The organism is Paracoccus sp. IB05, assembly GCF_016405985.1.
Classification (GTDB): domain Bacteria; phylum Pseudomonadota; class Alphaproteobacteria; order Rhodobacterales; family Rhodobacteraceae; genus Pseudogemmobacter.
The window spans coordinates 1-53,802 of the sequence record NZ_JAEFCF010000037.1; the positions used below are offsets into that span (position 1 = coordinate 1).

A 53,802-nucleotide genomic window follows, 5' to 3' on the forward strand; every position below is an offset into this window, starting at 1 on the left:
GGCAAACCATTGAAAACAAATGGACCGAAGTCTCAATAACTCCGGCAGACCGACATTCACGCCCGTTGCCGTCCATCACGGTTCCTTTGCCCGCAGGATTTCGACGGGCTTTCGGCCTTCCTGTTGGCATGCCGGCCTGCAGATAGAGGCAGGGCCGCCGACGTTACCAGACCGGAGGTGTCCCGATGGCTGATGATGTGATCAATCAGGAGAATGTGGAACAGGCAGCCCCCACCCCTGCCCCTTCCGATCATCAGCCCCCTGCTTTGCGCGATCTGGCAGAGCGGGCGCGGACCTATGCCGACGCGGCGAGTTCGGCCAATACCCGCAAGGCCTATGCCGCCGACTGGAAGCATTTTGCCGGCTGGTGCCGGCGCGAGGGGTTGAAGGCCACGCACCCTGATCCACAGATCACTGGTCTCTACATCACCGCCTGCGCCAGCGGTACGAAATCGGTCGGCGGTCGGAAGAACGCGGTCTCGACCATCGAACGGCGACTGTCGGCACTGGTCTGGGCCTATACGCAGCGCGGGCTGAAGCTGGACCGGCGCGACCGCCATATAGCCACGGTTCTGGCTGGGATCCGCAACAGCCATGCCGCGCCGCCGCGCCAGAAAGAGGCGATCCTGCCCGAGGATCTGCTCGCGATGCTGGAAACCTGCGACCGGGGCACGCTGCGCGGGCTGCGGGATCGGGCCATGCTGCTGATCGGCTTTGCCGGGGGCTTGCGGCGGTCCGAAATCACCGGGCTTGATGTCAGTCGTGACCAAACGGCGGATGGGCGCGGCTGGGTCGAGGTTCTGTCCGGCGGGCTGCTGGTTACGCTGCGCGGCAAGACCGGCTGGCGTGAGGTCGAGATCGGCCGCGGCTCCTCACCCGCCACCTGCCCGGTCGAGGCGCTGGAGTTGTGGCTGAAACTCGCGCGGATCAGCCAAGGGCCGCTGTTCCGCCGTATCACTGGAAAGGGAAGGGAGCCCGGGCCGCTACGGCTGAACGACCGCGAGGTCGCGCGGCTGGTCAAGCGGGCCGCACAGGCGGCCGGGCTTCGCGGAGACCTGCCCGCGAAAGACCGCCCTGCCTTCTTCTCGGGCCATTCGCTGCGCGCAGGTCTTGCCTCTTCGGCCGAGGTGGACGAGCGCCACGTCCAGAAGCAGCTCGGCCATGCCAGCGCCGAGATGACCCGCAGGTATCAGCGCCGCCGCGACCTGTTCCGGATAAACTTAACGAAAGCGGCGGGTCTGTAACTGCTTCAAGATCGACTTTCAGCGAATCGACCCCTTGCAAGGAGGAACTTCGCCCCCCTCTCAACTGTTGCTGCTCGTGTGTGGATACACCCGCTCTCATCAGGTATCTCTACAAATTGACCCAGATTCGATATGATTATCAACATATTGAAGCTGCCCCAACATACAGACCTCGCTTGCGAGCTTTCATCGTCGGTGAAAAAAGGTTTGCTTGATCGCTAGTTGCATGGCATTTCTGATTCCGACGCTGGACAGGGCTCTTTTGCCCTTCACACCGTCAACAACTCACTAAGAGCCGTGAACGGCCGAACGAGCGGAGCAGAGATGAACGATCAAAGCAACACTTCGCCTGATGGCTTGAGTGTCAATGTGGACATGATCAGCCACTATTCTGACGTTCTGGCCGCGTCCCTCGACCAAGAGATGCGGCGCGCCTACATGCCGAGCGAGAGGAAGAGCCTTCGAAAGTTCACTGCCGGCGAAGTCTCTGAGTTCACTGGGATCACCGCTTCAAATCTGCGAACTCGACACAAGGATGGTTCCTTCCCCGAGGTCGAGACCGATGCGCGCGGGCATCGCCTCTATTCCGCGGAAGAGCTCGCCACCATCCGCGATATCATGTTCCGCACCGGAAAGAACGCTGAAACCTATAAGCCCGGCCGTCGCGGAGATGACGAGTTACAGGTCATTTCGGTCGTGAACTTTAAGGGCGGAAGCTCGAAGACCACGACCTGCATACACCTCGCACAGCGTTATGCGTTGCGTGGCTACCGAGTGCTTGCCATCGACATGGACGCCCAGGGCAGCCTCACTACGTTCTTCGGATACAGACCAGAACTGGACTTCGAAAAAGAGGGCGAGTTAACCATCTATGACGCCCTCGCGTATGAGGATCCTAGCGCTGGAATTCGGCGCGCAGATCTGAAGCAAGTCATCCGCAAGACCTATTTTCCGAATCTGGACATCGCACCTGCCAGCCTCATTCTTGCAGAATACGAAACCGAGACGGCAAATGCTCTTAGCCAAAATGCGATGGGCCGGGCTGCGCACTCTCTGTTCGCCGTAAGGCTCACCGAAGCGCTCATGAGTGTGCAGGACGACTACGATCTGGTCTTGATCGACTGCCCTCCCCAGCTTGGCTTTACTACATTGACAGCGCTTGCCGCATCGAATGGCCTCCTCGTAACTGTGGTTCCCGGCATGCTGGACATTGCGAGTATGAGTCAATTTCTCAAGTTGGCAGCTGAAACCATGCGCGCCATCAACGAGAGTACTGGACGTTCGCAGGAATGGGATTTCCTCAAATTCCTCATCACCCGCTACGAACCCTCTGACGGCCCGCAGACGCAAATGGCAAGCTACTTGCGTCACCTTCTCGGCGGCTTGGTCATGGTCAACCCTATGCTCAAGTCGACAGCAATCAGTGATGCTGGAATGACCCATCAAACGGTTTATGAGGTTGATCCCAAGCAACTTGTTCGAACTACACTGGAGCGAGCGCTTAACAGCGTAAACGCTGTCGCGGACGAACTGGAAGCAGTTATCCAGAAGGGTTGGGGGCGCTAATGGCACGTAAGCTTTTCGAAAACATCAAAGCTGGTGTCCCTTCGTCCACTGCTACGGACATTCAAGGGCATCCGGTTGAAGAAACCGGGCAACCCAGAATTCGTTCCGCACGCGCGCTGCGTGGGGGTTTGCTGGAGATGAGTGCAAACTCTATCCGGGATTTGGATCCTTCCGTCATCATCGAGGACGGTCCACGTGATCGCCTTGCACTTGAAGAAGATGCCATCCAGGCGCTCGCCGAGAGCATTCGACAGCATGGCCAGCAAGTTCCGATCCTTGTCCGACCATCGGCCGAACCTGATAGGTATCGAGTAGTTTACGGTCGGCGGCGCATTGCAGCGGCCCGCATGTTGGGAATCCCCGTAAAGGCTTTAGTTCGCAGCCTCGACGATGAAGCGTCAGTCGTCGCGCAAGGCCAAGAGAATAGCCTTCGAGTCAATCCTTCCTTCATTGAAAAAGCGGTGTTCGCGGGGGCTCTTCGCGATGCGGGTTACGAGAGCGGCACTATACAGGACGCGCTTGGGATCAGTCGCCAAGCACTCTCCATGTTGACTATTGTTCAACAGGCTATCCCGCTGTCTGTTATCGAAGCAATTGGCCCGGCCCACGACATCGGACGGCGTCGCTGGATGGAACTCGCCGACCTTGCTCGCGAGACCGGCATAGATCTGATCGAGAGCGCCGCGAAAGTCAGGGCACGCCTCGACAAAGAACCGTCAAGTGATCGGCGCTTCGAAATTATCCTCGCTTCGGCCAAGATCAAACCAACCGGGCAGATCACCGAAAAATCCACTCCTGTCAGCGTGAGTACCGAGGACGGTACGAAACTGGGACAGGTCAGACGCTCAGGTCACGAGGTGCTTTTGGCACTGTCCGGAAAGGACGCTCCCGAATTCTGTGCTTGGGTTGAGCAGAATGCTCCAGCCCTTATCCAGCAACTCCATTCCCAATGGCGCGCAACAAGCAAGCCAGAGGAATGATCCAAACCTTCAACAGCTTAGCAGAGGAGCAGAACGTCACCGTCAAACAATAAGAGCCCCCCAGAGTATCCCCCGGAGAGCTCTAAACTGCGTGTGGTAGCTCAGTTTTAGCAGCCCTTCCCCTTGATGGTCAAGAACTGCCGATTCGGCAGAGCGACTTTTTATGCCTTTCGACTGGGTGTCCCGTTGGAAGGCTTTGGGTACTCATGGCCAGCGGTGGCACTGAGCAACAACTATGAAACATTCTTCCCGTGACACATGCTCGGTTCAGAAGCTTTCTGACACCGACCGGCAGATAGCACCCTGGTGGTCAGTTTTCCGTAGCCTCCGAGATGCTCGGACTAGTTATGGGCTCAAGGCTGGGCACCTAACAACCCTTGCAGCTCTTCTCTCTTTTCTCCGGGAAGGCGACGGACAGATGATTGTCTTCGCCTCAAACGAGAGCATTCTAGAGCGGCTAAACGGTCTATGCGAGCGCACATTCCAAAGGCATGTCTCTCAACTCATTGAGGCAGGATTGCTTCGACGCAATGATAGTTCGAATAGGAAGCGGTTCAAGCTTCGCGGACCGACGAACAAGGCATTGGCCTTCGGCTTCGATCTGTCCCCACTCATTGAGAAAGCGCCTGAGATTTCGGCCTTTGCACTGGAAGAGAGCAAGCGAGCATCGCATGCAGCGATGTTGCGACAACAAATTCTGTCTCTTCTTGCTGCCTCTGATCATCTCAGCATTGATCCCGCGAAAGATGCTCAGCTTAGGCAAGTGCTTCGACGGAAACTCCCCATAGACATGTTGGAGCACATGCTTTCAACGCTGGAAGTTGCCGCTGATGCTCGTAGCAGATGTAATGGCACGATCACGGCAAACTCGGAAGAAGCAGACAAAATGTCGGCCAACGACCAGCAAAATGTCGGGCACATTCATAAGTCAAAAGAAGAAGATATTGAAATAGATAGGACAGAACTCAAGATCAGAGCCAAAAATCTAAGCTCAGCAGAAAATCTGCTAAGAAAGCTCAGGACCGCCTGCCCTACGGCCGGGACTTGGCTGCAGTCAGGTCTATCCACATGGAATGACGTACTAGCACAAGTACATCAGATCGCCTCATGGATCGGCATATCGAGTATTGTGTACAATCGAGCAGAAACTAGGCAAGGTCGTGAAAACACCGCTGCCACCCTACTAGCAATCCTCGAGCGAGCGGAAAAAATTCGCCAGCCAGCGGCATACTTTCACGCAATTACGCTTGGGAAGAGATCTGAGTCGTTCAATGTTGATCGAATGCTAAACCAACTGATGGTCGCAACTTGATGTCATCCGCGGATGACATGGCTGCAGTTCTTCTGTGCGGATGTCATCCGCGGATGACATCACATCCGGCTTTAATGAAAATCCCTGCTGGGGAACAACTTTCGCGCCTGCTCGCGGGGATGCCGCGCGACCGCCCTGCCCCCGGTTCGGATCGGCCGCACCGTCTCCCCTGCCCGCTCGGTCTCGGCCCCGATCTTCAACTGCTGCCCGATCGTCGCAAGGCGCGGCGAAAGATCTTCGATCTGCTCTGCAACGAGGTGAACAACGGCACCATCCCGCTCGATCCTGCCAGTCACCCGCAGCAAACGCCCCGCAATCACCGCCTTTCGGAAAGCCTCATAGACCTTCTTCCAGACCACGACATTGGCAACGCCGGTCTCATCCTCCAATGTGACGAAGACCACGCCGGATGCTGTTCCCGGTCTCTGGCGGGTGATGACGAGGCCGGTGACGGTCACCCTGCCCTTCGCCTCTGACAGCTGTTGATGCGGAAGGCTTTCCGGCAGATTTGGCCGCAACAGCTCCAGCGGATGAGCCCGCAGCGAAAGCCGAAGCGTCAGATAGTCCTCGATCACCTCTTGTCCAAGCGTCATCTGCGGAAGATGCACAGAAGGTTCCGCGCCCCCTTCCCCATCCATGCCGAACAGCGGCAGCGGCTTTGGCGCTCTCAGGGCTTTCGCTTGCCAGAGCATGTCCCTCCGGTTCTGTCCCAGACAGGCAAAGGCGTCCGCTTCCGCCAGGCGCTCCAGCGCATCGGGATGAACTCCTGCCCGCCGCCACAGGCTCTCGACATCGGGATAGCCGTTGCCGCGGGCAGCGACGATCCAGCCTGCATCCTCTTCCCGCATGCCCTTGATCTGGCGGAACCCTAGCCGCAAGGCGAGCGCATCGTCCGGGCGCCGCTCGAGGGTGCAATCCCATTCCGAATGGTTCACAGAGACCGGCCGCACCTCGACGCCGTGATCGCGGGCATCCCGGATCAGCTGCGCCGGTGCGTAGAAACCCATCGGTTGCGCGTTCAATAATGCGCAGGTGAAGATCGCCTGATGATGATGCTTCAGCCAGGCAGAAATATAGACCAGCCGTGCGAAGCTCGCGGCGTGGCTTTCCGGGAACCCATAGCTGCCAAAGCCCTCGATCTGGGCAAAGCAGCGCGCGGCAAACTCGGCGTCATAGCCGCGTGCCAGCATGCCGCTGATGAACCTGTCCCGGAATGAGCCAATGGTTCCCATGCGTTTGAAGGTCGCGAGGCTGCGGCGCAGCCGGTCCGCTTCCGCCGGCGAGAAGCCCGCCGCGACCACCGCGATCTGCATCGCCTGCTCCTGAAACAGCGGAACGCCGTAGGTCCGTCCAAGCACTTCCATCATCGCGGGGCCCAGATCCTCTACCTTCTCCTTCCCCTGTCGGCGATTGATGAACGGATGCACCATGCCACCCTGGATCGGGCCTGGCCTGACGATGGCGACCTCGCAGACCAGGTCGTAGAATTTGCGCGGCTGCATCCGAGGCAGGAAGTTGAGCTGCGCCCGGCTTTCCACCTGGAAGACCCCGATGGCGTCAGCGCGGCAGAGCATCTCATAGACCTGACCATCCTCGGCTGGGACATTCGCCAGCGTCAGCTTCCTGCCCCGCTGATCCTCGATCAGCCCGAAGGCCTTCTGGATTGCTGTCAACATCCCGAGCGCAAGGATATCGACCTTCAGAAGGCCGAGCGCGTCGATATCGTCCTTGTCCCATTCAATGACGGTGCGATCCTCCATGGCCGCATTCTCGATCGGGCACAGCTCGTCCAGACGGCCATGGGTGATGACGAAGCCGCCGACATGCTGCGACAGGTGCCGGGGAAAGCCGATGATGTCGCCAATCAGCTGCATCGCCAGGGCGACGCGGGAGTTGTCCGCGTTCAACCCGGCATCCCGCAGCCGGTCCTCTCCCGGCGCCGAAGAGGATGATCCCCAGATCTGACCCGAGAGCCGGGCGATCACATCCTGGCTCAGCCCAATGACCTTGCCGACCTCACGGATCGCAGCCCGCGACCGGAAATGGATCACGACAGCGGTCAGGCCAGCGCGCTCGCGGGTATAGCGTTCGTAGATCCACTGGATCACCTCTTCCCGCCGCTCGTGCTCGAAGTCGACGTCGATGTCGGGTGGCTCGCCGCGGTCCTTCGAGATGAAGCGCTCGAAGATCAGGGTGATGCTCTCCGGCGGAACCTCGGTGATGCCGAGAAGATAGCAGACCACCGAATTGGCGGCTGAGCCGCGCCCCTGGCAAAGGATCCCACGCGATCTGGCGAAGACCACGATGTCATGGACTGTCAGGAAGTAGGGCGCATATTCCACCTCGGCGATCAGCCGCAGTTCCTTCCCGACCCGCGTCACGATCTTTGGCGGCGCACCGTCGGGATACCGGCGCTGCAGCCCCTCTCGGACCAGACGCTCCAGCCTTGCCTGTGCCGGTTCGCCATCCTGTGCTTCATCCGGATATTGGTAGCGCAGCTGGTCGAGCCGGAAGGCGCAGCGGTCGGCGATCTCGACCGAGCGGCGGATTGCCGCCGGGTATCGATGGAACATCCGGGCCATCTCGGCACCGGCCTTCAGGCGGCGTTCGCCATTGGCCAGCCGTCGCTCGCCGATGGTATCGATGGTGCAACCCTCGCGCAGGCAGGTCAGCACATCCGCCAGCGGGCGGCGTGCCGAGCGGTGCATCATGACTTCTCCCACAGCGACCTTGGGCAGGCCGGTGGCCTGAGAGAGGATGGCGATCCGGTCTATCCGCTCCTGATCCTGTCCGTCATAGAAGGGCGCCGCACCGAGATAGCATTGCCCGGCGAACCTGCGGGAAACCCGTCGAAGGCTGATCTCGATCCGATGCAGCTCGGGGGAAACGGCATCCAGCACATCGGGTGGCAGTGCGATCAGGATCATGCCCAAGCCCCAGTCCTGCAGATCCGCCTCCTGCAGATGGCACTCGCCCTTGGGGGCACGGCGCTTGCCGAGGGACAGGAGCCGGGTCAGCCGCGACCAGGCCGCGATATCGGTGGGCAGGGCCAGCCATTCGACCGGGCTGTCGGTGAATACGAGACGGGCGCCAGGGATCAGGCGGGGCAGGCGGCTCTCCGGCTGGATCCCCGCAGCTGTCTGGTTCTGGCCGGTTAACAGCTGCTGCCGGCTGGAGGGATCGGTAACCCGCTGTGACCGGATCGCCGGACCTTCGTCACCGGCATGTTCGGCTTCCCGCAGCCGCGTCAGTTCCTTCAGGGCCGAGAAGGCCCGAACTACACCCGCCACCGAATTCCGGTCGGTGATCGCGATGGCCGTCAGCCCGAGTTCGGCCGCCCGCGTCACCAGTTCTTCGGGATGCGACGCGCCCGTGAGGAAGGTGAAGTTGGTGGTGACGCAGAGTTCGGCATAGGCGGTCACAGGAATGTCCCCTGCACGGCCCAGGCCGGGGCCATGGGGGTATGAAAGAGCCAGAGCCGCGGCCCTTCCTTCGTCTCGATCCGCCAATAGTCCCGAACGCCGCTGCGCCAGGCGGGATCATCGAACCACCATTCCGGGGTGATCCGTTCTGGCCCGGCAGCGCGCAGGGTGGTGAAGCTCATCCGTCGCCAGCGAAACCGCGCCGGGGGATGCCCCGAGGCTGCTGTGACCGGCTCTGGCGGAAAGATCATGGCCGGTCGGCGGGGACGCTTGCGGAAGGGCAGAGGGGTCGCCTCGCTATAGGCGGCGGGCACCGTCAGGAAGCTCCGTTCCGGGATGCGGCTCTCGGCGGGCAGAAACCGCAGGACGTGGTCGAAGCCCAGGCGATTGCCGAGGCGGGAGATCAGGTCGTTGAGCTCGTCCTCCTGCCTGACCTTTGCCTCTCCGATCTGTTGTGGAGCCAAAGGCTCCGTCACCACGGCTTCGATCCGAAGCGCGTCGATCCCATAGCCGGAATCGACCTCTTCGACACCCTTGCGGAACAGTGCAGAGATACGGACGGGATCCCTCATCGCCCGGGCGAGCCCGACTTCGACCGTGACAGTTGCCTTGTCGACCCGACGCAGTTCCAGCCGCACGCGCCGCGCACCCATATGGGCTGAGGCCAGCTTGCCGCAGAGGCGCTCGAGCAGACGGTCGAGCCCCGCCATCACATCACCCGTCAGCCCGATCGGTTCGGGCAATGTCATGCGTACCCCGAACTGCGGCGCCTCGGGCAGGGCACTGACAGGCTCAGGCATGGTGCCGAGCATCTGGTCCAGCGTCGTGACCAGCCCCGGCCCGAACCGGCGCGCGAGCGGAGCCCGCGGCAGGGGGATCAGATCGGCAATGCGAGAAAGTCCCATGCGCGACAGCCCCTCGGAAATCTCCGGCGAGATGCGCAGCGCCGAGACCGGCAGACGGCCGAGCCGCTCCGCCAGCAATCCATCCGGCACGATCCCGCCGCCATGGCGGGCCAGCGCGTGCGCACCGCCGCGGCTGCCGGCAATCGCGCTTTGCGCGTTCAGACCCGCCCGGATCAGCCGGGCCTGGAGATCGCCGCGCAGATCCTCCTCGCCGCCGAAGAGATGCGCGACCCCGGTGATGTCCGCGATCAACCCGTCGTCACCATCTGTTGCGACCTGAGGCGCATAGCGCACCGCCCAACGGCGCAGAGCCACCAGCGCTGCCGTCTCACGCACCGGATCCGCGAGGCGCGTCGCCAGATCGGGCACAAGGGCGCGGGCATCTGCCAGGGGCATGCCGCGATGCAGACCCTGAGCTCGCGCAGCAGCATTGAGACAGTGCAACTGATCGACATTGCCCGCGCGATGCGTCAGGGCAAAGGGCCCCTCGACGGGGCGTGTCCGCAGGCTGACGTCACTGGCCAGCCTCGGAAACCATATGGCAAGCAGTCGTCGCGCCATCCCACTGCACGGTCCAGAGTCCAAGAGTTCCTGATTTGTTCTTATTAAGACTCCACTGATGACGAGTCGAGTCCGCGGGTCCGCCTGCCGGATCACATTTCCAGCGGGTCTCGGCCGCGTTGCAGCCCTGACCCTCCCGGATCAGCAACAGGCCGGTGGTTTGCCCGGCTTCGGCGGCCAGTTGCAGCCGCCGTCCTGCGGTCAGACTGAGCGGCTTCGTGGGCTCGCCGATGACGAGGCCGGAGGGCCGTGCGCGCAAGGCCTCCTCGACCGCCCAGAGAAGGTCGGTTTCCGAGCGCGTCTCGATCAGATGCAGGCGTTCCCCGATGCCAGCAGGTAACCCCCGTGCCATGGGGCGCAGGGGCTCGTGCTGTGGCAGGATCCAGAAGAGCGGGCCGGGGTGCCGGGAGGCCTGGAAGAGAGCGAAACTGCTTCTGCCCGAGCCTCCCGCTTCATGGACGCGGGCAGGGACCAGGCTGAAGGAATCGGTCGTGGCCGTCGAGCATGGCCGGTCACGCAGGATCTTCACGTGCGCCCTCCAGAACGATGTCCAGGGCACCGTCGGGCAAGGGGCGCTGCAGCCGCAGAGCCTGCTCCGTCGGAGCCGTCAACCAGGTCCGCCACTCCTCCGGCCGCGTCAGGATCACCGGCATTGCTTTCTCATGAACCGGTCGCACCTCGCGATTGGGAGTACAGGTGAGGAAGCCGAACAATTCGGTCGTCAATTCGCCTTCTTTCAGCTTGCGCACCGAGGTCCATTCGGTGCGGATGCCGGCAAAGAAGGCCAGCGGTCGATCTGGCCCGAGGGCAAACCAGACCGGATGGTTGCGCGGCGCGCCGGCTCTTCCGTCGAGCTCGGAAAAGCTGGTGAAGGGGACGAGGCAGCGGTGTTCGACGCCGAGCCAGCGCCGCCAATGCGGCGAGGCGACATTGCGGATATTGGTCACCCCGGGGTCCGAGCGCTTGCCTTCGAGATACGCAGGCGGGGTTGGCATGCCCCATCTTGCTTTGGTCAGCTGCCATCCTCGCCCCGGGGCAGGGCGAAAGATCGGTGCCGGATAGTCGGGCCAGATGCCCGGCATCGTTGGGAGGTTCCCGGTGTCGTCGATCAGCTCTTCATCGACTTCCATGACTTCCTGGAACACCTGACGCATCGCGTCCTGGCTCTTGGTCTGGGAATATAAATTGCACATCTGGCTCTCCCGAGTCGGGGAAATCGGAACAAGAGGGAACATTGACAGAACAAACGCGGTTTGAGAAGATTCCTCCTGTGAGTTCGGAGGCCTTGGAATGTTCGATGTCCCTGTACAATGCGAGGCCTTCCCACGAGAGATCCAGCTGAAGAGGATCGACCTTTCCTGCAACATGAGACGGTTCTACCGGATGACCGTCGAGCGTGATCTGTTCGGCGGCTCCAGTCTGATCCGGGAATGGGGCAGGATCGGCTGCCGGGGCCAGTTGCTGATCGAACGGCACGGCGATGAGGGACAAGCGATCAATGCCCTGCTCAAACTCGCACGAACGAAACGCAACCGGGGCTATGGGGGCGAGTAGCGTCGCCCCGGTCTGCCGAAGGCGGCCATATATGGACCTCGAGTGATTTGTGGGCAAGACACTCCCTCAAATTCCGGTTAGGATTCAGCGAAGCAGTGAGACCTCTGATTGATTGAACCATGGCGCGAAGTGACCTCCTGATAGCCCTTGTGCGCGCCGGCGCTGCCGGTGATCGGGAAATGCTGCGCTCTACGACCGAGGCGCTCGTGGCAGAAGAGCGAGCGCAGAACCATCATATCGTCGCTGACCGTCTTGAAAAGGCGATGGCGAGTGTTCCCGTCGCTCCGCCGCCACTGACATCCGCCGCGATCCTGTCAGGAGCAGGCAAGGAAGCCATTCTGGAGGTCGATCCGCGTGCCCGGATGGAGCAGTTGCTGCTGCCGCTGCCCGTCCAGGAAAACGGCAGGCAATTGGTCCAGGAACACGTCCGGGCAGATGTGCTGCGAGCCCATGGCTATGAGCCGCGACATCGTGTGCTGCTCTCGGGACCTCCCGGCAACGGAAAGACCTCTTTTGCCGAATCCATCGCCGAGGCTCTTGGCCTGCCTTTTTTTGTAGTCCGGTATGACGCTCTGATCGGCAGCTATCTAGGCGAAACCAATACGCGACTTCGTAAACTCTTTGACTATGTTCGCACTCGTCCGAGCGTCCTCTTCTTCGATGAGTTCGATGCGATCGGTAAAGAGCGTGGTGACACACACGAAACGGGCGAGATCAAGCGGGTTGTGTCTTTCCTGTTGATGCAGCTCGACCAGCTACCGAGCTATGTCATCGTCGTGGCGGCGACAAACCACGGAGAGCTGTTGGATAAAGCTGTCTGGCGGCGCTTCCAGTTGCGCCTCGACTTTCCAGCCCCCGATACCGCCAGAGTTGAAGAATTTCTTGACCGGGTGATCTCTCATTGGCCAGATAGGCCACGCCTTGCGATCCGCACCATTGCGGGAAAACTCGGGGCAGTGAGCTATGCTGAGGCGCTGGATTTTTGCCAGAGCGTGCGCCGCAGGCAGATATTGGGACTGGGAGAGGTTTCCGTCGACGCGGCACTGAAGATCGAACTCGATCTCTGGGCCTCCCGAGTGAGGCCGGAGGCATTACTGAATGGTCAGCGACCCGGGAAAACCACTGCTGCGGCTCCAACCCGGAAAGCCAAGTCCGCGCCTGAAGAAGGATAGCCCCGGCTTTCCTCCGCCACCGCCCAAGTACCAGCGGGGCTCTCAGGGTCAGAAACTTGGTCCCACGTTTCAGCGCCTTGCAGATGTGCTCGCGCGAGACCCCGCCGGTCTTGAACTCAGGCAGGATCCGTCGGCGCTTGCACCCGAACGATTGCTTGTCTTTGAGGTTCGGGGAAGTATCCAGAATTTTGCAAATGCGATCAAGAAGGTGCCAGGCCTTGAACTGATTGACGAAGAGGAACTACTACCCTCCGAAGATGACAAGCAGCCAGTGGCCTATCTTCTCGTGCCAGATGCTACTGCCTTGTCCCAGATCCTCCGGCTTTGGACGAATTGGCTACGCTCCGGCACTCTTGGGACCGGCTTTGCTCCATGGCGGGATGTCTTCGATTGTTTGCGGGATCTTCGCCCGTGGGGTCCCTCGGACAGGGTGCAGGGGTCGGACCGTGATATTCTCGCCGAGCAGGTCGCAGGTCGCGGCGGCGACGACATGATTGCTTTGGAAATCGAGCTGGTGTTCCGCGCCGCGGAGAGGGCAGGGGCCTCAAATGAAGCAGAGCTGACCGAGGCAATTCGGGCGCATGACGGGCGTATCGTCAGCCGCGCAAGGCTGACGGACATAGCGTATCATGCGGTTCTGGCCCGCCTGCCGGTTCGTGCGATCCTGGCAATCATTGAGCGCGCCCAGTCCAGTATCGCTGGTCTGGATTCGGTGATGCATATCCGTCCGCAAAGTGTGGCGACCGCCGTCGAAGTCGAAGACATGCTGCCGCTCCAGGCAGCGGCGGCAGATGGTGACCTCTCTAGGGATGCCATCCTTGCGCTTCTGGATGGTGTTCCTGTGGCGGCACATCCTCTGCTGCGTCGCCATCTGATCGTCGAGGACCATTTCGGACTGGAGCCGGCCGCCTTGGTAAGCCAGCGTGTCCATGGCACCGCGATGGCTTCTCTTATCATACATGGGGACCGGAACCGGACCGAGGCGCCGTTGCCTCGACAGATTCATTGCATTCCTGTCCTTGGAAGCTCGGACGAGTTTCCGCAGGACAGGTTGATTGTGGATGTCATCTATCAGGCGATCGTGCAGATGCGTGATGGCTCTGATCCAACTGCGCGCCATGTCATCATCGTCAATTTGTCCCTCGGTAACCGGCACCGTCAGTTTCAGGGGCAAATGTCTCCATGGGCCCGACTCCTTGACCGCCTGGCTCACAGATACGGGATCCTCTTCCTGGTCAGCGCCGGGAATATCGTCGGAGATTTCGAGGTGCCGGCCTTCTCAACCAGCCTGGCTTTCGAGGGGGCGACACCAGACGCCAGATCTGCGGCGCTGATCCAGGCCATCGCCGGCATTCAGGCAGACAGAAGGCTTCTTGCGCCAGGCGAAACCGTGAACGGATTGACGGTGGGAGCCAAGAATTCAGACTGGGTCTCGTCAAACGACCGCGCAGCTGCGCGCGCCAATGTCGACCCTTTCCCGATCCTGGATACGTCAAATCCATCCAGCGCTCTTGGCCCGGGTTTTGCCGGGGCGGTAAAGCCCGACTTGCTTATGCCGGGCGCACGCGAGCACCTTCGCGTCGTCGTAAGCGGCGCTGGTGGTTCCATACGGGTCTCCCCTGGCCGCCCTGGCCGGGGTGCGGGCTTGAGAGTTGCTGCTCCACCATCCGGTCAAGGACTCGAAGGGTCCGAGAGCTATACCAATGGGACCAGTGCTGCGACATCCATTGCATCACGCACGGCGCACAGGATTCACGACGCGCTCGAGGCCGCCTACGGAGACCGTTTCCTTCAACTGCCCCCAAGAAACCGCGCTGCGCTTCTCAAGGCTCTCCTTGTGCATCCCGCGCGCTGGCCGGATGCAACGGCAGCCTTCGTACGCCGGCTTCTCGGCCCACAGGGAAGCGGCCAGGCCTCCAAGCAAAAGGACAATATTCGGCGCTTTGTCGGATACGGTCCGGTTGACGCAGATGAAGCAGTGGCCTGTGCGGGAGATAGGGCAACCTTCTGGGCGACAGGAGAAGTCGGGCCCGAGCAAAGGGTGCCGATCTCGATACCTATACCGGCAGCATACGGCGGCAAACCGAGGCCGCACTCATTCTCAGCCACGCTGGCGTGGTTTACGCCCGTCGCTGCGGCGCGCCGGTCTTACCGGTCTGTCAGGATGAAGATACTGGACCCGGATGGGATTGCGCAGCTCAGCGTAAAAGCGCACCCGGATCAGCCAGATTTCAACCAGACCAACCGCGGCACTGTGTACACTCGCTCCTGGCGCGGCGAAAAAGCGGCGATTGTAACGGCAGATATGACCATCCCGCTTTGGATACAGCGCGAACCGGATCAGGGAGAGCGGTTGGATGAACCTGTTACCTTCGGTCTGGCCGTAACCATCGCAATGCCCGGGGTCACAGAGATCTACGAGCAGGTGAGGGACCGCTTGCGCGACGAACAGCGTGCTCAGGCAAGATAGAAGCTACACGCGCTTCTGATGCAGCGCTAAGGCCGGGCAACGGCTTCCAGAAGGTGGAGGAATGTCAGCCGCGTTTTCAAAGCCAGTGCGAAATAGGCCTCTCTCAGCCGACTTCTTTCTCCGCACATGTGTTGATCAGAAACGAAGCTGCGGTTTAAAGGATCGCAGCGGGTATCGGGCGAAGCCAAAGTGAGCTTGAGCAGCTTCGAAGGCTCCTGGCTGAAAAGCTTCGAAATTTGAACAAATTTTGAAACACTCAGGCTGTTAACCCCGGCTTCATATTTCTGCATTTGTTGGTAGCTGACACCGACTTCGTCTCCCAGATCTGCAAGCGATATCCCTTGTGCACGACGAAGATCGCGGATTTGCTCGCCCAATATGATGTCGATGTCTCTGTGCATGCCCTCGCTCATCTGGTTGATCGGGTAGATGCTGCGAAAACGGTTTGCCATTTCGCTCCCCTGATCTGTGATCGGGGAGTTGAGAAGTCTTCAAGACAGAAAGACCGCTTACACCTTTGGGCCGCGAGGCCTTGGACATGCGCGTAAGCCTCCCCGACCGAAGAGGTCGAGGAGTGCGGGTAACGGCTGCACTACAGAGAGCCGCTGTCTTGAAGGGGTTCTCACGCCCCGAGCCGCACGTGAGGTGCGACCCGAGCGATACAATACCAATCACCGCGCAGTGTTCAAGGGAGCCGGTTGGTCAGAGAACTGCCGCCAACGCGCAATCACATAGGGTGAGCCGACCTTGATCGGTCGTTCTCCTTATTGAAATGTACCGTTTTGCCACCATCGTTTTCCGACCTGGTTGGCCTTCGAGTTGGCGGATAGGGTTGCCCCGCCGCCGCTGCTCGCAACGATATCCTCCGCCCGATCCTACGCTTGGGTCGAGCCGCCTGTAGACGCTGGACAGGATGTCATGCCGAAAGTCGGGTCGAAGCGAAGATGAGGTCCTTGAAAGCGTTCGGTGAACGGATCGCATCACGAGATCCGGACCGTCTGGCGGCCGCTATTCGCGGCGCAACCTCTCCGGGGCAGTTCAGGACATCGAGCACAGTGCAGGGGTGCCGAGCAGCGCCACACCCATCAAGACCGGGTTCAATGCGGAGCTGACCAATCCGGTGCTTGGTTCATCGCTCCAGGCCAGAAACTTGGCGGCCCGACTGGCACCGAGGGGGTTATGCACCGAGATCGAGGTGACGACCAGAATGCTACGTGTCGGCTTAACATAGAGCATTTCCGTTACCATCACGTCGCCGTTTGCCCGAGGGTTGAGCAGATACAGCGAGACGGAGTTCGCCGTCCCGATGACGCCGGGATGGCTCGCCAGGAACAGCGTGTGTGAGGGCTATGTCGATGCCCATGTCCGCCGACTGGAGGCGCTGCGCCGGGCCGGGATCGTCGAACGGATCGACGCAGACCAATGGCGCATCCCCGATGATCTGGTCAACCGCGCCGCCGCCTACGATGCCGGCCGCGACCGGCAGGCCAGCGTTCGCGTCCTGTCCCCGGTTGATCTAGGCAAGCAGATCGGATCGGACGGCGCGACCTGGCTGGACCGGCGGCTGATCCATGGCGAGACGGCCGACCTTGCCCCGACCGGCTTCGGCCAGCAGGTGCGCGAAGCGATGGACCAGCGCCGCGAGCATCATATCGAACAGGGCGACGCCACCCGAGCGCGGAACGGCCGCATCTTCTATCGGCGCAGCCTTCTCGCCACTCTGCGCGAGCGCGAGGTTGCCCGCGTCGGCGCAGAGATGGCCGAGAGCAAGGGGCTGCCGTTCCGCGCCGCCACGGACGGCGAGAACGTCAGCGGCAAGTTCACAGGCACCGTGCAGCTATCAAGTGGCAAGTTTGCCGTGGTCGAGAAATCCCATGAATTTACTTTAGTCCCGTGGCGGCCGGTCATCGACCGCCAGCTCGGCCGCGAGGTCATGGGCGTCGTGCAGGGCGGTTCAGTGTCGTGGCAGTTGGGCCGGCAGAGGGGGATTTCGCTGTAACGAAAGACCACTTCGGGGAGACAGAGAAGTGACAGCTCATCCTTCTCATTATAGCTGTCAAAATATAGTTTCAGGAAACTGGCGCATGACAACGTCAGGTCATAAGGTTCGTAGATTATCGATAACAAAGTCGGCACGCTGCTCGACCCCCACCAGCGGGAGCTTGACTATCTGATAGCCAAGCCTGCTGTAAGTCTCTGCCATAACCTTGGCGGTCGCCTCGGCCTCTTGCCTGCCCTGTTTGCGCTCAGTGTCCTGCGTGAAGATGGCGTCCCAATACGGGGCGAGGAAAACCCGCTTATTGTAAGGGTAGGTTTTGGCCGCCGCTTCGAAATGAGCAGGCACAGGTAGCCCGCAGAGTGTGAGATAACCAACAACATCCGGTATTCCACGATCCATAAGGACAGGCTCATCACTTTGAAGAGCGTCCTGATAGGAACGCAACTCCCAGCCCAACATGAGTTCGGCGAAGAGTGCGCGATCCGCCCAAGGCAAAGCTTTACCGCCGATCTTGATCTGGTCTCGAATGATCGCCCTGCCGGCCTCGGGCATGGTGCGTAAGCCACGCTGTGCCATGGCATCGATCAGACTGCTTTTGCCGGAACCGGGACCACCAGTCACGACGATCATGTGTTCAGCATTTGTCATCTATGCCACGAAGATCGGATAGAGTGAGACAACCAGCAGCGTTGCCATGGTGAGATTGAAGGCGCGCAGCTTCATAGGCTCCGTAAGAAGCCGGCGGAGGCCGACACCGAACGCCGCCCAGATGCCGACGCAGGGCGCGTTGATCACTGCCATCAGCAGCGCAGCTGCGGCCACGGACGACAGCGAGGGGGAACCCGGAAGATAAGTGGCGACGGCACCGAGCGCCATGACCCATGCCTTGGGGTTGAACCATTGGAACGCAGCAGCGCCAATGAAGCCCAAGGGTCTGGCAGCCGATCTTTCTGCATCCTCCGGTGCTGCGGCCCCGGCGATCTTCCATGCCAGATACAGAAGATAGGCGCCGCCTACCCACCGCAGGACGATGTTGAGCATGGGATACGCCTCGAAAATCACTCCAAGGCCCATCCCGATGATGACGACCATCGCGGCGAAACCAATGCTGATGCCCGCAATATGTGGCAATGTCCGCCGAATGCCGAAATTAACACCGGATGCGAGCACCATCATGTTGTTCGGTCCGGGCGTGACCGATGTTACGGCTGTGTAGAGACACAGCGCCAGAAATGCTTGCAAGCCGAACAAGTTGGGCGCGGTTAATTGTGAAACATCTGTCATGACTTGACGCGATCCGCGACGTCAAAAGGAAGTTTTTGGCGCGACTGGCACCAATGCTTCGACCGGCCGCCATCCTCCATTTTCATGATCCGCCTCATTGTTGAGGCTTCAGAAATCGGCCGACCATGGTCGTGATCAATTTGCGGCTCTCCTCGAAGTCAAGGTCCGCTGTCATCAACGGCAGCATCGGCGCGGCATCAAGGACCGCCACCAAAACCGCGCTCGTGTGCTTTGGATCAAGACCGGAATCGACTTCGCCACGTGCCTGGCCGGCTGTCAGCGCTTCTGTCAGCAATGTTCGAACACCATCGGTGTTCTCTTTGAGGATGGCTCTGATTCTTTCGTTGCGTCCCGCTTCTGCCAACAACTCGAACAGAATGCGGCAATGACCGAGATCATCCCACCCCTTCATGCTCCACAATTCCGATAGCAGAACAGTTGCCGTCTGTTCGCCTTCAGGGTGGCCGCTGAAATGGCTGTGGAGGCTGGCAAGGTAATCATCCGCCATCTGCTCAATGATCGCGTCCTTGCTAGGGAAGTAGTGATAGAGGTGGCCGGGGCTCATTGCCGCCTCTTTGCAGATCATCGAAATCGACGCGCCTTGCAGACCATGGCGCAGGAAGCACCGATGTGCCGCTGCGAGAATCTCCTGCCGTCTGCCTTCATGCTGCTCGGGAACGCGCTTGCGGACCATGGGACCTCCATAAAGATAGAATGATCGCTCTAATATATCTTGACCGCACGCCGATCATAACTAGAGTGAGCATTCAATCTATGTCGGAACGGCTGGTGAGTCCAGTCCTATGCTGCCTCAGCCGGTCCGATTTCCAAGGTGCGAGGCCACATGAACAGACCCCTTCCGATCATAGCGACCAGCCTGGCTTGGCTACTGGCGGCTTTCTTTCTCTTCGGCGCTTACGGCAACATCTTCATCTCAGAGGAAAATGCGGCGGCCTATGTGGCTTGGGGTTACCCCGACTGGTTCCATTACATCACCGCCATTCTCGAGCTGGCCGCTGGGCTGTTGCTGATTCGCGCTGGCTCGCGGCCCTATGGAGCCGGGCTTGGGGCGATAGTGATGGCTGCCGCGTCTCTCACAACACTGGTGAACGCCGATTACGGCCATGCAGTCGCTCCCAGCATTGTCCTGCTCGTCTCGCTGGTCGTGCTGGGCCTGTCCTTGGCCGTCCGGCGCGCAGCCGACTGAACCTTCCCCTTTCGGAGAATCCCCGATGAATAGCTCACCTACTCCGGCCGGTTCGGCCGATCCCGCAAATGCGCCTGCGGCGCATCTGGACGGATGGTCCGATCTTCTGTCCGGCCGCCACCTCGCCATTGTTCTGGTCATGGCAAGCGGCGTGCTGCTCTATGCCATGAACCTCTATTTCACCGCCGCACTGATGCCCTCCATCGTCGCGGATATTGGCGGGCAGCAATATTATGCGTGGGTGACGACTGCGTTCGTTATCTCGGCAATCGTAGCCTCGCTGTTTGTCAGCCGTATCCTCGACTGGAAGGGGCCGGCGCTTGCCTATGTTACGGCGTTCGTCGTCTTCGCGCTCGGCGCAGCGGCCAATGCCGCCAGCCCAACGATGGAACTGCTGATCGTCGGTCGCGTCGTGCAAGGACTGGGCGGCGGTTTGCTGGCAGGGCTTGGCTACGCGGTGATCCGTGCCGCACTCCCCGAACGCCATTGGGCGCGAGCAACCGGCGTCGTGTCAGCCATGTGGGGCTTGGGAACGCTGTTCGGGCCGGCCCTTGGCGGTGTGTTCGCGGAACTCGGACTCTGGCGCTGGTCCTACGGTGCGCTTGCGGTGGTTTCGCTGCTGTTTGGAATCATCGCTCAGCGCGCGTTCGGCCGCATGGCCGGCTCGGGGCATCGTTCGCCTGTTCCCGTTGCCTCTCTCATTCCGCTTGTCCTTGCCACCATCGCTATCAGCCTCAGCGCCATCGTGCCGATAGGCTGGCCGACGCTGGCAATGGTCGGGATCGGTCTAGTGCTGCTCTGGCTGTTCGTCGTCGTGGAGCGGCGGGCAAAAGAGACCATCCTTCCGCACATCACCTATCGGCGCGGCAACTCCCTGAAATGGGTCTATCTCACGGTTGCTGCCTTGAGCGCGGGCGTGATGGTGGAGAACTTCATTCCGCTGTTCGGCCAACAATTGGCTGGCCTCTCCCCGCTGATCGCAGGATTTCTCGGCGCGGTTCTCTCGTTGGCGTGGGTCATCGCTCAGCTTTTCGTGGTGTCGGTCAAGAGTGAGAGCGGCCGCCGCCGGGCTATCCGCGTCGGCCCATTGCTGCTGACGGCCGGGCTGATCGGATATGGGCTTCTACAGGTCGCCGGTGCCGATATTGCGATGGTGCTGATTTGGGCGGCCGTCCTCGCATTCGCTGGCATCGGCATCGGACTGGCATGGCCGCTGCTCGGTGTGGCCGCGATGAGCAGTACCCACGACTCCGCCGAAGGGGGTAAGGCTGCCGCTGCGATCACCATCACACAACTTATTGCTTTCTCGATCACCTCTGCGCTCGCCGGCACGCTGATGGCGGCAGGCGGGGAATCTGCGGTGGATTCCGCTCGCTATGTTACGCTCGGCATCGCGCTTCTTACCCTGTTAGGCATCTTCGCCGCTGGCGTGGCAACGAAAAAGTAGCCTGCCACCATGCGACGGCGGCGTCTGAAAAATGCGCATCCGGATAGATCGTCTCAAATTCTCGGCGGTCGCATTCCCCTCGCGTCACTGATTCAGACGCTTGCCGTCGCCGAACATCTGAACTTCCGCCACGCCGCCAATGCGCTCGGCGTAGCGCAATCCAGCGTCAGCGCCCGCGTGAAGGCGCTGGAGGAAGACCTTGGCATCCTTCTGTTCGAGCGTCACGCACGCGGCGTCAGGCTGACCGAGGCAGGACGCCTTTTCGTCGAGCGGATAGCTGCCGGCGTCGATCATCTTGACCATGCGGTGAAGACAGCAGGCATGGCAGCGACAGGGAAATGTGGTCGCATCCGTATCGGCATCCATGCCCTGATCCCCGGCAGCTTCCTCGCCGAGCTGATCGCGCAGTATCGCAAAACCCATCCCGGCATCGAGGTCGAGATGAACGAAGGCACGGCCCGCGATGCGGTCATCCAGCTTCGCGCCGACCGGCTGGATGTGGTGTTCGTCGCGGGCAAGCTTGAATTGCCCGACTGCCATACCCGCCCGATCTGGACCGAACCGCTGGTGGCGGTGCTGCCGGAACAGCATCGTCTTGCCGGGCAATCGGCAATTACATGGGCCGATCTGGTGGGCGAGACCTTTCTCGTCCGCCATGGCGGCACTGGCCCGCAGGTTCATGACCACATTATGCTGCGCTTCGCCGGACGCTGGCCTGCGCCGCCAATCCTGCGTTTCGACGTAGGGCGCGGCATGCTGCTGTCCATGGTTGGGCAGGGCTTCGGCATCACCATCGTCGGGGCAGCCACGGCACTGCTGCCGACGACCGGCATCGCCTTCCGATCGTTATCCGACGAGCTGGAGCCGGTTGCCTTTACCGCCGTCTGGTCGCCGTTCAACCGCAGCACCGCGCTTCACAATCTGCTGTCGCTCGCCAGCGAAATGGGACGATCGGTTCGGGCGGACCGATTTTAGCCGCGATTCGATCCGGTCAGCCAGCATAGACCGAGCGACGTGCAGGGTGCTCGGCATCGTGGCCCCTGGGTAGAGGGCTATGAGAGTGGTATTGCGCCCGGCCAGTAGAAGGCATCATCGGTCGGACGCGGGCCGAAGATGGCCTGACCGACGCGCACCACATCCGCACCTTCCTCGATGGCCAGTTCGTAATCACCCGACATGCCCATGGACAGCCTGGTCAGCCCCGGATGGACAGCCAGCGCGCGGTCACGCAACTCGCGCAGCAGGCGGAAGCACGGCCGCACCCGCTCGGCGTCGGAGCTGAAGACCGCCAGCGTCATAAGCCCTTGTGGCTTGAGGCGCGGATAGTCGACCAGTCGCTCGACGAAGGGCAGAAAATCATCGGGATGCAGGCCGAATTTGCTCTCCTCGCCCGAGGTGTTGACCTGCACGAAGACATCGAGGTTGCGCTCCAGCGCGTCAAGGCGGCGGTTCAGTTCCTCGGCCAGCCGGATACTGTCCAGCGCATGGAACTCGGACGCGAAACGAACAAGGTATTTCACCTTGTTGGTCTGAAGGTGGCCGATGATGTTCCAGCGGATCGCCAGATCGGCCAGCGCAGCCTGCTTGTCACGCGCCTCCTGCAACTTGTTCTCGCCGAAATCGGTGATCCCGGCGGTGAAGGCGAAACGCAGGATATGGGCCGGAACCGTCTTGGTGACGGGCAGCAGGCGCACCGCATCGGCGCTGCGACCGCTGCGCAGGCTGGCGGCTGCGATGCGCTCCTGAACATTTTTCAAATTGGCGGCGAAGCGACTGGCGGGATCGTCGCCGAAGCGGGCGATGTCCTTTGGCGAAAGATCCGGCATCGGGGTGGCGGTCATTTAAGTGCTGGCCTCACTCATGCTGTTCAATATGGCAGCGGAAAACGCGCGACCAGTTGGCGCACACGGCCGGCGATCTGCCCGCGCTCGGAATCGAGCGTTCCTGCGCGTACGCCGTGAAGCGTATCGAGGATCAGGGATGCGATTTGGCGATACTCATCGGGACCAAAACCGCGCGAGGTGCCGGCAGCGCTTCCCACACGGATGCCGGAGGTCACCATCGGCTTTTCCGGATCGAAGGGAATGGCATTCTTGTTGAGCGTGATGCCGACCGACTCCAGCGCCTTCTCGGCGATATTGCCGGTCACACCCAGAGGACGCAGATCGACGACAGCGAGATGGCAATCGGTGCCGCCTGTGGTGATTGCCAGACCACCCTGGATCAGGACTTCCGCAAGTGTGCGGCAGTTCTCGACCACGCGTTGCGTATAAATCTTGAAGGATGGTTGCAGGGCTTCGCCGAAAGCCACCGCCTTGGCCGCGATCACATGCATGAGCGGGCCGCCCTGAAGGCCGGGAAACACCGCAGAGTCGATCTTTTTCGCGATCCCGGCATCATTGGTCAGAACGAAGCCGCCACGCGGGCCCCTCAGCGTCTTGTGCGTGGTGGACGTGACAATATCGGCATGGGGCATTGGCGAAGGATAGGCGCCACCAGCGACCAGCCCCGCGAAATGGGCCATGTCGACCATCAGGATGGCGCCGACATCGTCAGCGATCTCACGGAACCGTGCGAAGTCGAGTTCGCGCGGATAGGCTGACCCGCCGACGATCAGCAGCTTGGGGCGGTGTTCGCGTGCCGCTTCTGCGACCCGGTCCATGTTGATGAGGTGGCTGTCGGGCTCTACGCCATAGCTCGCCACGTTGAACCATCGCCCCGATATGTTGACCGGCGCTCCATGGGTGAGATGCCCGCCGGCCTTCAGGTCGAGACCGAGGATCGTGTCGCCGGGATTGAGGAGCGCGAGGAATACCGCCTGATTGGCCTGGCTGCCCGAATGCGGCTGCACATTGGCATGGGCGCTGCCGAAAAGCTGCTTCAGCCGCTCGATGGCGAGGTCTTCCACCACATCGACATTGGCACAGCCGCCATAATAGCGCCGGTGCGGATAGCCTTCGGCATATTTGTTCGTGAGGATCGAACCTTGCGCTTCCAAGACGCCGGGGCTGACGAAGTTCTCCGAGGCTATCAGTTCGATGCAATTACGCTGGCGGTTCTGTTCATCAGCAATAGCGGCGAATACCGGACTATCTCCACCCGACAGACTGATGCTTCCAACACTTCCTTCGGCAAGGGGCTGGCTCGGGGCGTAGGCTGTCGATGTTGCCATCGCTGATCTCCTTCAAGGTTCAGGCAGGGAGCGGCTCACCACATGGGCATCATGCGGAAGCCGGTTTGCCGGTCCCTATCACGAAAGTGGTCTGATATTCCCATCCACTTATGGGATCATATCCAGACCATTTAGGTAGGCATCCTCACCGACTGGAGTGCGTTCGCCAGTTTTCTGACTGCAACCTCAAGCTCCGCCGGCGTGTATGCGGCAAAGCCCATCAGGAAACCGGCCTTGCCGCCGCCCGTGGCATGTAGCGGCGACAGTCCCAACAACTCCACGCCGACACGGCGCGCGGCATCCACGGCCACGCGCTCGGGAATGTCGCAGGTCAGAACGCAGGGCATCTGCAAACCACCGATAGGAACACGAGGTTCGACAAAATCGGAAAGGTGTTTGCGGACCAAGCTAGAAAGCGCATCAAGCCGTTGCGCATAGATGCCGCGCATAGCCCGCACATGCGCGCCGAAATGCCCGCCTTCCATGAAACGTGCGAGAGTAAGTTGCGCTATGGACGCGGTGTGACCATCAAGCAGCGTGCGTGCGACCGTCATCGGCTTGACCAGTTGCGGCGGCAGCACGAGATAGCCGATCCGCAAGCCCGGAAAGAGCGACTTGGTGAAGGTGCCGATGTAGATGGTCCGATCATGCGGATCGAGGCCCTGAACGCAGGCGGTGGGCTTACCCGCATAATGGAACTCGCTGTCGTAATCGTCCTCGATGATCCATGCCTGATGCCGGGCCGCCCATTCGATCAGCGCAAGCCGACGATCCAGCGCTAGCGTCACACCGGTCGGGAACTGGTGTGAAGGTGTAAGGAAAACGGACTTCGCCCGACGCGGGTCGTCGATGATCGGCTCAACGACGATGCCCTGTCGGTCCACACGAACGGGTACGCATTCCAGCCCCGCCGCGTCGAACGCCTTACGTGCGCCGTAATAGGCCGGGTCTTCGATGAAGATGCGATCACCGGGATCAAGCAGCATGTTCGCGCAGAGCGTCAATGCCTGTTGCGAACTGGTCAGCACCAGCACGCGGTCGGCCGTGGCGCGCGCCCCGCGTTCGAGATTCACATAGTCGGCGATAGCCCGGCGCAGCGGCTCAGCCCCCTGCGGATCGCCATGCAGCAGCGCCAACGTGCCGGTTTCCTTCAACACCTGTCGTTCCAGCCGTTCCCAAAGCGGGAGGGGAAAGCTGCGCGTATCCGGCACTCCGGGTGCGAAGGGGCGCGGCATGAGTATCTCACGCACACCACCACTGCGGAACGTAGCGTCGCCGCGCTTACTAAGGTTTGGCGCTTGGTTGCGCATGAGAGCGTCGCGCTTGGAGCGCCGATGTCCGGGTGCGAACTCCGTCATTTCCGCCACGAAGCTGCCGCTGCCGACGCGCCGTTCAATGAAGCCCTCGGCATGAAGCTGCGCATAGGCGGATTCTATCGTGTCGCGCGAAACGCCCAGCGACGCCGCAAGCGCGCGAGAGGCTGGGAGCGCCTTTCCGGGGCCAATCGCGCCGTCAAGGATCAGTTGCCGGATCGCCCGCTGTATCCGCGCATGGAGCGGCATCGCCGAATGGGCAGGATGGGCGAGCCATGCCTTCACGGATTCGAGCTGTGAGTGCTTGAACAAATGGTCTGATCCTCTGGAAATAATTGGCGGGGAACATCAGGCCATTGACCGGCTAAATGTCAAGGCATGTTCGCGGCCTCGTGCCCTGTCGCCCTGCCTTGGAGAATTTTCGGAACCATGTCGTCCAGTCCGTCACCATCGCCTATCCGGTTGAATGATCTTACCCACCCCATCGTCGCCGGGCTGATCTCCGTCATCGTCAACTATGGCGGGACGTTCATTCTTGTGTTCCAAGCCGCGCGGGTTGCGGGCCTTAGCCCGGAATTGACGGCATCATGGGTATGGTCGGTATCGATTGGCGTCGGGCTGACCGGGCTGTTCCTGAGCTGGCGCTACCGCGAGCCGATCATTACGGCCTGGTCAACACCGGCTGCCGCCTTTCTTGTCACGGCGCTTGCCAGCACGTCCTATGCGGAAGCGGTCGGAGCCTACATCATCTCCGCTGCTGCCTTCGTTCTGCTCGGCATGTCGGGATATTTCGAGAAGGTCATCCGATTGATCCCGCCCGGCATCGCCTCGGGCCTGCTCGCGGGCATATTGCTGCAATTCGGAATTGGGGCCTTTGGTGGTGCGAGCGTCGATCCGCTGCTGGTTGGCCTGCTGATCCTTGCCTATGTGCTGCTCAAACGCATTTCCGCGCGTTATGCCGTGGTCGGCATCCTCGTAATCGGGCTTGTGTTTCTGCTCTTGCAGAATCGCGTCGATCTGTCGGGCCTGCAATTGAAGTTCGCCATGCCGATATTCACCATGCCGGAGTTCACGCTGAACGCGGCATTGAGCGTGGCGCTGCCCTTGTTCCTCATCACACTGACCGGCCAGTATATGCCGGGTATGCTGGTGCTTCGGAATGACGGGTTTAAGACGAGCGCCAACCCCATCGTGACCGTGACCGGCCTTGGCTCGCTTGTCATGGCCCCTTTCGGCTCCCATGCGTTCAACATCGCCGCCATCACGGCCGCCATCGCTACGGGCCGCGAAGCGCATGAAGACCCGTCGAAGCGGTGGATCGCTGGTATCGCGGCAGGCTGCTTCTATGTTCTGGTCGGCGTGTTCGGCGTGACCCTTGCGGCGGTATTCATGGCGTTCCCCGCCACGTTCATCACCACGCTCGCGGGCCTCGCGCTACTCGGCACCATCGGCGGCAGCCTCGCGGGAGCCATGGCGGAACCGGCATCGCGCGAAGCGGCGCTCATTACGTTCCTCGCCTCGGCCGCCAACATCAACATGCTCGGTGTAGGAGGCGCTTTCTGGGGGCTGGTGATCGGCCTCATCGCATACATGGTGCTGAACGGACAGCTTCCCCGCAAACGGCCTGTCGAAACTGCGATCAGCGAAGGCGCGGCAGAGTGATGACCATGCAGACCTCTATCATCTCGATCCAGAGTCAGGTTGTTCATGGGCATGTCGGCAACAGCGCCGCCGTCCTGCCCATGCAGGCGCGCGGGCTAAACGTGGCGGCGGTGCCGACAACCCTTCTTTCCAACAATCCGCATTTCGAGACTATGCGCGGGCGCGTGTTGGAACCGGAATTGGTGGGCGACCTGCTACGCGGCGTCGAGGAACGGGGGTTGATCGAAACGAGCCGCTACATCGTTTCGGGTTATCTCGGCTCGCGCGCCAATGGCGAGGTGGTCGCGGCGTTCGTGGAACGCGCCCGCCAGCTCAATCCCGACATCACCTATATCTGCGATCCGGTCATGGGCGACTCCAATCTCGGGGTATTCGTCGCCGAGCAGGTCATCGAATGTCTGCTGGACCATTTGGTGCCGCTCGCCGACCTCTTGACCCCCAATCAGTTCGAGCTTGGCTTGCTGACACAGAGCCAACCGACATCATGGCCGATACTGAAAGCAGAGGCAGCGAAGGTTCAGGCAATCCGGGGGGCGCGGCTCATTGTTACCGGCTGCACATTCCCAGACACCCCGGCCGGTTCGCTGGAAAATGTCGTGTTTGAGGATGGCACGTTCATGCGCCTGACCTCTCCCCGCCTGCCTATCGTACCGGTCGGCACGGGCGATTTGTTCACCGGGCTTCTAACCGCCAACCTTGCGCACGGCCGCAATCTGGTAGGGGCCGCCCGAAATGCTGCCGCCGTGGTTCTCGAAGTCCTCGGGCGCACCATCGCCGAGGGCGAACATGAAATGCAGCTCGGCAGCGTCATCGACGCACTGGTGGAGAACATCGAATGACGAGCGCACTTCTTGCCGTATTCCAACCGGCGTCCATGGTGTTCGAGCAGGGTGACGGCGCATGGCTTACGGCAACCGATGGACAACGCTATCTCGATTTCGGCGCGGGAATTGCCGTCAACGCCTTGGGTTATTCGCATCCTCATATCGTCGCGGCACTGGAGCAGCAGGGTCGCAAGCTAGGTGTTCAGTCCCGGCATCTGGTGGATCGGGTTTAGGATGAATCGATCCGGCTCTGATGTCCAGATTTTGCAGATGTATTCGTAGGGCGTGAGGCCGCTCAGCGTCTTGAGCCTTCGGGCGAAGTTGTAGGCTGCCAAGAAATCCGCGAGGTGCGTTCGAAGCTGGTCGTGGCTGTCGTAGTGGTATCGCTTGACGGTTGCGTCTTTGATCGTGCGGTTCATCCTCTCGACTTGGCCGTTCGTCCACGGATGGTTCGGCTTGGTCAGCCGGTGCTCGATCCCGTTGGCCTCGCAGATCATGTCGAAACGCATCGGCCGCGAATAGATGGTGTTCCTGTTGCGCGGCTGCTCTGCGAACTGGATGCCATTGTCAGTGAGAATGGTGTGGACCTGGTAGGGCACGGCTTCGAGCATGTGCTGCAGGAACTCCCAGGCGGTCTTTCTGTCAGCCGTTGCAACGAGTTGGGCGACCGCGAACTTGGCCGTTCGGTCAATGCCCACAAAGAGATAGAGCTTGCCCTCACCCGTCTGCACCTCGGCGATGTCGATATGGAAGAACCCGATGGGGTAGCGCTTGAACTTCTGCCGCTTGGGCTTTTCGCCCTCGACATCCGGCAGGCGCGAGATTCCATGGCGCTGCAGACACCGATGAAGCGCTGACCGCGTCAGATGCGGGACAGACGGCTGCAGGGCATAGAGGCAGTCGTCCAGCGGCAGCAACGTGTGGCGCCGGAATGCAACAACCATCGCCTCTTCTGCCTCGGTCAGCACCGTTGAGCGCGGTTCCGTCGGCCCGGTCTTCCTATCCTCGACCGTCGCACGCTTGCGCCACTTCGCGACCGTCTTGGGGTTGATGCCCAATTCCCGGCTCAGCTGCGCGAGCGAAGCCTGCGATCGCTGTATTGCAGTTCTGACGGCGTGCGTGGTCGTGGCGCTCCCGTGACGAACTTGTCCCATGCTGCATCCTTCCATTCCAGAGAAAGGATCGCACCATCAAACCGTGGGATCAAACACCTAGGGGACGGCTCTGTATCATCGGCATGGCGTGGATGCTTGCGCTGCTACATTCTCCGAGCAACGAGGAACCGTGATGCTGAGAGACCACCGCCCCGATTTGGTTTTCGTTGTCACAGGGGAGGTGTGGCTCGAGTTCCTGCGGGTTCGTGAGGAAACGGGCGATGCTCTATGCCTTGGCTTTTTGCAGACTTGCGAGGCCCATATGAAGGAAGCCGAAGACGCCGGGGACGATGAACGGCTGTGGCACTGGCGGGCCGTCATGAGCCTGGGCTGCCAATATGGTCTGTCGTTCGTCAGCGCCGTTGAGGTGGACGGCGAGGTTATGAGGGAAATGGAGAAAACCCCGATATTTACCTATCCCAACGATGCGGATCTGACCCGCGTGGTGATCGACGGGAAGCAGTTGGACTACGTTGCGCTCCGATCCGATGTTGCTTTACCGTTTTTCGAAACGATTGCTACACGTGAACCCGACCACACCGTCCGCATCACTCATAAAACAGACAAGGAGCAGTTCTATACCGTTATTGCTGAGGCCGATATCGCGGCGCTGAACGCGGCAATTCTGCGCCATATGCCAATCATCCCTGTCAAATTCGCCGCCGATACTTTGGTTCTGCTCCGGGAGAAATTCACCGCGCAATTCGACGACGCGGAACCGCATCAAGACGTTCGGGCATTTATGACGGCGGAAGGTATCCCCTATCAAACATCCGGACATAGCTATTACATACAGTTCGCAAGGGTGGCGGAATAGCGAAAGGCGGGGGATGCGGATGGATCGTGTTGTCCTTTACAGTGAGGAAGCGACTGCCAGTACCAGGAAATGGTGGAGGACAGACGCGGGATTGGACGGCAACGGCGACATCCGCATCATCAGCGGAGACGGCAAGATTGAGTGGCATATGACCATTGCCGCCAAGGACGTGCCATTAATGAGATCCGCTCTTTCCTGCCAACTACAGGATGCCGCGGATCGCGATGCCCTTACACTCCTGGCTCAGAGGTTCACCGTCAGCGCAGGTGGTGGCAATCCCTACGATGAGATCCAAGTTTTCTTAGAGAGGGAAAACATCAGCCACAACATCACCACCTGGTGAAACGGAGAACAATCAGGCCAAGCGCGTCAGCGCGAGGCCGCGCCGGCTGTCGCGTGACAAAAGATACACCGGACGGTAGGGGGAGGTGCCGTCCGGTGCGGTCGTTGTAACCGCTCGCGGGGTTGGCCAGATATGGGATGCGGGGCAATGGCCCTTCGCTAACCGATCTCATGCCTCCCCGCTATCGGATCGCTTCAAGCCTTCAGCGCGTCCTTCACGGCCTTTGCCGGGGCGAAGGTCAGCTTTTTCGAGGCCGCGATGGTCACGGTGGCGCCGGTGGCGGGATTGCGGCCTTCGCGTTCGGCGGTTTCTTTCACCTTGAACTTGCCAAAGCCGGGGATTGAGGTTTCCTCGCCGGCGATGGCTGCTTCCGTCACGGCTTTGAAGACAGCCTCGACGGCCGCTTTGGCCTGAAATTTCGTCAAGCCGTTCTCTTCGGCGATCTTGCCCGCAATGTCATTGATCGTGGTCATCCTAGTTTACTCCTGTTGGATTGTGACGACCATTGCAGCTTTGGCCGCGAAGCGGAATCGTCAAATTCGAGGCCTGATAGAACCTTACACAGATTCTTGGCGTTGGATTTCGAGAACGTCTGCGCGCTCTTCGGCAGGAGTGGGCACGTAATCTTTCATCAGGTCCATCGTCTGCTGACAGGCCTCATCACGTGCTTGCAGGGGTGCGGCAACCAGTCCCCGAAGCGCATCGAAACTCTCGAACTGCGCCCTCTGACTGGTGGCTAGAAGCCTGATCGTGCCGATTGGCCTATGGCTTTGCATGAACATTTCCAGCCAGGCACCGAGATAGTCGGTTCCATCACCGATCGGGGAGCCGCTGGCTTCCAACCTGTAGACAAGAACGGCGTCTGTGATTGCCTCGCCACTGGTCGGTTCAAAAGGACCAAGCTCCCGGCGTTCCAGTAGCCACTGCAGAGTGATGTCCGGGATTGCGTGAAGCACCCGAGGGATGTCCTCGGGACCTGGCATTGGCACAGACAGCAGGGCGGTGTCGAGGCACCGCCACTGACTGGTGGTCGCGGAATAGAATGCAAGCAGATAGCGCATTGTCAGCATGCCCATATGTTCTTGTTGTCGCTGGCATCGTCGCCCGACCTGCAGGTAGGGATGGCGTCTTCTGCTCGCAAGGATCTGCGATTGAGGCTGGGCGACATGTCGCCCATGGGCGGTTGCCGCTCATGGCGATAAGCGACTATCTCCGCCGAAACAGGCGGCTCAGCCATCCACTCTCACTTGCCGCTTTGCGCCGCTTCAGCCCCGGTAAACCGGCGAGAACTGCACGACCAGCCTCTGTCAACTGATAACGTCTTGCGCTGGCCACCTTGAAGAAGCCGCGGTCAGTCAGGCGCTCAGCTATCTGGTCGATGGTCGGATTCCCGTCCGCGTCAACCAGGGACAGAACCCCATCAGGTCGACCTTCGGCACGGCGAAGAAGATCGACCCATGATGAGGGAAGGTCATCGGGCACCGCATTGCTCCCAAAGCAGGGGCACTCGGGAAACCCGACCGGTTCGCAGGATCTTCACGTCTGCCGTACCTCAGCGGACCACCAGGACCGGCACCTGGCTGTGGGCCAGAACTTCGGCAGTCTGGCTGCCGAGCAGCAAGCGGCCTAGACCTCGCCGACCATGTGAGGACATACAGATTAGGCTGCAATCGCGGGTCTTTGCGGTCTCGACGATGGCCTCTGCCGGAAACCCGTTCGGGACATGCAGAACTTCGGCCGACACGCCGATCTTGTCGGCGGCCTCTTTCGCGGCCTTCAGGATGCCATCGGCCAGTTCTTTCTGGCTCTCTTCATAGCTGCCATTCATCTCGATAGGTGCGACCCATGCGCCGCCTGCAGCTGCGGCATAGACCGGGAACGGCTCGGTGATGGTGACGATGGTGACCTTTGCGCCAAGCGCCTTCGCGAGCGTCAGACCATGGTCGAGGCCCTTGGTGGCAGTTTCGGATCCATCGGTGGAGATCAGGATGTGATGATACATGACCATTCCTTATCAAGTGACGGGGCAGATCTGGTGTAAGGCGGGATCGTCTTCTTGTCGCACAGCCGTGGACGGGGGCCAAGGAAATCCCGACAAATCAATACGCCAGGGTGTGTCCAGCATCCTTCACCCACGCCCGTCCGAGATCTCCGTCCAGGAGAGGGAGAGAGGGGAGGGGGGGTCCATGACGGGTTGGTAGCCGGAGAGAGGGTCTCCCCGGCGCCCGTCCTGGAGTATCTGACATGGTCACTGCCGTTCAGAAGATCACGCTGTCGTCCTCGCGCGATATCCCCTTCAACAAGCTGGTGTTGAGCCAGTCCAACGTCCGGCGCGTCAAGGCCGGCGTTTCGGGCGATGAACTGGCCGAGTCCATCGCGCGGCGCGGGCTGATCCAGTCCCTGCATGTCCGCCCGGTTCTGGGCGAGGATGGTGCCGAGACCGGCCTGTTCGAGGTGCCCGCCGGCGGTCGCCGCTTCCGGGCGCTGGAACTGCTGGTGAAACAGAAGCGCCTCGCCAAGACTGCACCGGTCCCCTGCATCGTGTCGAACGCTACCGACGATGTGCTGATCGACGAGGTGTCGCTGGCCGAGAATATCGAGCGCGCGCCGCTGCATCCGGTCGACCAGTTCCGCGCCTTCCAGGCCATGCGCGAGAAGGGCATGACCGAGGAGGCGATTGCAGCTGCCTTCTTCGTCGACGCCAAGGTGGTGAAACAGCGCCTGCGGCTGGTCTCGGTCGCGCCGGCGCTACTCGAGATCTATGCCGAGGACGGCATGACTTTGGAGCAGCTGATGGCCTTCACCATCTCTTCGGACCATGAGCGCCAGGTTCAGGTCTGGGACGCGGTGAAGGACAACTGGTCGAAGGAGCCCTACAATATCCGCCGCCTGCTGACCGAGACCACGATCCGGGCCTCCGACAAGCGCGTCACCTTCGTTGGCATTGAGGCCTACGAGGCTGCGGGCGGCTATGTGCTGCGCGATCTCTTCCAGCAGGATGATGGCGGCTGGCTGCAGGATCCGGTGCTGCTCGACCGGCTGGTGAACGAGAAACTGAAGGTGGAGGCCGAGACCATCGCCGCCGAGGGCTGGAAATGGATCGAGGTCGCGGTCAGCTTCCCCTACAGCCACGCCTACGGCATGCGGCAGATCATCGGCACCACGGTCGACCTGACCGAGGAGGAGCGCGCGACGCGCGGGGCGCTTCGCGACGAATATGACCGTCTCGAGGCAGAACATGCCGAGGCAGAGGAATATCCCGATGAGGTTGATGCCCGCCTGGGCGAGATCGAGAAGACCCTTGGCGCATTCGAGATGCGGCCGATGACCTATGAGCCGGCGCAGATGGCGCGGGCCGGGGTCTTCGTCAGTCTCGATGTCGATGGCACGCTGCTGATCGAGCGCGGCTATGTGCGGGCCGAGGACGAAGCGCCGCTGGAGCCGGAACCCGAGATTGTCGACCCCGAGACCGGTGAGGTGCTGCAACGGGCGGAGCCCGATGTCTGTCACCAACGCACGGTCATCACCCTTGGCGGTGAACCCAGCACGCCGCCGGAGGAGGAGGAGGAAGACGACGCCGATGCGATTAAGCCGCTGCCCGAGCGGTTGGTGATCGAGTTGACGGCGCATCGGACGCTGGCACTGCGCGATGCGGTGGCGAACAATCCGCGCATCGCGATGACGGCGCTCTTGCACCGGCTTGTCCTCGACTGCTTCGGCATCCGCAGTGCCGGCCATGCGTTGCAGGCCCGGGTTCAGGACGTGCATCTGTCGGTGCAGGCCCCGGATCTCGGTGACTCGCTGCCGGCGCAGGCTATCGACGAACGGCATACGGCCTGGAGGGCGGATATCCCGCTCGAAGACCATGATGACCGGCTTTGGGATTGGCTGCATGCTCTGGATGAGGCCAGCCGACAGGCGCTTCTGGCTCATTGCCTGAGCTTCGGGGTCAACGCGCTTTATGAGCGGCCCAATCCCTATAGCGGCAATGGCATCAGCCAACATGGTCTTGATCGCCGATTGCAGGAGGCGGATCGTCTGGCGCGCATCACGGGTCTCGATCTTGTCGAAGCGGGCTGGAGGCCAACGGTCGCTAACTACCTCGGCCGCGTGACCAAGGCCCGCATCCTTGAGGCTGTGCGCGAAGGGGTTGGCGAGCAGGCTGTGGAGTTGATCGGCCATCTCAAGAAGGGCGAGATGGCCACGGAAGCCGAACGCCTGCTTGCGGGCAGCGGCTGGCTGCCGGAGCCCCTGCGGATGGACGGCGCTCAGGCCACCGAGGATGCGGGCGCGGGCGAGAGCTCGGAATTCGATTCGCTGCCTGACTTCCTCTCGGACGATGGCGAGGACGACGATGCACTCGAGGAAGAAGAGCAGGAACCGCCGCACAGCATCGCTGCGGAATGATCTTCAGCTGCGGGGCGGCCTCGGTCGCCTCGCAGCTTGATTACCCAACCCCTCAGTCTGCCCGGTCCTTATGACCGGGCTTTTCTTTTGGAGCTTTCGCCCATGCCCGGAACGATCACCATCGACGCGATCTTCGCAGAAGACCGTATGAATCCACCGGCAGAGCGTTGTCTGCCATGGATCGAGAGCCGCGACGGCATCACGGTCGTCATTGAACCCAAGCCCCATTGGGCCGAGGATCTGCGGGTCTTCCGCCTTGAACGCCGTGAATACTGCCGCTATGCCGACTGGCTGGTCGATGTTGGGCGGGCGCGCTTCTACGGCCATATCGACACCAGCGGCGATGATGTGATGCAGAACGCCCGCGCGATGATTGCCCGCGAAATCACGGAAGGCTTATGGGATGCGGTCCGGTGAGCCGACCGCGGCCTTTCGAACCGAGGCCCTGGTGGGGATTCAACGCACCGTGCCGCCGTGGCCGGGTAGGGATCAGGCCTTTCCTCGTTCCGGCCTCGGCCATCACGGGTTCGGAGGACCGGTCGCCCGCATTGATCGCGCATCAGGTTCACTGTCTCTTCCCGGTCGAGCGTTGCGGCGGCTTGTGCCCTCCCGGCCGCCGATCAGGTCCAGTGTGGCATTGCGCCGCTAGGGCCGCAGGTCGGTGAAGGGGGCGCAACCGTAGCTGCCCGCTAACAAGTTGATATCGCCGGAGGTTGCCTGTCGGGTCCTCCCGACGGTTCCTTCAGGGTCGCCGCTGTCTCCTGTCTCTCTGGTGGGGTTGGGACCGCTCGCATGCGTCCTCTGTGATGGGCTGATCTGGCCGAAGAGCAGCGCTATGCGCTTCGACCGCTTTGACGCAACAGCGTTGTCCCAACTTTCTTCCCCTGTCGGCGATGCCGCCATTCCGCGCGGAGCAAGAAAGTTCCTCCTGTGCTGTCGGGCCCCCTGCGGGGGTGCGTCATCGGTCGTCTCCGGCCCTTCGATCGCCATCGAGGCCGCACTGGAGCGGGCCCGAACACGAGAGAATGGAGACAGACAATGGCGACCATCGGCACCTTCAAGAAGACCGGCAACGAATACACCGGCGAGATCGTCACCCTGAGCGTGCAGGCCAAGGGCGTGCGCATCATCCCCGATCTGCGGGCCTCGGGCGAGAACGCCCCCTCGCACCGGATCCTGGTCGGCCGCGCGGAGATCGGTGCCGCCTGGACGAAACGCTCGAACGAGGGGCGTGAGTATCTGGGCCTGAAGCTGGACGATCCGAGCTTCGCGCATCCGATCTACGCCAACCTCTTCGCTGACGAGGATGGCGAGGCGTACAGCTTGATCTGGTCGCGGCCCAACAGCCGCCGGGGGGACTGACCCCCCCACCAGGGCCCCGGTCGAAAAGACCGGGGCCTGATGTGCGCAAATTCGGAACCGGGCCGGTTGCGGCATCCCGTCTTTGCATCCGGGATTGCGTTTGCGCATCTCGTGAGAGGTGCAAATCCCGACTGCGATGGGGTTACGGTTGAATGAACCGGCTATACTGACCTCCGGTACGCAGCGTCAGGGTAACTGGCGCATCGCTCCGGTTTCGCCAGAACCAGCCATGATTTCCGGTAAAGTTTGCTGTAAGTTCGCCCACCTCACCTGAGATGCCCCGCCCCTGTGCATAGGTCACATTCTGTCCTCCACCATCGCCATGGGTGTCGTGATTCAAAACGCCACCGTTTGCTGACCACTCGAACCTGGCAATCTGTCCTCCCGTCATTGCCAGTTTGATTTCGATTCCTTCCCCTGGTGCAAGAACTACCGAAAGGTCGTCCCGCCATGTTCCGTCGTTTGCAGATGGGGGCATCTCATCAGTGGCCACAGCATTTGGTGCCGATGCCCCGGCGGGATCGACTACCGGAGCGACTTGCGGTGGAGTTAATGGCGCTGAAATCAGCAGTGCTGCTATGTCGCTCAACTGGGCGTCAATTGCGTCCAGGCGCGCTGCAATTTGCGGGTTGGTTGCCGCTGCAGCTTCATCGGCAGCTGCTTCTGCCGCGAGTTGCCCCTTGATTTCGCCCATCTCCTTCAGGCCAAGAGCGCGACCCACCCCTGTAAAATCTATCCCGAATTCTGCAGGCAGCACGAAGAGGACCAGGATCACAGCGGCGCCGGCCCCTGCCTTCAACGTTGAACGGATCAATCCCCTGCCAGAAATACCGGATGGCAGGTCAGTTGATGGCTGATCGGATTTCCGGCCATTGCTGTGACGTGGTTCCGCGCGCAGGCCGCCGGTTTGCGGGATCGGCGGGGCCTCATGTATGTTGAAACGGTTCATGTTCTTCCCCTATGCCACAAAAAATCCGGTAATCTGATAGCCCATGAGAACAAAGCCGGCGGTCATCATCAGTATATTGGCTGTGTAGGCCTGCCGGCCGAAGGCGCGGGTCGCGCGCCAGTGGTTCATGAACAGCAGGATCGCCAGCAGGGCAATGATCTGTCCGATCTCGACCCCGACATTGAATGCCAGAAGATTGGGGACCAGACCGTCCCGGGCAATATTGTAGTCAAGGACTTTTGACGCCAGGCCGAAGCCATGCATGAAGCCGAACAGCAGTGTGGCTGCTTTGGTATTTGGTTGGAACCCGAACCAGAGCGGGAAGGCCCCCAGATTGTCGAGAGCCTTGTAGACGACGGAAAAGCCGATGAGGGCGTCGATGATGTAGCCGTTGATGCCAATGCCGAAATAGACCCCGGCGAGCATCGTGGTCGAGTGACCTATGGCGAACAGGCTGACATAGCCCGCGATTTGCTTCGCTCCGTGGAGGAAGAAGATCACCCCGAACAGAAACAGGAGGTGATCGTATCCTGTGACCATGTGTTTGGCCCCGAGATACATGAACGGGAGTATTTTTACTCCGTATATTTCAGATATATAGCCCTGATCCCCTAATGTGACGCCATGCGCCAGCACAGTTTGGGTGAGAGCCAGAAGTCCGGCCACAGCCAGAGCGAGCACAGGCCAAAGCCTGGCCCCCATGCTCCTGGTGGCCGACTTCCTGCCGAAGTCGAGTTTCATTGAGTGGTCCTTTGTATCCGAATTTCCCGAAAGCGCGGATGATGCGCGGTTTCATTCAGATACGCGGAGGTCGTCGTAGCCCCTCTTGCCTGTCAGGCCCTGCCGTTCGTTCTGTCAGCGCGACTGGAGCACGATCTCTGAAGCTCTCGCTTGCGACAGGCGGCGGCACCAGCGCGGAAAGCTGATGTTCGTGATCTGTGGCGTCGTGGCCACCGGCCTTATCGGAAGCGATATGGGAATGTCCGTGGGCCAGGGTTTCGGCTGATGCCGCGCCAACGGCTGGGCCGTGCGTCAAAGAAACAATGATCGGAGCCAGTGCAAAGCACAGCAGTGTCGCAATCACGATCCATCTGGCCATGATTGCGCGCATGCCTGAGCTCTGTGACTTTCCTGGCGTCATCGATCCGGTTCATTCGACACTTGCTATATCCCCCCGGGGGGGATACGCATTGTGATATGACAGAACCGCACCGCCATGCAACCCATCCTGACCTCATCAAGAGGTTGAAACGTGCCGAAGGGCATATGCGGCACGTCATCGCCATGATCGAGGGAGGCGAGCCGTGTCTGGACATCGCGCGCCAACTGACTGCGGTCGAGAGCGCGGTGACTGCCGCTAAGCGGATGCTGATCCATGACCATATTGATCACTGTCTGGACCACGATGCGGGTGAGGTCCTGGCTGAAATGAAAGCGCTCACCAAACTTCTCTAGAGGATCGCAGATGCTCGGCATCCTGAAGAACCGCACCTATCGGCATCTGTTCACAGCGCAGGTGATTGCGCTGGTCGGAACGGGGTTGATGACGGTGGCTCTCGGTTTGCTTGCCTATGAGATGGCGGGGGCAAATGCCGGTGCGGTGTTGGGCACTGCATTGGCCATCAAGATGATCGCATACGTCGGGGTTGCCCCCGTCGCTCAGGCGCTGTCCGACCGTTTGCCTCGCCGATCCCTGATGGTCGCGCTCGATCTGGTCCGAGCCGCCGTGGCGATCTGTCTGCCGTTCGTTACGGAAATTTGGCAGATTTACCTGCTGATTTTCGCGCTACAAGCGGCCTCTGCCGGGTTTACCCCGACCTTTCAGGCTGCCATTCCTGACATCCTCCCTGAAGAGGAAGACTATACTCGCGCATTGTCGCTTTCGCGGTTGGCCTATGATCTGGAAAGCCTTGTTTCTCCCGTTTTGGCCGCAGCTCTTTTGACAATTATCAGCTTTCACAGCTTGTTTGCCGGGACGGTTATTGGCTTTCTCGTATCTGCGGCGCTGGTCGTTAGTGTTAGGATTCCGACCCCCGACCCCGGCCCGCGCCGCAGGATCTGGGACAAGACAACGCGTGGCCTCAGGCTTTACCTGGCGACGCCGCGCCTTCGTGGCTTGTTGGCGATCAATCTGGCGGTTGCTGCGGCCGGTGCCATGGTCATCGTGAACACTGTGGTGATCGTGAAATCCGGCTTCGGCCTGACTGAATCAGAGGTTGCCTTTGCGCTTGCCGCCTTTGGTGGAGGCTCGATGATCGCGGCGTTTGCGCTGCCGCCGTTACTTGATCGGATCGCCGATCGCCCGGTTATGATAGCCGGGGCGGCGGTCGTGGTGGCGGGTACGGCTTTGGGAGCGGTGGTTCAGTCTTATCCCGTTCTGCTTGCGCTCTGGCTGTTGATCGGCTTTGGCTACAGCGCGGCGCAGACGCCCTCGGGCCGTCTGCTGCGGCGTTCCTCTCACGCCCAGGACCGACCCGCGATTTTCGCGGCACAATTCGCGCTGTCTCATGCGTGCTGGCTGATAACCTACCCGCTTGCCGGCCGCTTCGGAGCGGCGTTTGGCCTGCAGTCGACCTCTATTGTCCTGTCTTTGATTGGACTCGGGGGCGTTCTGCTGGCGCTACGTCTATGGCCGGCCGGTGATCCATCCGATCTCGTGCATGAACATCCCGAACTGCCCGAGAATCATCCGCATCTGTGTGACCATGGCGTAACTGGTCAACATCGGCACGACCTGATTATCGATGATTTGCACCGTCGCTGGGCAAGCACATAAGCATCTAGGACAAAGGTCTGAGCGGCAGGCTCGCCTCCTGGCCCTGTCAGGCAGGGGTCGGGAGTAACCGCTTCTTCGCATCTGCTGCCTGTGCCTTGGCCGAAAGGCCGGTGGCTTCGGCTTTATTGTACCAGTCGATGCCCGAGTGCGGCAACATCTCGTCAGGCGTTCACATCATCCTCGAACTGCCGCAGGCGGGTGATGATGGTCGATTGGGCAATCGACAGGGCCCGCACCTAGTAACGCAAGTGCGGCTTCGATCACGGCTGGTATGACGCCGCCGATGAGGATTTCCAGCGCATCGCAGAAATCCTCGGTCTTGACCTCAGGACCCGGCCCACCCGCCTCATGGGCGGCGGCACACGTCATGACCCCTGCATCTGGTTCAGTGGTTTCTGGTCGCAAGGCGACGGGGCTTGCTTCGAAGCATACCTTTCTTACCGGAAGGGCGCGCCTTGCCGGATCAGGGAGTACGCGCCGCAAGGCGCGGAACTGCACCGCATCGCCGATGCGCTGCAGACGGCCCAGCGATGCAATTTCTACCAATTGCGCGCCGATGTCCGCCATCGAAGCCACTATAACCACGAGTACGGCATGGCGATCTCGGTGGCGCGGTACAGCGCATCGCATCAGGATATGACGGCCGACGCAGAAGAAGCGGTGATCGAGGCACTGCACGATCTGGCCCGTTGGCTCTACCACCAGTTGGAGCGCGAATACGACTATCTGTCCTCGGGTGAGACCATCGCTGCTAACGACTGCACCTTCACCGAGACCGGCCGCCGCTTCGGGTGATCGCCGGCATCCTGGTGACACTTGCAACTGGCGCGGTACTCGTCGAGGGGATGAGTTCCTGCGCAATCTTCTACGCAGGAGGTCGGGATCTGGCCTGAAATGTTGGTCGCGGGCAACGAAACGGTCAAGGGGCTTCGGAACCAGATCGCATGGCGGTTGCCTGTGAGCGAGGCTCAAGGATGAGAGGCCCCAGGGTACGAATATCAATTCACGTGAGGCGCTCGTGCGTGGCGATCATGGGCTCTCGCCCATGCCACTGGCGTCGCTCGGGCTGGAACGGCACCAGTATATCGAGGCAACCGGTGAGCCGCAGGCCGAGGCATATGAGGATTATTATGCTGAAAGCAGCCATCTCGCACACGATGACATCGACGCTGTGATTGGCGGATGGCACGAATTATGGGCGGGTGATGATTTCTACCTTCCTCTGGAAATGCGGCTGGCCTTGCTCACACTACGGGACGCAGAGCCTTGGTATGAACTGATGCGTTCAGCAGGGCTCGGTACCTGGAGGGTGCGGGAGCATATCACCTGAGCATGGTCCGCATCATGCAGATCACATATCATGCAAGGGCTCAGCGAAAGCTTGTTGCCGAGCAAGCAGGAGTATAGCAGCGATGAACCGCTTGTTTGAGCATGTTGCCGAAAAAGCCGAACGCGTGATCGATGACCCGGACGCGCGGTGCCAATATTGTGAGCGAGCGGATGTGCCTGTCTTCGGCTATCCGGGCGTGATCGTCGATCCGTCACGCGCGGCCAACCCCGAACTCGCCACCACCGACCCCGAAGTGTTCGAGCTTTGCGCAGACTGCATCAACAGCAGCGCGGTCGAACGGAACGACGACTTCGAGGCTAGTCGGCTCATCGCCCATTTCGCAACCGATCCGAAGGCAGCCTTGGCCGCCTACCACCGTCTCCCCGATATCCCGCTCTTCCTCCAGCGCTTTGATTGGCCGATATGCTGCGGCACATGGTGCGTGTTCACTGGTTCACCAACCGATCATGCCGCATTGGTGGCGGTACAGAGTTCCCTCCGATACTGGCAACAGGGACCGGCCCTAAGAGGGCGCGACTTCGCGAGCGAAGGAGAGCCGGAATTGATGACGGAGATCTCCTGCTTTCGCTGCGATACCTGCGGTGAGCGCTACTACACCGATCAATTCACCTAACACGACTTTGCCAGAAGTGAAGCGGGTTCGCCGCAGTTTTCGCAGAGGCCCCCGGCTTCGGATTTGATCAATGATGCCCTTGAACTGCCCCGGGTGTTGAATGGATGCCTGACACGGCCGCCGCCAGAACATCGTGCCAGATGCTGTGCCGGAGGGCGCAGCATAGCTGTACTCCAGTTCTATTGCGTGATCGCCGTCCTATTCCTTCAGAAAATTCAGCCCATCGATGACCAGAAGTTCGTCGGAACCGATATCGGGGGCGAAGATGCTCAGCATCTGGATGGTGCCGTCATCTCCTTCAAGCGTCAGGGTATTGTCCTCGAGGCCGTAGCGACCCCGTTCGGCGGGCCGGTCGCCCGAGACGGTTGCACCGCCGGTCTCGGATGTCGTGGTTGCGCCGAACCAGCCTTCGCGACTGAATGTGCCGTCGGGCCGCAGCGTCAGACTGCGCTGGCTCGCCATGCTGGTCGAGGATCCGATCCCATTGCCGCTGGCGGCCCAAAGATGGGTCCATGTGCCGTTCAGGGTCGTTCCGGCGGGAAAGGGCGGCACGCGGAAATGGGTCTCTCCGTCGATCAGCAGATCATCTCCGTCCGGGGCGAAGGGCAGAACCTCTTCCTCGAGAAGACCATAGGCATTGGCGACGCTGCGCAGGGTGATGCGATCACCCGCCACGGAATAGAGACCACAGGGAAGTGGGTCATCGACGCAATATTCCGACACCGTGCGCCCGCCGGTGGGCAGTTCCGTGCTGAATCTGCCGCGGCGGTCAAAGACGAGGATCTCGCTTTCCGACACGAAATCCATGCCGCCGAAGACATTGATCTGAAGACCGGAACTGAGATGGGTGTAGACGCCCTCCAGCCCGCCATCGCCCGGTGCCGGGATCAGAGCAAAACCCTCATCGCCGGGGTTCAGCTTCAGCGACCGCACCAGCCCCGAGAAATCTGCTTCGGCCGCCTCGCGGTTGATGCCGCGCAGGCCGCCAGTCACCAGCATCAGAAACATCTGTCGCCGGTCATCATGGATACCGACCAGTGTCTGGGCAAAGCTGACCCCATCGCGGCGGGTGCAGCAGCGCGCATCAACGCGGATGCCCTGGCCAGAGGTTGTGACGCCTTGCTCGGCAGTATCGGGGTCTTCCGTTGCAAGGTCAGGCAGGCCGCTGCGGACCACGGTCAGAAAGTTCGTGTCGAAAGCTACCCCGGCCTCATTGAACGGGCCAAGGATGACAATGGTCGCCATGCCCGAACCGCGCTCATCCGCGGCCTCGGGAAAGCTGCGGGTCAATTGCCGGGTTGTGCCATCGGCCGAAAGATCCCAGCCCGCAGGCAAATTCAGGCTGGCACCGTCAATCCGGATCTCCTCGGCCAGGGCGGGGCTGCCGAGAAGACAGAGCCAGAGACACAGGTGCCGCATGGCTCGAGCGATCATTTCGAAACACGTTCCAGCGTCAGAAGCGCCTGGTCGAACCACCAGAGTTCCATGACGCCCGGCGCAGTTGACAGATAGACCGTCCCCGGTCCCCAGGCCTGTCCATCGCCGCACAGCACGGCCAATGCTCCGGGTGCGACATGGATCGGGTCGGGCGTCTCGGCCGCGGGCAGGATGATCGGCCCGGGGCAATCCTCAAGCGCAGTATTTGCCGGCACTGATCCGTTCGGTCGCCAGATCATGGACTCGTCTGTGATGGACAGAACCACCCCCATATAGCTGGGATCGTCTTCGACAATCGCGGTGATCCTTTGCGAAGGATCCTGCAACCGGACGGCGGTGACCTCCCAATCGCCAAGGGGCAGGTTGCCTTGGGCGAGTGCCGTTGCGGTCGATGCGATCAATGCGCAGGCGGTCAGGGGCAGAAGATGTTTCATGCTTTTTCCTCTCAGCGCATCAGCACGCTGTCTTGCGTGGCCTTGTCATAGGAAAGACCGAAGGCTTGGAGTGCGCCTGATTGCAGCCGGATACCGTCATGGATTGTCGCCGCGTCAAACAGCCATTGATAAAGGCGGCCCTGGTCATGCGGCGGCTCGGTTTGCAGTGCGGTGGCGAGGGTCAGAAACCCGGCCTCGCGTTCGGACGCCTGCGCAAGCGCCGCGCCGACTTCGCCGATGAATGTGCCCGCCGCATCGGCCAGCGGATACCACAACCCGCCATCCCGGCTCTCCGATACAGCAAGTGCGGTCAGGGGCGAAGCCTGCGGGTCGCCGCCCCTCAGCACGAGATATGCCTGTCTGCCGAGAGTGTCGGCTCTATCTGCGGCAACCATAGCAATCGTATAGGCCTTGAGTGCTGCGCCGCCGCTCTGGTCCAGCGCGTCGATCATCTGAGCGGGATCGCGGTTGATCGCAGCCTGCAACGCGTCGAGCAGCCTGTCGCGCTCGGCCGGGCGCTGGCCCTCGAGATGAGCAGCCAACTGCGAGAAGACCTGCGGCGTGATTGCCGCCGTGTCGGGGATGGCCGGCATAGAGGGGGCAGGGCTGCGCCATAAGGAGGCCACCAACAGGGCAAGCACAAGAGCGCCGAAGCCGATGACGAGGCGGCGGTATGGCAGCATGACCGGATCCCTTCAGTGCCTCGACCTGCATGAGGTCTGCAAGGCACAGAGGTAAGACATTCCACGCTGAAAAGGCATCCTCACGCAGGCCCTCAGGCCTATTGCGGCGATACTCCGCCGCATCGCGGGTCGAGGCGAGTGGCGCCGCAACGAGACGCCAGGGTCGGGCTATCGTTGCGGCTCTGACAGCAATGCCAGCAATGCAGGATTGATATAGAGGTTCTCGCGCCCGATCTTGACCTCTTCCAGAAGCCCTTCAGAAACCATCGCCTTGAGATAGACGGCGGCTGTCTGGCGTTTGGCGACGCCGGAATCGACCAGATCGCTGATCCGGCAATAGGGGTTCACGAAGATCAGTTCGACCAGTTCCCGTGAATAGATCTTCGGCTGACTCTGGCGCAGCTGTGCCGCCGTCTGTTCCAGAAGGTCACGGATCGCCCTGATCCTGCCGGTTGTCCATTCCGCCGTTGTGCGGACCGCCTCCAGCATGAACAGCAGCCATTGTTCCCAGGCACCCTGTGTGGTGACCTCAAGGAGATACCGATAATAGCTGGCCTTGTTCTGGATGATGTGACGGCTGAGGTACAGCACCGGGATATCCAGCAGCCCCTTGTCGACCAGATAGAGCAGGTTCAGTACGCGCCCGGTCCGACCGTTGCCGTCGATGAAGGGATGGATCGCCTCGAACTGATAGTGCATCACGGCCAGGCGGATCAGCGGATCGATCTCCTCGGCCTCGTGGATATAGCGTTCCCAGTTGGCGAGCTTGGCGCGCAGCAGGTCTTCGCCTTCGGGCGGGGTGTAGATCACGGCGCCGGTGGTGTCGTTCATCAGGGCGGTGCCGGGTGTATTGCGGATGTCGAGCGCAACTCCCTTGATCGTGCGGCAGACTTCGACCGCGATGGCTGACGAGAGCGGGCGCTGCTCCAGCATGCCGAACCCCCGGTGTAAGGCCGTGCGATAACGCAACGCCTCCTTGGTCGCAGGGTCGGCCTGTCCGCCGGTATCATTGGCAAAGCGGAACAGGCGGTCGGTGGTCGTGACGATATTCTCGATCTCCGAACTCGCCTGCGCTTCAAGCAGCGGGATTGAGTTGATGAGCACGGCCTGATTGGGGATGATCTGGCCGGAGACTCGCAGTTCAGCCAATGCCGCGCGCGCCGCGATACAGGCTTTCAGGACCGCTTTGGTCTCGATGTCCTGCTTTGGTGGAAGCGCAGGGAGGTCATTGAAGGGACGGTCGGGATGGAAGGCCATGTCGATCACCTGAGTTCTGATCGACATACAAAGCTGATGTGTCGATGCTATCGACAGGTATGGATATCGTGTCGATTTATTCCACTTCTATCGACGCATCGTGGATTTTGCAAGTCGCGAGATCGTGCCCGGATACCCGCTCGCTGCCGTATCGACGCATGGTGCTGTCGGAGCAAGCGCCCCTCAGTTTACCCGCAGGTTACGACGGGCAGTCTCACGCGCGAGGATCTCACGGGCCGGATGGCTCGCGATTGGCACCGAAAGATCCGTCGAGATCTCACCCGCAGCGATCAGCGCATGATAGCGGTTGCAACAGACCCGCAGGAACGAGGTGAAATTGCCGAGGTCGTGATCGGCATCCATCGCCTCATGCCAGAGCCGAGTGATGAGTTGCGCGACAGTCATCCCGTCGCGCGCCCCGATTTCGGTCAGGGTGTCCCAGAAATGGTTCTCGATCCGGATCGAGGTGGCGACCCCGTCGATGCGCAAGCTGTGGGTGCGGCTTTGCCACTGTTCGGCATCGGCCTTGATGAAGAGTTCGCACATCGCGGGGCCTCCCTTCTCGCCCAAGTCAGAGGATCGTCATGAACTGTTTCAGCCAGGCGGGATGCGCAGGCCAGGCGGGCGCTGTCACCAGATTGCCATCGGTGACGGCTTCTGTCACCGCAATATCGGCGAAGGTGCCGCCTGATGCGGTGACTTCATAGGCGCAGGCCGGATAGGCCGAACAGGTGCGGCCCTCGAGAACTCCGGCGGCGGCCAGAAGTTGTGCGCCGTGGCAGATCGCCGCGACGGGTTTGTTCGCTTCGAAGAAATGCCGGACCTTGGCCAGAACCTCCGGGTTCAGCCGCAGATATTCCGGCGCACGGCCACCGGGCACCACCAACGCATCATAGCTTGCAGCATCTGCGCCGTCGAAATCGGCGTTCAGCGCGAAATTGTGGCCGGGCTTCTCGGAATAGGTCTGATCGCCCTCGAAATCATGGATCGCGGTCTTGACCGTGTCGCCCGCCTTTTTGCCCGGGCAAACCGCATCGACGCTGTGGCCGCAGGCCAGCAACGTCTGGAACGGGACCATTGTTTCATAGTCTTCGGTGAAATCGCCGGTGATCATCAGGATCTTCGCCATCTCGCATCCTCCCTTTGCTGACGGTGCTGGGAGGATAGGGCAGGGGGCGGTGCCGCGGGTGTTAGCGGAATACTACAGCCGCCCCGCCACAGATGCGGCGGGGCGATATGCGGATATCAGCCCTTCTGCGGGGCGAAGGGTGCCCGATACTGAGACTGCCGTTCCAGCATCCAGCCGGGATATTCGGGCGGCAGTTTCGTCACCGCGTCGAGTGCGGCCAGGTCCTCGGTGGATAGGGCGACTTCGGTCGAACGGATATTGTCCTGCAACTGCTCGATCCGTTTGGCGCCGACGATCACGCTGGTCACCACAGGCTGGTGCAGCAACCAGGCGAGGGCCACCTGCGCCACTGAGACGCCCTTGGCAGAGGCGATCTCACGCATCAGCGAAATCGCCGCATCGCCCCGATCCAGATCAACGGGCGGAAAGTTGAAGCTCGCCCGGCGACCGTCATTTGCGGTGGTGCCGGTGCTGTATTTGCCCGACAGGAAGCCGCCGGCCAGCGGGCTCCAGACCATCAGCCCGAGGCCTTCGGCGCGCAGCATAGGTGCGATCTCGCGCTCCAGGTCGCGGCCGACCAGCGTGTAATAGGCCTGAAGCGACAGGATCGGTGCCAGCTTGCGGGCCTCGGCAATGCCGATGGCCTTGACGATCTGCCAGGCCGCCCAGTTCGACAGGCCGATATATCGGACATGGCCCTGCCGGATGAGCGTGTCGAGTGCTTCCAGCGTCTCGGCAATCGGCGTCACCGGGTCGAAGCCGTGGATCTGGTAGAGGTCGATATGGTCCATCTGCAACCGCGACAGGCTGGCCTTGGCCTGCGTCATGATATGCGCGCGCGAGGCGCCCCGGGCATTCGGGCCATCGCCCATCGGGCCGAGCACCTTGGTCGCGATCACCACATCGTCGCGCGGGATGCCGAGATTGCGGATCGCCTGACCCAGGATCCGCTCGCTCGCGCCGCCCGCATAGACATTGGCGGTGTCGATGAAATTGATACCGGCATCAATGGCCGCCTTGACCAGCCCGTCTGCCTCCTCCTGCTGCAACTGGCCGATCTGGCCCCACATGCCGTCCGACCCGCCAAACGTCATGGTGCCGAGGCAGAGTTCCGAGACCAGAAGGCCGCTTGGGCCGAGAGTGCGATACCGCATAGGTGTTCCTTTCGCGTCGCGATGGTGACCGAAGGCGCAACGCCGCCGGTTCACCGCGAAGATAGGGCAGCCCTCCTCAGCGCAGCGACGCGGATCCTCGCATATCCTTGCACGATCCTCTCATTCGCGTGGAATTCGGGGTGCGACTTGCAGATCCGAGGGCTAGATTGCGGGACATGGACACCTATGACATCTCGCCGCTCAAGGACCTGATCGCCCGCCAGTGGCGAGCGCATGGCCGGGAAACCCCGATTGATGGGCTTCTGCTGACCTCGGTCACGGCACCGACCGGCCCGATCCATGCGGTCTATCGCCCCTCGCTCTGTGTTGTGGTGCAGGGGGCCAAGACCAGCATGCTCGGTGATCGTGCCTATCGCTATGACGAAGGGAAATGCCTGATCGCGTCGATGGAAGTGCCGATCCGGGCCGAGATCACCCGCGCGACGCCGGACCGCCCCTATCTGGCCTTCAGCCTTGCCCTCGATCCCGGAACGATCTCCGACCTGCTGCTGGAGTTGGGGGGAGCAGACGAGACGCCGGCCAGGGCAGCGCTGGCGGTTCATGCCTTTGAGCTGGAGCTTGTCGACCCTCTCTGCCGCCTGCTGGCGCTCTGCGACCGGCCGCGCGACACTGCGATCCTTGCGCCCATGATCCGACGGGAGATCACCTGGCTCTTGCTGAACGGATCGATGGGACCGGCGCTGCGCCAGATCGGCCTTGCCGGCAGTCATATGGCGCGGATCGGTCGTGCCATCGCCTGCATCCGCGAGGGCTTTGCGGATCAGTTGAACGTGCGGCAACTGGCCGATGTCGCGGGAATGAGCCCCGCAACATTCCACCGGCACTTCAAAGCCGTGACGGCGATGACGCCGGTGCAGTATCAGAAGCAGTTGCGCCTTCAGGAGGCGCGCCGGCTGCTGCTGTCCGACGGCACGGATGTGGCGCGGGTGGGCTATGCCATCGGCTATGAAAGCCCGTCGCAGTTCAGTCGCGAGTATCGCCGCCTGTTTGGATCGCCACCTGGGCGGGATGGGCAAGAGATCCGGCGAAGCCTCACGCCGCAGGTCGATGTGTAAGGCGTTCTTTAGGCTTTGGGGGCGAATCCGGCCCCGGCCTTTCGAGCGAGACCTGTCGAGTACTCCTCGCACACGTCCTGCGCTGGCGGGCAGTGACCAGATCAGGCCTGATCTCGCTCCGGCTATGTCCATCGTGGTTCTGAAGGCCAGCGGCCCGCATTGATCGCGCATCAGGCCCACTGTCTCTTGCCGGTTGAGCGTTACGGCGGTCTGTGCCGCTCTCCGCGCGGCCGATCAGGTATGGTGTGATATGGCGCGTACCGAAGCCGCAGATCGGTCAGGCATGGGCGCAACCATGCCTTTTCGCAGTTGGATTGGCCATCGCCTGTGGTCGCCTGTCGGGTCCTCCCGACGGTTCCTTCAGGGGCGCCGCTGTCTCCTGTCTCTCTGGTGATGTTGGGACCGCTCGCATGTGTCCTCTGTGATGGGCTGATCTGGCCGAAGAGCAGCGCTATGCGCTTCGACCGCTTTGACGCAACAGCGTCGTCCCAACTTTCTTCCCCTGTCGGCGATGCCGCCATTCCGCGCGGAGCAAGAAAGTTCCTCCTGTGCTGTCGGGCCCCCTGCGGGGGTGCGTCATCGGTCGTCTCCGGCCTTTCGATCGCCATCGAGGCCGCACTGGAGCGGACCCGAACACAAGAGAATGGAGACAGACAATGGCGACCATCGGCACCTTCAAGAAGACCGGCAACGACTACACCGGCGAAATCGTCACCCTGAGCGTGCAAGCCAAGGGCGTGCGCATCGTCCCCGACCTGCGGGCCAATGGCGAGAACGCGCCCTCGCACCGGATCCTGGTCGGCCGCGCGGAGATCGGTGCCGCCTGGACGAAACGCTCGAACGAAGGGCGCGAGTATCTGGGCCTGAAGCTGGACGATCCGAGCTTCTCGCATCCGATCTTCGCCAACCTCTTCGATGACGAGGACGGCGAGAGCTACAGCTTGATCTGGTCGCGGCCCAACAGCCGCCGGGGGGACTGACCCCCCAACTAGGGCCCCGGCCAAAAGGCCGGGGCCCTGGCTTTACAGCACAGCGGGCCAGTGACGTTGCGACCCATTCATCGGTCATTGCCATCGTTGCTGACCGTATTTCGATCACGTTCGTGACCGTATCTGTCTTTCTCCCATACGTTGCGTCATAATACGCGTATGCAGCCCGATGACCGCATATGCCGCGCAGCACTTTTCCCGCTGCTGATCGGATCCAGAGCCCGCCATGTGCGCGGGTTGTCCCTGCACTGAAGCAACGGACAGCCCCAATCCTTTACGACATCAATGACCAGCCGCCCCTTGGGCGCTGAAGGGATACGCCATGACACTCTGGACCGAACTGGACCGCGCCATGATGGCGGCGGGGGACGACATCATTTTGCGACAACGCGGCGAGATCTATGAGATCCGCTTCAACGGCATCGAACTGATGTCGAACCTGACCTGGCGTTCCGAGGCCGTCCTTGCCGAGCGCAGCATCCGGCGGCATGGCGATGCCGAAGCCTCAGTCCTGATTGGCGGCCTGGGCATGGGCTTTACTCTGCGCGCTGCGCTGGATCTGCTGGGGCTAGAGGCCCGCGTGACCGTCTGCGAACTCATTCCGGCGATTGGCGCGTGGAATGCGGGGCCTCTGGCGCATCTGGCGGGCAACCCCTTGGACGATCCACGCACAGATCTGCGCATCATGGATGTGATGGACCTGCTGCAGGTCAGCCCCGCTGCATTTGATGTTATCCTGATGGATACCGACAACGGGCCGGATTTCACCGTACGGGCGGACAACACTCGGCTCTATGCGCAAACGGGGCTCGCAGCCGTGCGGCGTGCCCTGCGCCCCGGCGGGATCGCGGCGTTCTGGTCCGCCGAGATTTCCGATCCGTTCGAGGATCGTCTCGATGCGGATGGCTGGGACTGGAGCCGTGAGGATGTGCAATTGCCCGGCGGACGGGTTGACGCCTTCCACCACATCTATCTGGCCAAAGTGCCGGCGGTCGCGGCGCGTCCGGCCACTCCCCACCCGCTCAGGGAACCCGCGTTTCCATAGCCTCGGGGAGCACCATCAGCACGACACCCTCTGCGCGCAGGCGGGCGTCGATCCGGCTGAAGACCTCGTCTCGGCATGCTGCCTCCAGGTCATGCCGGGGCACCCAGTATTTTACCCGGAACGTGATGCCCTGCAGACCAAAGCGCGCAACCTGTATCTCGGGCTTCTTGCCCGGCAATATGGTCTCGGCCCCCTGCAAAGCGGCATCGATCTGGCTGCGGGCCTCAGCCACCGGCAGCGTCACGGGCAGGGTCAACTCGACATGATCGCGGTATTCCGGGCGCGGTGCGCTGAAATTGGTGATCTTCTGGCGCGAGATCTGGCTGTTGGGCAGGATGACATGTGTACTGTCACGGGTGATCAGCCGGGTGCTGCGCCAGCCGATCTCCTGCACCCGGCCCTGAGCCAACCCGTCGATGCTGACCCAGTCGCCGATGCGGAACGGTGCCTCCAACCCAAGTGCGAGGCCGGAAAATGTATCGGCCACGACATTGCGGATCGCAAAGCCGAGGACTGCCAGCACCAACCCCGATCCGGTCAGGATCCCTGACAGATCGTGACGGAAGAACAGCGACAGACTGGCCAGCGTCGCCACAGCAAAGAGCGCGACACGCAGCAGGTCTAACGCCACCTTGGGCACAGGCCGGACACCCTTCTTCCTGCGGGTCAGCCGCGCGGCGCTACCGGCATGGACAAGATATGCGCCAAGGAACAGCACGAGCGCCATGGCACTGTTTCGCGACAGCGACCACCAGCGCTCGCCTTCCGGAAGCAGGCGCAGTAGCGGCTCCCCGAACATAGCGAACAGCGCCAGTGCTGCAGTCAATGCGACAAGTCTCAGCGAAGGGATCGGTGCCTCTGCCTTTGTCATTCCGTATCCCCCGCCCGATGAGGTCTTGCGGCTTCGAGCCGTGAGGGCCGGATCGGTCGCGGGCGCTTTATTTGGGTCGATGCCCCCGCGAAGGGGATCAGGCAGATCGGACAACGATGGGCGGCGGCACGGGGCACATCCTCGCCGCAGGCGGGACAAACGGGAGGCAACAGGGCGCGATACATGGTGGGAACCTTCAGGCTGGGTCTGGAACGGGAGAAGAACCCCGGCCTCGCCGTCCGCCATCAGGTCGGGCTATCGAAGCCGGGGTGATCCATGCGCCTGTTCGGTGCGCATATTCGTTAAGTTGAAGCCGGAGCGGCTCATCGACATACCTCTGGTCGGGGGGTGACGGGCCTTCTGCCCGTAAAGCCTATATGGGACTTTTTGAAATTATTTCAATGCCTTGATCTATTAGTGCTTTTGCCAGATCGGCAGGTGGAATGCCTGGGCGCCCGGGGAAGAGGCTGCTGCGTATGAGCCATGCCAGGGATCGCCAGTTGGAAGCTTCACCTCCATCATATTCAACAGCAAAGTGGGATGGCCCCCAGCAGGCCCGAAACATCGACTCCCTGATCAGCGTGGTGTCAGGACTGGCGGCTGCTGCGGCATCCTGTGACGGGATCTGGCTCCTGTCCGATGCAATGCCCCATTCCCGCTTCCATTCGCTAACCTTGGTCTGATCCGCCTCTTAGAAATCAACCCGCAAGGGGTCGGCTTGACGCTTTGCGTGCCGCCCTCGGGGATTCGGAAAGAGTCCGAACGCCCGAGGGTGATTGCAGATCCGGTCAGACACTTCGGGCGCCTGTCGAGCGGGGGATGGTCCCTCGTCTCCAAAGACAGGAGCCAGTCCCATGTCCAAGAAAGATGCCACCGCTTTCGCCGCCAGCCTCGCCACCACGCTGATGGTCTCGATCGTCGTGTTTCAGGCTGGCGATGGCAGCCATGCCGCCATGCCCGCTGATGAATACGATGGCGATGAGAGCCTCATCACCCTCGAAATCGACCCCTGGCAGTGAGGCGCGAGAAGCGCCTCACCCCTTCCGGGTGCGCAGACAGCACTGCGCACCCGGAGACCGGTCGCACGGCCTTGCGTGCCGTCCGGCAACGGAGCCGGATTGGATCCGGCGGAGGAGAGGTCGAGGAGGGATCCGGGACGGGCGAGCCTTCCGGTTCCAGAGAGAGCGCCGGTCGGCTTCGCCCTTCCCTTCGCTCTCAGGAGAAACCCCATGACCCATGATCTAGCCGTAAAGTCCGAGATCAGCCTGACCGCCACCATGGCGCGTTTCGAGGCCGCGCAGATGGAGCATCAGACGCTTAGCACCACCGCGGTGGCGCAAAACAAGGAGACCCTGTTTGCGGCCATGCGGGCTGCGGGCATCACCGAGATCATCGTGACCTTCGACGGTGGCGGTGACAGCGGACAAATCGAAGACATCGACGCCAGGCAGGGCGATGTCGTGGTGCCGATTCCGGAAGGGGAGATTGCGCTTGCCCGCGTCAGTTGGGGTATCAGCGAGATCGCAACCAGCACCATGTCACTGGCCGAGGCGGTCGAGACCCTCGCCTATGATCTCCTGTCAGACAGCCATGGCGGTTGGGAGAACTGCGATGGCGCCTTCGGAGAGTTCCACTTCGACGCTGCGGCCGGAACGATCCTGCTCGATTACAACGAGCGGTTCACCAGCAGCGAACTCTACAGCCACCGATTCTGAGGGAGGGCACCATGGCACATCCTTATCATCATGCGCTGTCCTCGGTGAAGAAATGGGGCGGCGCGGTCGAAGATTACCTGCCGGTTCACAACTGGTTAGATGTTATCTGGACAGGCAAGCGCTTTCTTGGCGCTTAGGGTAGCGAT

General features: G+C 61.3%; 55 protein-coding genes and 3 pseudogenes. 32 read left to right on the forward strand and 26 right to left on the reverse strand.

All coding sequences use genetic code 11. The features are described 5' to 3' along the window. Positions 1 to 185 precede the first annotated feature (185 nt). From JC607_RS19600 to repC, 4 genes are all read left to right on the forward strand, one after another. Positions 186 to 1,244: a site-specific integrase gene (locus tag JC607_RS19600; RefSeq protein WP_174213300.1), complete on the forward strand. Its 1,059-nt coding sequence runs from the start codon at positions 186 to 188 to the stop codon at positions 1,242 to 1,244. Positions 1,245 to 1,568: 324 nt separating this feature from the next. Next, complete coding sequence (gene repA, locus JC607_RS19605; protein ID WP_370584893.1) at positions 1,569 to 2,810, forward strand: plasmid partitioning protein RepA; 1,242 nt, start codon at positions 1,569 to 1,571, stop codon at positions 2,808 to 2,810. Then, entirely contained in the window at positions 2,810 to 3,790 is a 981-nt protein-coding gene (gene repB / locus JC607_RS19610; RefSeq protein WP_174213301.1) for a plasmid partitioning protein RepB, read from the forward strand. The genes repA and repB overlap by 1 nt, the downstream gene beginning before the upstream one ends. Before the next feature lie 235 nt (positions 3,791 to 4,025). Beyond that, the gene (gene repC, locus JC607_RS19615; RefSeq protein WP_174213302.1) at positions 4,026 to 5,102 is read left to right on the forward strand and encodes a plasmid replication protein RepC; all 1,077 of its coding nucleotides are present in this window, start codon (positions 4,026 to 4,028) and stop codon (positions 5,100 to 5,102) included. A 71-nt stretch (positions 5,103 to 5,173) separates the two neighbouring features. Here the strand turns inward: repC and JC607_RS19620 are convergent, their stop codons facing one another. From JC607_RS19620 to JC607_RS19635, 4 genes are read right to left on the reverse strand one after another with little or no spacing between them, the layout of a single operon-like run. Next, positions 5,174 to 8,524 carry an error-prone DNA polymerase gene (locus JC607_RS19620; protein WP_174213303.1) on the reverse strand — a complete coding sequence of 1,117 codons (3,351 nt, stop codon included), beginning with the start codon at positions 8,522 to 8,524 and terminating at the stop codon, positions 5,174 to 5,176. Then, complete coding sequence (locus JC607_RS19625; protein ID WP_174213304.1) at positions 8,521 to 9,990, reverse strand: DNA polymerase Y family protein; 1,470 nt, start codon at positions 9,988 to 9,990, stop codon at positions 8,521 to 8,523. Before JC607_RS19625 ends, JC607_RS19620 begins: the two co-directional genes overlap by 4 nt. Beyond that, a complete protein-coding gene (locus tag JC607_RS19630) occupies positions 9,944 to 10,519 on the reverse strand; it encodes a hypothetical protein (RefSeq protein WP_347233369.1) in 576 nt (191 codons plus the stop codon). Before JC607_RS19630 ends, JC607_RS19625 begins: the two co-directional genes overlap by 47 nt. Next, the gene (locus tag JC607_RS19635) at positions 10,503 to 11,183 is read right to left on the reverse strand and encodes an SOS response-associated peptidase (protein ID WP_174213305.1); all 681 of its coding nucleotides are present in this window, start codon (positions 11,181 to 11,183) and stop codon (positions 10,503 to 10,505) included. The genes JC607_RS19630 and JC607_RS19635 overlap by 17 nt, the downstream gene beginning before the upstream one ends. Before the next feature lie 97 nt (positions 11,184 to 11,280). On the opposite strand from JC607_RS19635, the gene JC607_RS19640 reads away from it, so the two are divergent. The 3 genes from JC607_RS19640 to JC607_RS19650 all read left to right on the forward strand — a co-directional run bounded on the left by JC607_RS19640 (position 11,281) and on the right by JC607_RS19650 (position 15,186). Then, positions 11,281 to 11,544 carry a WGR domain-containing protein gene (locus tag JC607_RS19640; protein ID WP_174213306.1) on the forward strand — a complete coding sequence of 88 codons (264 nt, stop codon included), beginning with the start codon at positions 11,281 to 11,283 and terminating at the stop codon, positions 11,542 to 11,544. A 119-nt stretch (positions 11,545 to 11,663) separates the two neighbouring features. Continuing rightward, positions 11,664 to 12,716: an ATP-binding protein gene (locus JC607_RS19645; RefSeq protein WP_174213307.1), complete on the forward strand. Its 1,053-nt coding sequence runs from the start codon at positions 11,664 to 11,666 to the stop codon at positions 12,714 to 12,716. Further along, entirely contained in the window at positions 12,643 to 15,186 is a 2,544-nt protein-coding gene (locus tag JC607_RS19650) for a S8 family peptidase (protein WP_198838570.1), read from the forward strand. Before JC607_RS19645 ends, JC607_RS19650 begins: the two co-directional genes overlap by 74 nt. Positions 15,187 to 15,212: 26 nt before the next feature. Here the strand turns inward: JC607_RS19650 and JC607_RS19655 are convergent, their stop codons facing one another. Then, positions 15,213 to 15,638: a helix-turn-helix domain-containing protein gene (locus JC607_RS19655; RefSeq protein ID WP_174213040.1), complete on the reverse strand. Its 426-nt coding sequence runs from the start codon at positions 15,636 to 15,638 to the stop codon at positions 15,213 to 15,215. A 381-nt stretch (positions 15,639 to 16,019) separates the two neighbouring features. On the opposite strand from JC607_RS19655, the pseudogene JC607_RS19660 reads away from it, so the two are divergent. Next, positions 16,020 to 16,199: pseudogene (locus JC607_RS19660) on the forward strand (IS5/IS1182 family transposase); the annotation flags it as partial. A gap of 25 nt (positions 16,200 to 16,224) precedes the next feature. Here the strand turns inward: JC607_RS19660 and JC607_RS19665 are convergent. Further along, entirely contained in the window at positions 16,225 to 16,434 is a 210-nt protein-coding gene (locus JC607_RS19665) for a hypothetical protein (RefSeq protein ID WP_174213039.1), read from the reverse strand. Positions 16,435 to 16,492: 58 nt separating this feature from the next. Between JC607_RS19665 and JC607_RS25515 the strand changes: the two genes are divergently transcribed. After that, positions 16,493 to 17,185 (forward strand): DUF3363 domain-containing protein, encoded by a 693-nt coding sequence (locus JC607_RS25515; RefSeq protein WP_174213038.1) that lies wholly within the window; start codon positions 16,493 to 16,495, stop codon positions 17,183 to 17,185. Positions 17,186 to 17,284: 99 nt separating this feature from the next. Here the strand turns inward: JC607_RS25515 and JC607_RS19675 are convergent, their stop codons facing one another. The 3 genes from JC607_RS19675 to JC607_RS19685 all read right to left on the reverse strand — a co-directional run bounded on the left by JC607_RS19675 (position 17,285) and on the right by JC607_RS19685 (position 19,163). Next, the gene (locus JC607_RS19675) at positions 17,285 to 17,815 is read right to left on the reverse strand and encodes an AAA family ATPase (protein ID WP_174213037.1); all 531 of its coding nucleotides are present in this window, start codon (positions 17,813 to 17,815) and stop codon (positions 17,285 to 17,287) included. Positions 17,816 to 17,833: 18 nt separating this feature from the next. After that, positions 17,834 to 18,469, reverse strand: coding sequence for a LysE family translocator (locus tag JC607_RS19680; protein ID WP_198838571.1), 636 nt, complete (start codon positions 18,467 to 18,469; stop codon positions 17,834 to 17,836). A 94-nt stretch (positions 18,470 to 18,563) separates the two neighbouring features. Next, positions 18,564 to 19,163, reverse strand: a complete 600-nt coding sequence (locus tag JC607_RS19685) for a TetR/AcrR family transcriptional regulator (RefSeq protein WP_174213036.1) — start codon at positions 19,161 to 19,163, stop codon at positions 18,564 to 18,566. A gap of 150 nt (positions 19,164 to 19,313) precedes the next feature. Here JC607_RS19685 and JC607_RS19690 point away from each other — a divergent pair, with 150 nt between their 5' ends. The 4 genes and pseudogenes from JC607_RS19690 (at position 19,314) to JC607_RS19700 (ending at position 22,098) form a co-directional block, all read left to right on the forward strand. Next, the gene (locus JC607_RS19690; protein WP_174213035.1) at positions 19,314 to 19,676 is read left to right on the forward strand and encodes a DoxX family protein; all 363 of its coding nucleotides are present in this window, start codon (positions 19,314 to 19,316) and stop codon (positions 19,674 to 19,676) included. Positions 19,677 to 19,701: 25 nt separating this feature from the next. Beyond that, a complete protein-coding gene (locus JC607_RS19695) occupies positions 19,702 to 21,123 on the forward strand; it encodes an MFS transporter (RefSeq protein ID WP_174213034.1) in 1,422 nt (473 codons plus the stop codon). Positions 21,124 to 21,132: 9 nt separating this feature from the next. Next, positions 21,133 to 21,321 (forward strand): annotated as a pseudogene (locus JC607_RS25520) (LysR family transcriptional regulator); the annotation flags it as partial. A gap of 123 nt (positions 21,322 to 21,444) precedes the next feature. After that, complete coding sequence (locus JC607_RS19700) at positions 21,445 to 22,098, forward strand: LysR family substrate-binding domain-containing protein (protein ID WP_233093035.1); 654 nt, start codon at positions 21,445 to 21,447, stop codon at positions 22,096 to 22,098. Between the two features lie 77 nt (positions 22,099 to 22,175). Here JC607_RS19700 and JC607_RS19705 read toward each other — a convergent pair whose 3' ends face one another. The 3 genes from JC607_RS19705 to JC607_RS19715 all read right to left on the reverse strand — a co-directional run bounded on the left by JC607_RS19705 (position 22,176) and on the right by JC607_RS19715 (position 25,920). Continuing rightward, positions 22,176 to 22,964 carry a YggS family pyridoxal phosphate-dependent enzyme gene (locus JC607_RS19705; protein WP_198838572.1) on the reverse strand — a complete coding sequence of 263 codons (789 nt, stop codon included), beginning with the start codon at positions 22,962 to 22,964 and terminating at the stop codon, positions 22,176 to 22,178. 26 nt (positions 22,965 to 22,990) lie between these two features. Then, entirely contained in the window at positions 22,991 to 24,295 is a 1,305-nt protein-coding gene (glyA, locus tag JC607_RS19710; RefSeq protein WP_174213031.1) for a serine hydroxymethyltransferase, read from the reverse strand. A 131-nt stretch (positions 24,296 to 24,426) separates the two neighbouring features. Further along, positions 24,427 to 25,920, reverse strand: a complete 1,494-nt coding sequence (locus tag JC607_RS19715; protein WP_174213030.1) for a PLP-dependent aminotransferase family protein — start codon at positions 25,918 to 25,920, stop codon at positions 24,427 to 24,429. Between the two features lie 150 nt (positions 25,921 to 26,070). Here JC607_RS19715 and JC607_RS19720 point away from each other — a divergent pair, with 150 nt between their 5' ends. Genes JC607_RS19720 through JC607_RS19730 form a run of 3 tightly spaced genes read left to right on the forward strand, consistent with a single transcriptional unit; the run spans position 26,071 to position 28,327 of the window. Further along, positions 26,071 to 27,270 (forward strand): benzoate/H(+) symporter BenE family transporter, encoded by a 1,200-nt coding sequence (locus JC607_RS19720; protein ID WP_198838573.1) that lies wholly within the window; start codon positions 26,071 to 26,073, stop codon positions 27,268 to 27,270. Then, positions 27,270 to 28,109, forward strand: a complete 840-nt coding sequence (gene pdxY, locus JC607_RS19725) for a pyridoxal kinase (protein ID WP_174213028.1) — start codon at positions 27,270 to 27,272, stop codon at positions 28,107 to 28,109. The genes JC607_RS19720 and pdxY overlap by 1 nt, the downstream gene beginning before the upstream one ends. Then, a complete protein-coding gene (locus tag JC607_RS19730; RefSeq protein ID WP_198838574.1) occupies positions 28,106 to 28,327 on the forward strand; it encodes an aminotransferase class III-fold pyridoxal phosphate-dependent enzyme in 222 nt (73 codons plus the stop codon). Before pdxY ends, JC607_RS19730 begins: the two co-directional genes overlap by 4 nt. On the opposite strand, the gene JC607_RS19735 is transcribed toward JC607_RS19730, so the two are convergent. Next, a complete protein-coding gene (locus JC607_RS19735) occupies positions 28,289 to 29,248 on the reverse strand; it encodes an IS481 family transposase (RefSeq protein ID WP_174213027.1) in 960 nt (319 codons plus the stop codon). The two genes, JC607_RS19730 and JC607_RS19735, sit on opposite strands and share 39 nt — an antisense overlap. 133 nt (positions 29,249 to 29,381) lie before the next feature. Here JC607_RS19735 and JC607_RS19740 point away from each other — a divergent pair, with 133 nt between their 5' ends. Both JC607_RS19740 and JC607_RS19745 read left to right on the forward strand, forming a co-directional pair. Beyond that, on the forward strand, positions 29,382 to 30,065 hold the full coding sequence (locus JC607_RS19740; RefSeq protein WP_174213026.1) for a hypothetical protein: 684 nt from the start codon (positions 29,382 to 29,384) through the stop codon (positions 30,063 to 30,065). Between the two features lie 19 nt (positions 30,066 to 30,084). Beyond that, entirely contained in the window at positions 30,085 to 30,408 is a 324-nt protein-coding gene (locus JC607_RS19745) for a hypothetical protein (RefSeq protein WP_174213025.1), read from the forward strand. A 194-nt stretch (positions 30,409 to 30,602) separates the two neighbouring features. On the opposite strand, the gene JC607_RS19750 is transcribed toward JC607_RS19745, so the two are convergent. The 3 genes from JC607_RS19750 to JC607_RS19760 form a co-directional block, all read right to left on the reverse strand. Beyond that, positions 30,603 to 30,881: an HU family DNA-binding protein gene (locus tag JC607_RS19750; protein WP_174213024.1), complete on the reverse strand. Its 279-nt coding sequence runs from the start codon at positions 30,879 to 30,881 to the stop codon at positions 30,603 to 30,605. A gap of 84 nt (positions 30,882 to 30,965) precedes the next feature. After that, on the reverse strand, positions 30,966 to 31,469 hold the full coding sequence (locus tag JC607_RS19755; protein ID WP_174213023.1) for a hypothetical protein: 504 nt from the start codon (positions 31,467 to 31,469) through the stop codon (positions 30,966 to 30,968). Between the two features lie 491 nt (positions 31,470 to 31,960). After that, a complete protein-coding gene (locus JC607_RS19760) occupies positions 31,961 to 32,410 on the reverse strand; it encodes a universal stress protein (protein ID WP_174213022.1) in 450 nt (149 codons plus the stop codon). Between the two features lie 242 nt (positions 32,411 to 32,652). On the opposite strand from JC607_RS19760, the gene JC607_RS19765 reads away from it, so the two are divergent. The 3 genes from JC607_RS19765 (at position 32,653) to JC607_RS19775 (ending at position 36,177) form a co-directional block, all read left to right on the forward strand. Continuing rightward, complete coding sequence (locus tag JC607_RS19765; RefSeq protein ID WP_174213021.1) at positions 32,653 to 34,815, forward strand: ParB/RepB/Spo0J family partition protein; 2,163 nt, start codon at positions 32,653 to 32,655, stop codon at positions 34,813 to 34,815. Between the two features lie 102 nt (positions 34,816 to 34,917). Beyond that, positions 34,918 to 35,232: a hypothetical protein gene (locus JC607_RS19770; protein ID WP_174213020.1), complete on the forward strand. Its 315-nt coding sequence runs from the start codon at positions 34,918 to 34,920 to the stop codon at positions 35,230 to 35,232. 621 nt (positions 35,233 to 35,853) lie between these two features. Further along, complete coding sequence (locus tag JC607_RS19775) at positions 35,854 to 36,177, forward strand: DUF736 domain-containing protein (RefSeq protein WP_174213019.1); 324 nt, start codon at positions 35,854 to 35,856, stop codon at positions 36,175 to 36,177. Positions 36,178 to 36,319: 142 nt separating this feature from the next. Here the strand turns inward: JC607_RS19775 and JC607_RS19780 are convergent, their stop codons facing one another. Together JC607_RS19780 and JC607_RS19785 are read right to left on the reverse strand one after the other, a co-directional pair. Continuing rightward, positions 36,320 to 37,126: a hypothetical protein gene (locus JC607_RS19780; protein WP_233093034.1), complete on the reverse strand. Its 807-nt coding sequence runs from the start codon at positions 37,124 to 37,126 to the stop codon at positions 36,320 to 36,322. 9 nt (positions 37,127 to 37,135) lie between these two features. Beyond that, positions 37,136 to 37,867 (reverse strand): HupE/UreJ family protein, encoded by a 732-nt coding sequence (locus tag JC607_RS19785; protein WP_370584896.1) that lies wholly within the window; start codon positions 37,865 to 37,867, stop codon positions 37,136 to 37,138. A gap of 456 nt (positions 37,868 to 38,323) precedes the next feature. On the opposite strand from JC607_RS19785, the gene JC607_RS19790 reads away from it, so the two are divergent. The 5 genes and pseudogenes from JC607_RS19790 to JC607_RS19810 all read left to right on the forward strand — a co-directional run bounded on the left by JC607_RS19790 (position 38,324) and on the right by JC607_RS19810 (position 41,866). Next, positions 38,324 to 38,581 carry a metal-sensing transcriptional repressor gene (locus JC607_RS19790; protein WP_174213018.1) on the forward strand — a complete coding sequence of 86 codons (258 nt, stop codon included), beginning with the start codon at positions 38,324 to 38,326 and terminating at the stop codon, positions 38,579 to 38,581. A gap of 10 nt (positions 38,582 to 38,591) precedes the next feature. Further along, the gene (locus tag JC607_RS19795) at positions 38,592 to 39,902 is read left to right on the forward strand and encodes an MFS transporter (protein ID WP_174213017.1); all 1,311 of its coding nucleotides are present in this window, start codon (positions 38,592 to 38,594) and stop codon (positions 39,900 to 39,902) included. 243 nt (positions 39,903 to 40,145) lie between these two features. Next, positions 40,146 to 40,697 (forward strand): annotated as a pseudogene (locus tag JC607_RS19800) (antitoxin of toxin-antitoxin stability system); the annotation flags it as partial. A 250-nt stretch (positions 40,698 to 40,947) separates the two neighbouring features. Then, positions 40,948 to 41,232, forward strand: a complete 285-nt coding sequence (locus tag JC607_RS19805) for a hypothetical protein (RefSeq protein WP_174213016.1) — start codon at positions 40,948 to 40,950, stop codon at positions 41,230 to 41,232. A gap of 82 nt (positions 41,233 to 41,314) precedes the next feature. Next, positions 41,315 to 41,866, forward strand: coding sequence for a hypothetical protein (locus JC607_RS19810; protein ID WP_174213015.1), 552 nt, complete (start codon positions 41,315 to 41,317; stop codon positions 41,864 to 41,866). 198 nt (positions 41,867 to 42,064) lie between these two features. On the opposite strand, the gene JC607_RS19815 is transcribed toward JC607_RS19810, so the two are convergent. From JC607_RS19815 to JC607_RS19845, 7 genes are all read right to left on the reverse strand, one after another. Continuing rightward, entirely contained in the window at positions 42,065 to 43,285 is a 1,221-nt protein-coding gene (locus JC607_RS19815; protein ID WP_174213014.1) for a hypothetical protein, read from the reverse strand. 11 nt (positions 43,286 to 43,296) lie between these two features. Further along, a complete protein-coding gene (locus JC607_RS19820; protein WP_174213013.1) occupies positions 43,297 to 43,737 on the reverse strand; it encodes a hypothetical protein in 441 nt (146 codons plus the stop codon). 11 nt (positions 43,738 to 43,748) lie between these two features. Beyond that, positions 43,749 to 44,420, reverse strand: coding sequence for a hypothetical protein (locus JC607_RS19825; RefSeq protein ID WP_174213012.1), 672 nt, complete (start codon positions 44,418 to 44,420; stop codon positions 43,749 to 43,751). Positions 44,421 to 44,588: 168 nt separating this feature from the next. After that, complete coding sequence (fic, locus tag JC607_RS19830; RefSeq protein ID WP_198838575.1) at positions 44,589 to 45,704, reverse strand: protein adenylyltransferase Fic; 1,116 nt, start codon at positions 45,702 to 45,704, stop codon at positions 44,589 to 44,591. Between the two features lie 156 nt (positions 45,705 to 45,860). Beyond that, the gene (locus tag JC607_RS19835; protein WP_174213011.1) at positions 45,861 to 46,223 is read right to left on the reverse strand and encodes a ribbon-helix-helix domain-containing protein; all 363 of its coding nucleotides are present in this window, start codon (positions 46,221 to 46,223) and stop codon (positions 45,861 to 45,863) included. Positions 46,224 to 46,248: 25 nt separating this feature from the next. Beyond that, a complete protein-coding gene (locus JC607_RS19840) occupies positions 46,249 to 46,806 on the reverse strand; it encodes a DJ-1/PfpI family protein (protein ID WP_174213010.1) in 558 nt (185 codons plus the stop codon). Positions 46,807 to 46,922: 116 nt separating this feature from the next. Further along, positions 46,923 to 47,960, reverse strand: a complete 1,038-nt coding sequence (locus JC607_RS19845; RefSeq protein WP_174213009.1) for an aldo/keto reductase — start codon at positions 47,958 to 47,960, stop codon at positions 46,923 to 46,925. Positions 47,961 to 48,136: 176 nt separating this feature from the next. Here JC607_RS19845 and JC607_RS19850 point away from each other — a divergent pair, with 176 nt between their 5' ends. From JC607_RS19850 to JC607_RS19860, 3 genes are all read left to right on the forward strand, one after another. Further along, complete coding sequence (locus tag JC607_RS19850; protein WP_174213008.1) at positions 48,137 to 49,036, forward strand: AraC family transcriptional regulator; 900 nt, start codon at positions 48,137 to 48,139, stop codon at positions 49,034 to 49,036. A gap of 656 nt (positions 49,037 to 49,692) precedes the next feature. After that, positions 49,693 to 50,016, forward strand: coding sequence for a DUF736 domain-containing protein (locus JC607_RS19855; protein ID WP_174213007.1), 324 nt, complete (start codon positions 49,693 to 49,695; stop codon positions 50,014 to 50,016). A gap of 331 nt (positions 50,017 to 50,347) precedes the next feature. Beyond that, positions 50,348 to 51,070: a hypothetical protein gene (locus JC607_RS19860; RefSeq protein ID WP_174213006.1), complete on the forward strand. Its 723-nt coding sequence runs from the start codon at positions 50,348 to 50,350 to the stop codon at positions 51,068 to 51,070. Here JC607_RS19860 and JC607_RS19865 read toward each other — a convergent pair. Continuing rightward, positions 51,048 to 51,941 (reverse strand): mechanosensitive ion channel family protein, encoded by an 894-nt coding sequence (locus JC607_RS19865; RefSeq protein WP_174213005.1) that lies wholly within the window; start codon positions 51,939 to 51,941, stop codon positions 51,048 to 51,050. The two genes, JC607_RS19860 and JC607_RS19865, sit on opposite strands and share 23 nt — an antisense overlap. 854 nt (positions 51,942 to 52,795) lie before the next feature. Between JC607_RS19865 and JC607_RS19870 the strand changes: the two genes are divergently transcribed. The 3 genes from JC607_RS19870 (at position 52,796) to JC607_RS25835 (ending at position 53,793) form a co-directional block, all read left to right on the forward strand. Further along, a complete protein-coding gene (locus JC607_RS19870) occupies positions 52,796 to 52,960 on the forward strand; it encodes a hypothetical protein (RefSeq protein WP_174213004.1) in 165 nt (54 codons plus the stop codon). A gap of 210 nt (positions 52,961 to 53,170) precedes the next feature. Continuing rightward, complete coding sequence (locus tag JC607_RS19875) at positions 53,171 to 53,656, forward strand: DUF6878 family protein (RefSeq protein WP_174213003.1); 486 nt, start codon at positions 53,171 to 53,173, stop codon at positions 53,654 to 53,656. Between the two features lie 11 nt (positions 53,657 to 53,667). Next, on the forward strand, positions 53,668 to 53,793 hold the full coding sequence (locus JC607_RS25835) for a hypothetical protein (RefSeq protein WP_255532605.1): 126 nt from the start codon (positions 53,668 to 53,670) through the stop codon (positions 53,791 to 53,793). Positions 53,794 to 53,802 lie beyond the last annotated feature (9 nt).

Excerpts from the sequence above, each read along its gene's own strand:
- JC607_RS19600 (WP_174213300.1), top strand. The coding sequence starts at position 186 with ATGGCTGATGATGTGATCAATCAGGAGAATGTGGAACAGGCAGCCCCC.
- repA (WP_370584893.1), top strand. The coding sequence starts at position 1,569 with ATGAACGATCAAAGCAACACTTCGCCTGATGGCTTGAGTGTCAATGTG.
- repB (WP_174213301.1), top strand. The coding sequence starts at position 2,810 with ATGGCACGTAAGCTTTTCGAAAACATCAAAGCTGGTGTCCCTTCGTCC.
- repC (WP_174213302.1), top strand. The coding sequence starts at position 4,026 with ATGAAACATTCTTCCCGTGACACATGCTCGGTTCAGAAGCTTTCTGAC.
- JC607_RS19625 (WP_174213304.1), bottom strand. The coding sequence starts at position 9,990 with ATGGCGCGACGACTGCTTGCCATATGGTTTCCGAGGCTGGCCAGTGAC.
- JC607_RS19635 (WP_174213305.1), bottom strand. The coding sequence starts at position 11,183 with ATGTGCAATTTATATTCCCAGACCAAGAGCCAGGACGCGATGCGTCAG.
- JC607_RS19640 (WP_174213306.1), top strand. The coding sequence starts at position 11,281 with ATGTTCGATGTCCCTGTACAATGCGAGGCCTTCCCACGAGAGATCCAG.
- JC607_RS19645 (WP_174213307.1), top strand. The coding sequence starts at position 11,664 with ATGGCGCGAAGTGACCTCCTGATAGCCCTTGTGCGCGCCGGCGCTGCC.
- JC607_RS19650 (WP_198838570.1), top strand. The coding sequence starts at position 12,643 with ATGGTCAGCGACCCGGGAAAACCACTGCTGCGGCTCCAACCCGGAAAG.
- JC607_RS19655 (WP_174213040.1), bottom strand. The coding sequence starts at position 15,638 with ATGGCAAACCGTTTTCGCAGCATCTACCCGATCAACCAGATGAGCGAG.
- JC607_RS19665 (WP_174213039.1), bottom strand. The coding sequence starts at position 16,434 with ATGGTAACGGAAATGCTCTATGTTAAGCCGACACGTAGCATTCTGGTC.
- JC607_RS25515 (WP_174213038.1), top strand. The coding sequence starts at position 16,493 with ATGACGCCGGGATGGCTCGCCAGGAACAGCGTGTGTGAGGGCTATGTC.
- JC607_RS19675 (WP_174213037.1), bottom strand. The coding sequence starts at position 17,815 with ATGATCGTCGTGACTGGTGGTCCCGGTTCCGGCAAAAGCAGTCTGATC.
- JC607_RS19680 (WP_198838571.1), bottom strand. The coding sequence starts at position 18,469 with ATGACAGATGTTTCACAATTAACCGCGCCCAACTTGTTCGGCTTGCAA.
- JC607_RS19685 (WP_174213036.1), bottom strand. The coding sequence starts at position 19,163 with ATGGTCCGCAAGCGCGTTCCCGAGCAGCATGAAGGCAGACGGCAGGAG.
- JC607_RS19690 (WP_174213035.1), top strand. The coding sequence starts at position 19,314 with ATGAACAGACCCCTTCCGATCATAGCGACCAGCCTGGCTTGGCTACTG.
- JC607_RS19695 (WP_174213034.1), top strand. The coding sequence starts at position 19,702 with ATGAATAGCTCACCTACTCCGGCCGGTTCGGCCGATCCCGCAAATGCG.
- JC607_RS19700 (WP_233093035.1), top strand. The coding sequence starts at position 21,445 with ATGGCAGCGACAGGGAAATGTGGTCGCATCCGTATCGGCATCCATGCC.
- JC607_RS19705 (WP_198838572.1), bottom strand. The coding sequence starts at position 22,964 with ATGACCGCCACCCCGATGCCGGATCTTTCGCCAAAGGACATCGCCCGC.
- glyA (WP_174213031.1), bottom strand. The coding sequence starts at position 24,295 with ATGGCAACATCGACAGCCTACGCCCCGAGCCAGCCCCTTGCCGAAGGA.
- pdxY (WP_174213028.1), top strand. The coding sequence starts at position 27,270 with ATGACCATGCAGACCTCTATCATCTCGATCCAGAGTCAGGTTGTTCAT.
- JC607_RS19730 (WP_198838574.1), top strand. The coding sequence starts at position 28,106 with ATGACGAGCGCACTTCTTGCCGTATTCCAACCGGCGTCCATGGTGTTC.
- JC607_RS19735 (WP_174213027.1), bottom strand. The coding sequence starts at position 29,248 with ATGGGACAAGTTCGTCACGGGAGCGCCACGACCACGCACGCCGTCAGA.
- JC607_RS19740 (WP_174213026.1), top strand. The coding sequence starts at position 29,382 with ATGCTGAGAGACCACCGCCCCGATTTGGTTTTCGTTGTCACAGGGGAG.
- JC607_RS19745 (WP_174213025.1), top strand. The coding sequence starts at position 30,085 with ATGGATCGTGTTGTCCTTTACAGTGAGGAAGCGACTGCCAGTACCAGG.
- JC607_RS19750 (WP_174213024.1), bottom strand. The coding sequence starts at position 30,881 with ATGACCACGATCAATGACATTGCGGGCAAGATCGCCGAAGAGAACGGC.
- JC607_RS19755 (WP_174213023.1), bottom strand. The coding sequence starts at position 31,469 with ATGCGCTATCTGCTTGCATTCTATTCCGCGACCACCAGTCAGTGGCGG.
- JC607_RS19760 (WP_174213022.1), bottom strand. The coding sequence starts at position 32,410 with ATGTATCATCACATCCTGATCTCCACCGATGGATCCGAAACTGCCACC.
- JC607_RS19765 (WP_174213021.1), top strand. The coding sequence starts at position 32,653 with ATGGTCACTGCCGTTCAGAAGATCACGCTGTCGTCCTCGCGCGATATC.
- JC607_RS19770 (WP_174213020.1), top strand. The coding sequence starts at position 34,918 with ATGCCCGGAACGATCACCATCGACGCGATCTTCGCAGAAGACCGTATG.
- JC607_RS19775 (WP_174213019.1), top strand. The coding sequence starts at position 35,854 with ATGGCGACCATCGGCACCTTCAAGAAGACCGGCAACGAATACACCGGC.
- JC607_RS19780 (WP_233093034.1), bottom strand. The coding sequence starts at position 37,126 with ATGAACCGTTTCAACATACATGAGGCCCCGCCGATCCCGCAAACCGGC.
- JC607_RS19785 (WP_370584896.1), bottom strand. The coding sequence starts at position 37,867 with ATGAAACTCGACTTCGGCAGGAAGTCGGCCACCAGGAGCATGGGGGCC.
- JC607_RS19790 (WP_174213018.1), top strand. The coding sequence starts at position 38,324 with ATGACAGAACCGCACCGCCATGCAACCCATCCTGACCTCATCAAGAGG.
- JC607_RS19795 (WP_174213017.1), top strand. The coding sequence starts at position 38,592 with ATGCTCGGCATCCTGAAGAACCGCACCTATCGGCATCTGTTCACAGCG.
- JC607_RS19805 (WP_174213016.1), top strand. The coding sequence starts at position 40,948 with ATGCCACTGGCGTCGCTCGGGCTGGAACGGCACCAGTATATCGAGGCA.
- JC607_RS19810 (WP_174213015.1), top strand. The coding sequence starts at position 41,315 with ATGAACCGCTTGTTTGAGCATGTTGCCGAAAAAGCCGAACGCGTGATC.
- JC607_RS19815 (WP_174213014.1), bottom strand. The coding sequence starts at position 43,285 with ATGCGGCACCTGTGTCTCTGGCTCTGTCTTCTCGGCAGCCCCGCCCTG.
- JC607_RS19820 (WP_174213013.1), bottom strand. The coding sequence starts at position 43,737 with ATGAAACATCTTCTGCCCCTGACCGCCTGCGCATTGATCGCATCGACC.
- JC607_RS19825 (WP_174213012.1), bottom strand. The coding sequence starts at position 44,420 with ATGCTGCCATACCGCCGCCTCGTCATCGGCTTCGGCGCTCTTGTGCTT.
- fic (WP_198838575.1), bottom strand. The coding sequence starts at position 45,704 with ATGTCGATCAGAACTCAGGTGATCGACATGGCCTTCCATCCCGACCGT.
- JC607_RS19835 (WP_174213011.1), bottom strand. The coding sequence starts at position 46,223 with ATGTGCGAACTCTTCATCAAGGCCGATGCCGAACAGTGGCAAAGCCGC.
- JC607_RS19840 (WP_174213010.1), bottom strand. The coding sequence starts at position 46,806 with ATGGCGAAGATCCTGATGATCACCGGCGATTTCACCGAAGACTATGAA.
- JC607_RS19845 (WP_174213009.1), bottom strand. The coding sequence starts at position 47,960 with ATGCGGTATCGCACTCTCGGCCCAAGCGGCCTTCTGGTCTCGGAACTC.
- JC607_RS19850 (WP_174213008.1), top strand. The coding sequence starts at position 48,137 with ATGGACACCTATGACATCTCGCCGCTCAAGGACCTGATCGCCCGCCAG.
- JC607_RS19855 (WP_174213007.1), top strand. The coding sequence starts at position 49,693 with ATGGCGACCATCGGCACCTTCAAGAAGACCGGCAACGACTACACCGGC.
- JC607_RS19860 (WP_174213006.1), top strand. The coding sequence starts at position 50,348 with ATGACACTCTGGACCGAACTGGACCGCGCCATGATGGCGGCGGGGGAC.
- JC607_RS19865 (WP_174213005.1), bottom strand. The coding sequence starts at position 51,941 with ATGACAAAGGCAGAGGCACCGATCCCTTCGCTGAGACTTGTCGCATTG.
- JC607_RS19870 (WP_174213004.1), top strand. The coding sequence starts at position 52,796 with ATGTCCAAGAAAGATGCCACCGCTTTCGCCGCCAGCCTCGCCACCACG.
- JC607_RS19875 (WP_174213003.1), top strand. The coding sequence starts at position 53,171 with ATGACCCATGATCTAGCCGTAAAGTCCGAGATCAGCCTGACCGCCACC.
- JC607_RS25835 (WP_255532605.1), top strand. The coding sequence starts at position 53,668 with ATGGCACATCCTTATCATCATGCGCTGTCCTCGGTGAAGAAATGGGGC.